This window comes from Polaromonas sp. CT11-55, from assembly GCF_047303325.1.
Taxonomy (GTDB): Bacteria; Pseudomonadota; Gammaproteobacteria; order Burkholderiales; family Burkholderiaceae_C; genus Polaromonas.
Genome location: NZ_JBKBEX010000006.1, coordinates 111,414 through 167,691 on the forward strand (window position 1 = coordinate 111,414; position 56,278 = coordinate 167,691).

Annotated in this window: 49 protein-coding genes and 2 pseudogenes (1 of these 51 running past the window's edge); 33 read left to right on the plus strand and 18 right to left on the minus strand. The window is 66.2% G+C overall.

Annotated elements, in window-relative coordinates; translation table 11 throughout:
• Positions 1-89: 89 nt before the first annotated feature.
• Positions 90-824, minus strand: coding sequence for an IclR family transcriptional regulator (locus tag ACEN8I_RS08495; RefSeq protein WP_413327909.1), 735 nt, complete (start codon positions 822-824; stop codon positions 90-92).
• Positions 825-1,134: 310 nt separating this feature from the next.
• On the opposite strand from ACEN8I_RS08495, the gene ACEN8I_RS08500 reads away from it, so the two are divergent.
• From ACEN8I_RS08500 to ACEN8I_RS08550, 11 genes are all read left to right on the plus strand, one after another.
• Positions 1,135-2,124 (plus strand): Bug family tripartite tricarboxylate transporter substrate binding protein, encoded by a 990-nt coding sequence (locus ACEN8I_RS08500; RefSeq protein WP_413327910.1) that lies wholly within the window; start codon positions 1,135-1,137, stop codon positions 2,122-2,124.
• Positions 2,125-2,136: 12 nt separating this feature from the next.
• Positions 2,137-3,696, plus strand: coding sequence for an acetolactate synthase large subunit (locus ACEN8I_RS08505; protein ID WP_413327912.1), 1,560 nt, complete (start codon positions 2,137-2,139; stop codon positions 3,694-3,696).
• Positions 3,697-3,759: 63 nt separating this feature from the next.
• On the plus strand, positions 3,760-4,554 hold the full coding sequence (locus ACEN8I_RS08510) for an SDR family NAD(P)-dependent oxidoreductase (RefSeq protein WP_413327913.1): 795 nt from the start codon (positions 3,760-3,762) through the stop codon (positions 4,552-4,554).
• Between the two features lie 21 nt (positions 4,555-4,575).
• Positions 4,576-5,631 (plus strand): glycosyl hydrolase, encoded by a 1,056-nt coding sequence (locus ACEN8I_RS08515; RefSeq protein ID WP_413327914.1) that lies wholly within the window; start codon positions 4,576-4,578, stop codon positions 5,629-5,631.
• Positions 5,624-6,106, plus strand: a complete 483-nt coding sequence (locus ACEN8I_RS08520) for a VOC family protein (protein ID WP_413327915.1) — start codon at positions 5,624-5,626, stop codon at positions 6,104-6,106. Before ACEN8I_RS08515 ends, ACEN8I_RS08520 begins: the two co-directional genes overlap by 8 nt.
• Positions 6,107-6,186: 80 nt before the next feature.
• Positions 6,187-6,792 carry an amino acid synthesis family protein gene (locus ACEN8I_RS08525; RefSeq protein ID WP_413327916.1) on the plus strand — a complete coding sequence of 202 codons (606 nt, stop codon included), beginning with the start codon at positions 6,187-6,189 and terminating at the stop codon, positions 6,790-6,792.
• Positions 6,793-6,823: 31 nt separating this feature from the next.
• Positions 6,824-7,684, plus strand: a complete 861-nt coding sequence (locus tag ACEN8I_RS08530; RefSeq protein WP_413327917.1) for an alpha/beta fold hydrolase — start codon at positions 6,824-6,826, stop codon at positions 7,682-7,684.
• Between the two features lie 5 nt (positions 7,685-7,689).
• Positions 7,690-7,986, plus strand: a complete 297-nt coding sequence (locus ACEN8I_RS08535; RefSeq protein ID WP_413327977.1) for an NIPSNAP family protein — start codon at positions 7,690-7,692, stop codon at positions 7,984-7,986.
• A gap of 22 nt (positions 7,987-8,008) precedes the next feature.
• Positions 8,009-9,676: a bifunctional 3-(3-hydroxy-phenyl)propionate/3-hydroxycinnamic acid hydroxylase gene (locus ACEN8I_RS08540; protein WP_413327918.1), complete on the plus strand. Its 1,668-nt coding sequence runs from the start codon at positions 8,009-8,011 to the stop codon at positions 9,674-9,676.
• Between the two features lie 10 nt (positions 9,677-9,686).
• Positions 9,687-11,114 carry an NAD-dependent succinate-semialdehyde dehydrogenase gene (locus ACEN8I_RS08545; protein WP_413327919.1) on the plus strand — a complete coding sequence of 476 codons (1,428 nt, stop codon included), beginning with the start codon at positions 9,687-9,689 and terminating at the stop codon, positions 11,112-11,114.
• A gap of 108 nt (positions 11,115-11,222) precedes the next feature.
• The gene (locus ACEN8I_RS08550; RefSeq protein WP_413327920.1) at positions 11,223-11,819 is read left to right on the plus strand and encodes a nitroreductase family protein; all 597 of its coding nucleotides are present in this window, start codon (positions 11,223-11,225) and stop codon (positions 11,817-11,819) included.
• A 130-nt stretch (positions 11,820-11,949) separates the two neighbouring features.
• Here ACEN8I_RS08550 and ACEN8I_RS08555 read toward each other — a convergent pair.
• The 3 genes and pseudogenes from ACEN8I_RS08555 to ACEN8I_RS08565 all read right to left on the minus strand — a co-directional run.
• A pseudogene (locus tag ACEN8I_RS08555) lies at positions 11,950-12,870 on the minus strand (NADP-dependent oxidoreductase); the annotation flags it as partial.
• 223 nt (positions 12,871-13,093) lie between these two features.
• A pseudogene (locus ACEN8I_RS08560) lies at positions 13,094-13,258 on the minus strand (NADP-dependent oxidoreductase); the annotation flags it as partial.
• Between the two features lie 2 nt (positions 13,259-13,260).
• Positions 13,261-14,502, minus strand: coding sequence for an MFS transporter (locus tag ACEN8I_RS08565; protein ID WP_413327921.1), 1,242 nt, complete (start codon positions 14,500-14,502; stop codon positions 13,261-13,263).
• Positions 14,503-14,580: 78 nt separating this feature from the next.
• Here ACEN8I_RS08565 and ACEN8I_RS08570 point away from each other — a divergent pair, with 78 nt between their 5' ends.
• Positions 14,581-15,582, plus strand: coding sequence for an AraC family transcriptional regulator (locus ACEN8I_RS08570; RefSeq protein ID WP_413327922.1), 1,002 nt, complete (start codon positions 14,581-14,583; stop codon positions 15,580-15,582).
• 88 nt (positions 15,583-15,670) lie between these two features.
• Here the strand turns inward: ACEN8I_RS08570 and ACEN8I_RS08575 are convergent, their stop codons facing one another.
• Together ACEN8I_RS08575 and nirK are read right to left on the minus strand one after the other, a co-directional pair.
• Positions 15,671-17,953 carry a nitric-oxide reductase large subunit gene (locus ACEN8I_RS08575; RefSeq protein ID WP_413327923.1) on the minus strand — a complete coding sequence of 761 codons (2,283 nt, stop codon included), beginning with the start codon at positions 17,951-17,953 and terminating at the stop codon, positions 15,671-15,673.
• 10 nt (positions 17,954-17,963) lie between these two features.
• Positions 17,964-19,436 carry a copper-containing nitrite reductase gene (gene nirK / locus ACEN8I_RS08580; protein ID WP_413327924.1) on the minus strand — a complete coding sequence of 491 codons (1,473 nt, stop codon included), beginning with the start codon at positions 19,434-19,436 and terminating at the stop codon, positions 17,964-17,966.
• A 254-nt stretch (positions 19,437-19,690) separates the two neighbouring features.
• Here nirK and ACEN8I_RS08585 point away from each other — a divergent pair, with 254 nt between their 5' ends.
• Positions 19,691-20,350: an alpha/beta fold hydrolase gene (locus ACEN8I_RS08585; protein WP_413327925.1), complete on the plus strand. Its 660-nt coding sequence runs from the start codon at positions 19,691-19,693 to the stop codon at positions 20,348-20,350.
• A 45-nt stretch (positions 20,351-20,395) separates the two neighbouring features.
• Here ACEN8I_RS08585 and ACEN8I_RS08590 read toward each other — a convergent pair whose 3' ends face one another.
• Positions 20,396-21,091: a FadR/GntR family transcriptional regulator gene (locus ACEN8I_RS08590; protein WP_413327926.1), complete on the minus strand. Its 696-nt coding sequence runs from the start codon at positions 21,089-21,091 to the stop codon at positions 20,396-20,398.
• A 179-nt stretch (positions 21,092-21,270) separates the two neighbouring features.
• Here ACEN8I_RS08590 and ACEN8I_RS08595 point away from each other — a divergent pair, with 179 nt between their 5' ends.
• Both ACEN8I_RS08595 and ACEN8I_RS08600 read left to right on the plus strand, forming a co-directional pair.
• Positions 21,271-22,152, plus strand: coding sequence for a fumarylacetoacetate hydrolase family protein (locus tag ACEN8I_RS08595; protein ID WP_413327927.1), 882 nt, complete (start codon positions 21,271-21,273; stop codon positions 22,150-22,152).
• A 95-nt stretch (positions 22,153-22,247) separates the two neighbouring features.
• Positions 22,248-23,258, plus strand: coding sequence for a tripartite tricarboxylate transporter substrate binding protein (locus tag ACEN8I_RS08600; RefSeq protein ID WP_413327928.1), 1,011 nt, complete (start codon positions 22,248-22,250; stop codon positions 23,256-23,258).
• A 28-nt stretch (positions 23,259-23,286) separates the two neighbouring features.
• Here ACEN8I_RS08600 and ACEN8I_RS08605 read toward each other — a convergent pair whose 3' ends face one another.
• Complete coding sequence (locus ACEN8I_RS08605; protein WP_413327929.1) at positions 23,287-24,213, minus strand: LysR family transcriptional regulator; 927 nt, start codon at positions 24,211-24,213, stop codon at positions 23,287-23,289.
• A 98-nt stretch (positions 24,214-24,311) separates the two neighbouring features.
• Here ACEN8I_RS08605 and mdlC point away from each other — a divergent pair, with 98 nt between their 5' ends.
• From mdlC to ACEN8I_RS08645, 8 genes are all read left to right on the plus strand, one after another.
• Positions 24,312-25,940 carry a benzoylformate decarboxylase gene (gene mdlC / locus ACEN8I_RS08610; RefSeq protein ID WP_413327930.1) on the plus strand — a complete coding sequence of 543 codons (1,629 nt, stop codon included), beginning with the start codon at positions 24,312-24,314 and terminating at the stop codon, positions 25,938-25,940.
• Between the two features lie 64 nt (positions 25,941-26,004).
• Positions 26,005-27,456, plus strand: a complete 1,452-nt coding sequence (locus ACEN8I_RS08615; RefSeq protein WP_413327931.1) for an aldehyde dehydrogenase — start codon at positions 26,005-26,007, stop codon at positions 27,454-27,456.
• 16 nt (positions 27,457-27,472) lie between these two features.
• The gene (locus ACEN8I_RS08620; RefSeq protein WP_413327932.1) at positions 27,473-28,438 is read left to right on the plus strand and encodes a Bug family tripartite tricarboxylate transporter substrate binding protein; all 966 of its coding nucleotides are present in this window, start codon (positions 27,473-27,475) and stop codon (positions 28,436-28,438) included.
• Between the two features lie 130 nt (positions 28,439-28,568).
• Positions 28,569-30,239: an FAD-dependent oxidoreductase gene (locus ACEN8I_RS08625; RefSeq protein WP_413327933.1), complete on the plus strand. Its 1,671-nt coding sequence runs from the start codon at positions 28,569-28,571 to the stop codon at positions 30,237-30,239.
• A 33-nt stretch (positions 30,240-30,272) separates the two neighbouring features.
• Complete coding sequence (locus tag ACEN8I_RS08630; RefSeq protein WP_413327934.1) at positions 30,273-31,238, plus strand: Bug family tripartite tricarboxylate transporter substrate binding protein; 966 nt, start codon at positions 30,273-30,275, stop codon at positions 31,236-31,238.
• A 164-nt stretch (positions 31,239-31,402) separates the two neighbouring features.
• Complete coding sequence (locus ACEN8I_RS08635) at positions 31,403-32,236, plus strand: intradiol ring-cleavage dioxygenase (protein WP_413327935.1); 834 nt, start codon at positions 31,403-31,405, stop codon at positions 32,234-32,236.
• Positions 32,233-33,309, plus strand: a complete 1,077-nt coding sequence (locus ACEN8I_RS08640) for a maleylacetate reductase (protein ID WP_413327936.1) — start codon at positions 32,233-32,235, stop codon at positions 33,307-33,309. The genes ACEN8I_RS08635 and ACEN8I_RS08640 overlap by 4 nt, the downstream gene beginning before the upstream one ends.
• Before the next feature lie 69 nt (positions 33,310-33,378).
• Positions 33,379-34,086, plus strand: a complete 708-nt coding sequence (locus tag ACEN8I_RS08645; RefSeq protein ID WP_413327937.1) for an enoyl-CoA hydratase/isomerase family protein — start codon at positions 33,379-33,381, stop codon at positions 34,084-34,086.
• Between the two features lie 30 nt (positions 34,087-34,116).
• Here the strand turns inward: ACEN8I_RS08645 and ACEN8I_RS08650 are convergent, their stop codons facing one another.
• The 10 genes from ACEN8I_RS08650 to fdxA all read right to left on the minus strand — a co-directional run bounded on the left by ACEN8I_RS08650 (position 34,117) and on the right by fdxA (position 43,412).
• Positions 34,117-35,055, minus strand: coding sequence for a Bug family tripartite tricarboxylate transporter substrate binding protein (locus ACEN8I_RS08650; RefSeq protein ID WP_413327938.1), 939 nt, complete (start codon positions 35,053-35,055; stop codon positions 34,117-34,119).
• A 52-nt stretch (positions 35,056-35,107) separates the two neighbouring features.
• Complete coding sequence (locus tag ACEN8I_RS08655; protein ID WP_413327939.1) at positions 35,108-36,544, minus strand: sensor histidine kinase N-terminal domain-containing protein; 1,437 nt, start codon at positions 36,542-36,544, stop codon at positions 35,108-35,110.
• A complete protein-coding gene (locus tag ACEN8I_RS08660) occupies positions 36,525-37,190 on the minus strand; it encodes a response regulator (RefSeq protein WP_413327940.1) in 666 nt (221 codons plus the stop codon). The genes ACEN8I_RS08655 and ACEN8I_RS08660 overlap by 20 nt, the downstream gene beginning before the upstream one ends.
• A 39-nt stretch (positions 37,191-37,229) precedes the next feature.
• Positions 37,230-38,225 (minus strand): Bug family tripartite tricarboxylate transporter substrate binding protein, encoded by a 996-nt coding sequence (locus ACEN8I_RS08665; protein ID WP_413327941.1) that lies wholly within the window; start codon positions 38,223-38,225, stop codon positions 37,230-37,232.
• A gap of 222 nt (positions 38,226-38,447) precedes the next feature.
• Complete coding sequence (locus tag ACEN8I_RS08670; RefSeq protein ID WP_413327942.1) at positions 38,448-39,380, minus strand: electron transfer flavoprotein subunit alpha/FixB family protein; 933 nt, start codon at positions 39,378-39,380, stop codon at positions 38,448-38,450.
• A gap of 11 nt (positions 39,381-39,391) precedes the next feature.
• Positions 39,392-40,141: an electron transfer flavoprotein subunit beta/FixA family protein gene (locus tag ACEN8I_RS08675; RefSeq protein ID WP_413327943.1), complete on the minus strand. Its 750-nt coding sequence runs from the start codon at positions 40,139-40,141 to the stop codon at positions 39,392-39,394.
• A 74-nt stretch (positions 40,142-40,215) separates the two neighbouring features.
• Positions 40,216-41,409: an amidohydrolase family protein gene (locus ACEN8I_RS08680; protein WP_413327944.1), complete on the minus strand. Its 1,194-nt coding sequence runs from the start codon at positions 41,407-41,409 to the stop codon at positions 40,216-40,218.
• 37 nt (positions 41,410-41,446) lie between these two features.
• Positions 41,447-42,145, minus strand: a complete 699-nt coding sequence (locus ACEN8I_RS08685; RefSeq protein WP_413327945.1) for a TetR family transcriptional regulator — start codon at positions 42,143-42,145, stop codon at positions 41,447-41,449.
• Positions 42,146-42,251: 106 nt separating this feature from the next.
• Positions 42,252-43,025 carry a ferredoxin--NADP reductase gene (locus tag ACEN8I_RS08690; protein ID WP_413327946.1) on the minus strand — a complete coding sequence of 258 codons (774 nt, stop codon included), beginning with the start codon at positions 43,023-43,025 and terminating at the stop codon, positions 42,252-42,254.
• Between the two features lie 60 nt (positions 43,026-43,085).
• Positions 43,086-43,412 carry a ferredoxin FdxA gene (fdxA, locus tag ACEN8I_RS08695; RefSeq protein WP_413327947.1) on the minus strand — a complete coding sequence of 109 codons (327 nt, stop codon included), beginning with the start codon at positions 43,410-43,412 and terminating at the stop codon, positions 43,086-43,088.
• A 276-nt stretch (positions 43,413-43,688) separates the two neighbouring features.
• Between fdxA and ACEN8I_RS08700 the strand changes: the two genes are divergently transcribed.
• From ACEN8I_RS08700 to ACEN8I_RS08745, 10 genes are all read left to right on the plus strand, one after another.
• Entirely contained in the window at positions 43,689-45,332 is a 1,644-nt protein-coding gene (locus ACEN8I_RS08700; protein ID WP_413327948.1) for a 6-hydroxynicotinate reductase, read from the plus strand.
• 12 nt (positions 45,333-45,344) lie between these two features.
• Complete coding sequence (locus ACEN8I_RS08705) at positions 45,345-46,259, plus strand: UPF0280 family protein (RefSeq protein ID WP_413327949.1); 915 nt, start codon at positions 45,345-45,347, stop codon at positions 46,257-46,259.
• A gap of 22 nt (positions 46,260-46,281) precedes the next feature.
• Entirely contained in the window at positions 46,282-46,923 is a 642-nt protein-coding gene (locus ACEN8I_RS08710) for an amino acid synthesis family protein (protein WP_413327950.1), read from the plus strand.
• Positions 46,924-46,977: 54 nt separating this feature from the next.
• Positions 46,978-47,562 (plus strand): amino acid synthesis family protein, encoded by a 585-nt coding sequence (locus ACEN8I_RS08715; RefSeq protein ID WP_413327951.1) that lies wholly within the window; start codon positions 46,978-46,980, stop codon positions 47,560-47,562.
• 66 nt (positions 47,563-47,628) lie between these two features.
• The gene (locus ACEN8I_RS08720) at positions 47,629-48,819 is read left to right on the plus strand and encodes an ABC transporter substrate-binding protein (RefSeq protein ID WP_413327978.1); all 1,191 of its coding nucleotides are present in this window, start codon (positions 47,629-47,631) and stop codon (positions 48,817-48,819) included.
• A 102-nt stretch (positions 48,820-48,921) separates the two neighbouring features.
• Positions 48,922-50,820, plus strand: a complete 1,899-nt coding sequence (locus ACEN8I_RS08725; RefSeq protein ID WP_413327952.1) for an ABC transporter permease — start codon at positions 48,922-48,924, stop codon at positions 50,818-50,820.
• Entirely contained in the window at positions 50,817-51,596 is a 780-nt protein-coding gene (locus tag ACEN8I_RS08730; protein WP_413327953.1) for an ABC transporter ATP-binding protein, read from the plus strand. Before ACEN8I_RS08725 ends, ACEN8I_RS08730 begins: the two co-directional genes overlap by 4 nt.
• On the plus strand, positions 51,596-52,333 hold the full coding sequence (locus tag ACEN8I_RS08735) for an ABC transporter ATP-binding protein (RefSeq protein WP_413327954.1): 738 nt from the start codon (positions 51,596-51,598) through the stop codon (positions 52,331-52,333). The genes ACEN8I_RS08730 and ACEN8I_RS08735 overlap by 1 nt, the downstream gene beginning before the upstream one ends.
• Positions 52,334-52,574: 241 nt before the next feature.
• Positions 52,575-53,072, plus strand: coding sequence for a (2Fe-2S)-binding protein (locus tag ACEN8I_RS08740; RefSeq protein ID WP_413327955.1), 498 nt, complete (start codon positions 52,575-52,577; stop codon positions 53,070-53,072).
• A protein-coding gene (locus tag ACEN8I_RS08745; RefSeq protein ID WP_413327956.1) for a molybdopterin cofactor-binding domain-containing protein crosses the window boundary here: on the plus strand, positions 53,069-56,278 show its 5' portion. It continues 438 nt past the right edge of the window; only the first 3,210 of its 3,648 coding nucleotides appear in the window; the start codon lies at positions 53,069-53,071; its stop codon lies beyond the right edge, outside the window. The genes ACEN8I_RS08740 and ACEN8I_RS08745 overlap by 4 nt, the downstream gene beginning before the upstream one ends.

The following is a 56,278-nucleotide window of genomic DNA, read 5'->3' on the forward strand; positions in this document are numbered from 1 at the left end:
AGGGTATTACTTCTTCTCGCCCATCAAGGGCATTGGGAAGCAAGCCCGGCTCCGGTTTAACCTGCATGGTTTTCCGGAGCCGGTGTCAGCTATCCCGCGATTCTGCTGGTGATCTTCCGGGCGGCGTCCGTCACGAGCCCTGAGAGGAAGTCCCGGTTGAAGGCGTTGAAGCGTTCAGAGTTGCCGACGAGGGTGATGCTGCCGAGAATCCGCTGCTTCTCGTCGAAGATGGGGGCGGCGATACCGCTCTTGTTCGGGTCTAGTTCTCCCTCGCTGATGCAATAGCCGTCTTTGCGGATGCGCAGCATGGCCTTGGAGAAATCTTTCCAGGTCGAACCCAGTCGCTCAAGGTCTCCCGGGGCTGCGCTGTCGAAAAGGCGCCGTAGCTGGCGCGGCAGCAGGTAGGCCAGGATGACCCTGGAGGTGGCGCTGTGGAACAGGTCCATGGGCCTGCCGCGTCCGTAGTTCAAGGGCTGCTCTTCCGAGCCGGATCTTTGCAGGATATTGATCACGGTCGACCCATAGAGCTCGCTGATCAGCAGTTCCAGGCTTGTCTGCGCGATGAGATCACCCACGATGTCATGGCTGGCGGCCAGCAAGGGGTCGAACTGGGTCATATGCCGATCCAGCTCAATGATGCGCGGCCCCAGGGCGTAGCCGCGCGGCAATCGCACCAGCAATCCCGCATTGGATAACTCGCGTACGTAGCGATACGCACTGGGTGAGGTGTACCCCAGTTGCGAGCAAATGATTTCGATGTCGATCACGGGCTGGTCTGCGCTGAACAGTTTCAGCACCTCCAGCATGCGGCTCAGGCTATTCATGGATTGGAACTCTGGTAACGCCGGGGCGAAGGGAATACGCCTTGGCAAGCCTCAAGGTTAAACGGAGCGGCGCACCGGTCGGTTTGGAAGCCTTTGGCAGTCTACCTGTCGATATTTGCTTAAATGGCTAATAAATCAAAAACAGGCGATTTTTATAAAAAATTTCCAATTTATATTTGCTTTATTTGATCTAATCGATAAACTAGCAAAAAATAAGAGAGCGAATCAGGAGGAATTTCACCCATCGGCCCCGCGAGTGCTCCCCCGCTCGAGGCCGAAATATCGTCAACTGGGGTTCTAGGAGTCAGCGATGAAAAGGAATTTCTTTCGGCAGTCCTGTGCCGCCGCGGTGGTGTTGCTCGCCGCGTGCGTGGTGCCGGTGCAGGCCTGGGCCCAGGCCAGCTGGCCTTCGCGGCCGATCCGCATCGTGGTTCCTTACCCGCCGGGCACGGGTCCGGATGTGATGGCCCGCCTGGTCGGGGAGGGTTTGGCGAAGGAACTCAAGGCCACTCTTGTCGTGGAAAACAAGGCGGGCGCCAACGCCGTCATTGGCACCAGCGAGGTGGTCAAGTCCCCCGCCGATGGCTATACCTTCCTGCTGGTGGATCGGCTCACGCTGACGGTCAACCCTTTGCTGTACCAGCCTCTGCCCTTCAACCCCAAGAAAGACCTGGTTTCCGTCAGCAACATCGCTGATGTGAATCTCTATCTGGTGGTGAGCTCCCAGCTGCCGGTGTCAGACTTCAAATCTTTCGTGGCTTATTCAAAGTCGCACCCCGGCCAGGTGACTTTTGGCACCGGCGGCGTGGGCAGCGTGATGCACCTGAACATGGAGCTGCTGCAGGCGGGCACGGGCGTGGAATTTCTCCACGTTCCCTACAAGGCGCTGGCCGAAGTCATCCCCGCCATGCTGGGAGGCCAGGTGGTGGCGACTTCGGGCGGGGTGGAGGCCATCCTGCCGCATGTGCAGAAGGGGACCATGAAGCTGCTGGCAGTCGGGGCCGCGTCGCGCGCGCCCGTCGCGCCCACCGTTCCCACCATCACCGAGGCCAGCGGCTCCGACTTGCTGCTTTCCACGTCCTACTCGCTTCATGCCAAGGCCGGCACGCCGCCGGAGGTCCTCGCGCGTATGAATGCGGCGCTGGCCAAGGTTCTGGCGGCCCCCGAACTGCAGGCATTTGCGACGGCGCGCGGCCTGCGCGCCGGAGCATCCCAGCCCGCGGAGCTCGATGCACAGATTGCGGTGGATGGCGAGCGTATCGGCAAGCTCGTTCGCGAACGCAATATCAAAGTGCAGTGAGGGGTTGGTGCGATGACAAGCAGGACTGGCGCCCAGGCGCTTTGGGCAGCGCTCGCCGGCGAAGGGGTGGATACCTGCTTTGCCAATCCGGGCACGACGGAACTCGATCTGGTGCGTGCGCTGGAAACCCACGACGAAATCCGCTGTGTGGTCGGGCTCCAGGAGAACGTGTGCACCGGCGGGGCTGATGGTTACGGCCGCATGCTGGGCCGACCGGCAGCCACGCTGCTGCACCTGGGCCCGGGCTTTGCCAACGGCATCGCCAACCTGCACAACGCCCGGCGCGCCCACACACCCATCGTCAACATCATTGGCGACCACACCAGCTGGCATCTGCCCTACGATGCGCCGTTGACCTCGGACATCGAATCCCTGGCAGGGGCCGTCTCCGGCTGGGTGCGCCGCATCGAAAGCACGGAGGACAGCGCGGTCGCCGGCGCCGAGGCCGTGCGCCAGAGCTTCGCCAATGGCGGGCAGGGAAGCTCGCTGATCTTCCCTGCCGATTTCCAGTACGGCGAGCTTCCCGCGGCGGCCCAACAGGTGGCATCCGGCGGCACGCGCGCGATGGCGGCTGACGACTACGACCAGGCGCAGGCCGTCGCGCGGTTGCGCGCGGGCCGCCGGGTGGTGTTTCTTCTGGGCGGCGGCGGTGAGCGCAGCGGGCTGGGGGAGCGTGCCCAGCGCGCGACGGCCCGGCTGTGCGCCCTGCTGGGCGCAACGGCGTATGCCGAAACATTTCCATCGCGCGCCGAACGCGGCCAGGGTCTGCCGGCGTTCGACCGCTTGCCTTACTTTCCGGAACCCGCACGGGCGGTGCTGGATCCGGCCGACCTCGTGGTGCTCGCGGGTGCGCTGCCGCCCATCACTTACTTTGGCTATCTGGGCCATCCGAGCGCGCTGGTGAAGTCCGAGCAACTGCTGATGATCGGCCAGCCCGGCCAAGCCGTGGCCGAGCGGCTCGAGCAGCTCGCCGACGCGCTGGGCGCGCCGGCCTATGAGGCATCGCCGCTGGCGCTGCCTGAGCAGCCCGAAGGTGAACTCACGCCGGCCAGGATCGCCGCCGTGCTGGCGCGCGAGCTGCCGGACCGCGCCATCGTGTCGGTCGAGGGCGGAACCTGCGGCTACCCGTTTTACGCCGCATCGGCGGCGGCGCGTTCGCACACCACCTTGACCAACACCGGCGGCGCCATCGGCCAGGGGCTGCCCGTGGCCCTGGGCGCGGCCATCGCCTGCCCGGACCGGCAGGTGGTGGGCCTGCTGTCGGACGGCAGCACGCAATACACGATCCAGACCCTGTGGTCGCTGGCGCACGAGAACCTCAACGTTGTGGTGCTGATCGCCGCCAACCACCAGTACGCCATCCTGCGCAATGAACTGCGCCGCGACGGCGGCAAGCTGGGTGCGCGGGCCGAGGCGCTGACCTCGCTGGACCGTCCGCGCATCGACTGGGTAGGCCTGGCGCAGTCATATGGCGTGCCTGCCAAGCGCGCGACGACCGCCCAGGTATTGGCTGAACAACTGCGCGAGGCTTTCGGGCGCAAAGGGCCCGCACTCATAGAAATGGCCCTTTGAAGGGCTTCGCAACCGGGGCGGCGCGCAGGTGCGCAGCGGCCTGACATCAATCAAGGAGCAGGTATGGATTTGAAACTCAAGGGCAAGGTCGCCGTGGTGACCGGCGGCAGCCTGGGCATAGGCCGGGCGGTCACGGAAGCGCTGGCCGCCGAAGGCGTGCGCGTGGCGATCGTGGCGCGCAGCAAGGGGCCGCTGGAGCAGGCCGCACGCGAGATCACTGAAAAGACGGGCGTCGAGATCCTGGCCGCACCGGCCGACGTCAGCAGCACCGAGCAGGTAGAAGCCATGATTGCAAAGGTTGCGGCGCATTTCGGGCGCATCGACATCCTGGTCAACGGTGCGGCGCACCCGGGCGGCCTGGTGCGCAGCGAAATCGAGAACGCCAGTCCTGAAGGGTTGCTCGAAGACATCAACATCAAGGTGGTGGGCTACATGCGCTGCGCCAAGGCGGCGGCGGCTCACATGAAGAAGGGCGGGTTCGGCCGCATCATCAACATCGGCGGCCTCACGGGGCGCGGCAGCAAGCAGCTTTCGGGCATGCGCAACGTGGCCATCTGCCACCTCACCAAGACGCTCTCCGACCAGCTCGGCCCCTCGGGCATCACCGTCAATGTGATCCACCCCGGCGTGGTCGAGACGCCGCACATCCACGAGCTCTACGCCAAGGAGGCCAAGCTGCAAGGCCTGACGTCGGACCAGGTCGAAGCGAACTACGCCAAAGCCACACCGATCCGCCGCGTGCTGCAGCCCGGCGAGATCGCCGACGTCGTTCTTTTCCTCGCCTCCGAACGCGCCGGCGCGATCACGGGTGAATCCATCGCCGTGGACGGCGGCATCACCCGCGGCATCTTCATCTGAACGCATTCAAAGAGGACGATCATGCAGGGAACAATTCTCGTGGGAACCGCCGGGCAAGGCATTTTGCGCAGCGCGGATGACGGCGCCACATGGCACCGCCTGGGGCTGAGGGAGGCCATCGAGTTCGATGGCGTGGTGCGCAGCCTGCTGGTGGACCCGCGCGATCCGAACCGGATTTTTGCGGGCGCGGATGCAGGCATCTGCCTGAGCGAAGACGCAGGCGTGCATTTCAAGCGGCTCGAATCGCCTGCGAACGGCATGCATGTCTGGGCCTTGGCCATTGATCCGCGCAACGCCGATGTGATCTACGCCGGCACCGGTGCACCGTCACGGGCGGCGATGTTCCGCTCACTTGACGGCGGCAGGAATTGGACGCGGCTTCCCGTCGAGCTGCCCGAGTTCTGCGCCGGCGTGAACCGTCCCCGCATCCTCAGCATCACGGTGGACCCGGAAGACTGCGCTGTCTGGTTCGGCGTGGAGGAGGGCGGTGCCTGGCACAGCCAGGACAAAGGCGACACCTGGCGCCGTATTGACGACGCGCAAAGCGGCATCGTCAACAGCGATATCCACGCCATTTGCATCCTGCCGGCGCGCGGCATGCAGCCCAGGACGCACCTGATCGCCACGGTCAATTCGGTCTATACCAACACGAACGGTGGTCACGGCCCCTGGTCCGCTGAGAGCTCCGCCGACCGGTTCGATGGGATGTATTACACGCGCACCCTGCTGCCCCTCGAAGGCGACCAGGACGTGCTCCTGGTGGCCATCGGTGACGGCACGCCGGGCACGCGCAGCCAGATTTACCGTTCGCTTGATCGCGGCGCTACCTGGTCCACCAGCCTGCTGCACGCGGCCCCGAACTCCACGTTCTGGGCGCTAGGCACGCATGCCGCGGACCCGGATCTGGTGTTTGCCGGCACCAAGTACGGTCACCTCTTTCGTTCGGCGGACGGCGGCAAGAGCTGGTTCAAGGACTGGCGCGATTTCAGCGAGATCACGGCCGTGGCCTGGACCCCGGTGGTGGCCGCCGTCAAGCCGCATCCCAAGTCCACGCTGGGAGCCAAACCCCATGACTGAACAACAGGCCACCGGAGTCCTGCGGCCCAGAATCCGCCGCACGCATCTCTCGCTCTTCGTGACGGATCCGTTCGCCTCGGCCGCCTGGTACGAACGCATCCTGGGCATGCAGGAGACCGCGCGCAGTGAGCGCTGGGTGTTCATGAGCTTCGGCCAGAAACACCATGACATCGCCCTGATTCGCCCGGAGCCGGGCGAGACCGTGGGCGGCTGTGCGCTGCAGCACTACGGCCTGGAGATCGAGGGCGATCTCACCGAGCTGCGCAGGCTCTATGGGCAACTTCTCCGTGCCGGTGTCGAGGTGGTCAAGACCACCGACCACAAAGTGGGTTATGGCCTGTACTTCAACGACCCGGATGGCCATCGCTTCGAGTTCTTCCTCGAAACCGTCCATGACGATGAAGAAGGCAAGCGCGTGCTGCACACCCACAACGCACCCAGTGATCACTTCGAGCTGGAGCCGCTGTACGACTGAGTACGCCGGCCCTGTTTCCTTCCCTGTCTCTTTTTTCTTTCTTCCTTTTTTCATTTTTTTCTTATTCACGGTACACACCCATGACCAAGTCCGCCAACTTCAGTGTTTTCCATATTCGCAAGTGGTATCTGCAGATCGAGGACACCCTCGCCGGCGAAACCGGTGCACCGGCCGATGGTGAGTCCCTGCGCAAGATCGTCATCGCCGCCTGCATCCACAATCCCTTTGCCGGAAAGTTCGTTGAGGACCTGTCGCCCTGGATCGATCCTTCGCCCGAGCTGGGCCGTGAGTTCGGCCGCCGCATCCAGGAAGCCGCCCAGGGCCGGGCCATTGAGAGCTACGGCAAGGCCGTCGTGGTCGGCATTGATGGCGAGTACGAACACGGCAACGCATTGCTCACCAACCCGGCCGCCAACCCGGTCCGCGACGCCATCGGCGGCGGCAAGTCCTGGGTGCCCTCCAGCGGCAAGCGCGGCGGCCCCGGGACCGTGATCGACATCCCCCTGGCGCACAAGGACGCGCTGTACGTGCGCTCGCATTACGACACCATCACCGCCCAGTTCGCAGACGGACCCAACCGCGACGAAGTCATTGTGATCTGGGCCTTCGCGACCCGCGGCCGCCTCAATGCCAGGCTCGGCGGCCTGAAGGCTTCCGATGTCAAGGGCCAGGACGGCCTGGTTTAAGAGACAAACAAGAGAAGAACAAGAGAAAAGCATGGAGAGGCGCGACTGCACGCTGGTCCTGTCGGGGCTGAACCTCCACGTCACCGAGTGGGGGAATGCGCAGGCACGGCCTGTGGTGATGCTCCATGGCATACGCGGCTATGCCGAGACCTTCGCCGGTGTGGCGGCCGCGCTGCAGCCGGATTTTCGTGTCGTCGCCTTTGACCAGCGCGGTCGTGGCGAGTCGGACTGGGATCCCGCGCACAACTACTACACCGATGCCTATGTCGCTGATCTTGAGGCACTGGCCCAGGCCCTGGGCCTTGCGCATTTCGACCTGCTAGGCCATTCAATGGGCGGTATCAATGCCATCGTGTATGCGGCGCGGTATCCGCAGAAGGTGCGGCGCCTGGTCATCGAGGATGCCGGCCCCGGGGCTTTTGAGGCAAGTGACGGTGCTACGCGCATCCGCAAGGAGCTCGCCACCACGCCCGACCGCTTCGCCTCCTGGGAGGCCGCCACCGGGTTCATGCGCGCGCTACGGCCCACGGTGACCGAAGAAGCCCGCCAGCAGCGCCTGCAAAACATGCTGAAGCCCTTGCCCCAGGGCGGCTTTACCTGGCGCTATGACCACGCCGGCATCGTCGCAACGCGGCTGAACCCGGATCCGACCCGCGTGGTCGACCTGGAACCCAGTATCCGCGCCATCGCCTGCGAGACGCTGGTGCTGCGCGGCGGCCGCTCCGACTACCTGCAGCCGGCCATGGTGGCGCGCATGCGTGAATTGAATCCGCGCATCACGGATATCACCATCCCCGACGCCGGCCATTACGTGCACGACGACCAGCCCGCGCTGTTTGAGCGGGCGGTGGCCGACTTCCTCCAACGAGGCGACACTTCCGCCCCTGATTGAACGCCATGCTCCACGAACTTCGAACCTACACACTGACGCCCGGCGGTACGCGAGAGTACCTGCGCATTTACAACGAGATGGGGCGCGAGGTGCAGACGCGCCTTTTGGGAAACCTGGTCGTGCTGCTCACGCCCGAAAGCGACGATCTCAACCAACTCGTCTTTCTCTGGGCTTTTGAGAGCTTCGAGGATCGCGCCAGGCGCCGGGCGCAACTGATGGGCGACCCCGTTTTCACAGAATTCCGCAAGGCTGTTCGCCAACTGCTGGTGCGGCAGGAAAGCCGTCTGTTCAATCCCGCCTGACGAACGCAACGGAACAGTCACGATGACAACCCTCCCGGAAACGGATGTACTGATTGCGGGCGCGGGGCCGGTTGGCACCACGATCGCCAATCTTCTGGGCAGCTACGGCATCTCCACGCTGATCGTCGACCGCAGCCCCCATGTGCTGGACTATCCGCGCGCCGTCGGCCTGGACGATGAAGCCCTGCGCACCTTCCAGGCGGCCGGGCTGGCCGAGGGCATGCTGCGCGACATGATCCAGAACGTGCCCCTGCGCATGTACACCGCCCGGAAACAATGTTTCGCCGAAATTCTGCCCAGCACCCGCGAGTTCGGTTGGTTCCGCCGTAACCTGTTTTCCCAGCCCCTGGGCGAAGCGGTGCTGCGCCGCGGCCTGGCGCGCTTCCCGTGCGTGCAGTTGCACCTGGGTGTCGAGCTGATCGATCTCACGCAGGACGCGACAGGCGTGAGCGCCACCCTGCGTGATGCGCAAGGCGTTGAGAGCGGGGTGCGCGCACGTTATCTGGTGGGGTGCGACGGCGGGCGCAGCTTCGTGCGCGAAGGCATTCTCAAGCTCCCTTTCAATGGCCGCACACACGCGGCCAAGTGGGTGGTCATCGAATGCGACCAGGACCCGCTCGATGCCCCCTACACTGCGCTGCATTGCGAGCCGGCCCGGCCCTATGTGTGCCTGCGCCTGCCCTACGGCCTGCGCCGCTGGGAGTTCATGCTGTTCCCCGGCGAGGACGGCGAGCAGATGCTGGCGCCCGAGAAGGTGCGGGAACTGCTCGGCCGCCATGTGGCGAACCCGGACAAGCTCAACGTGATCCGGGCCCGCGTCTATACGCACAACTCCCGGGTGGCCGGCTCGTTCGTTTCCGGTCGGGTGTGCCTGGCAGGCGACGCCGCGCACATCACGCCGCCGTGGATAGGCCAGGGCCTGAACGCGGGCCTGCGCGATGCGTTCAACCTGTCCTGGAAACTTGCCTGGATACTGCAGGGCCGGCTCAAGCCCGAGCTGCTGTCGAGCTACCACGACGAGCGCCATGCCCATGCCAAAGCCATGATCGACCTGGCCGACCTTTTCGGCGCGGTGCTGTCGCAGCGCAACCGCTTCGTGGCCTGGCTGCGCGACGGCTTCTTCCTGTCCATCAAGAACATTCCTCGCGTGCGAGATTACGTGCTGCAGATGAAGTTCAAGCCGATGCCGCGCTTCGTCAAGGGCATCGTCCAGGACAGCGGCGATGCGCGGCGCGACGAGCTGGTGGGGCGGATGTTTATCCAGCCCAACGTCGAACGGGAAGCCGGCCGCACGCAGCGCTTTGATGACGTGGTCGGGCCGCGCTTCGCGCTGCTGAGCTGGCGCATCGACGCGCTGGCAGGCGCATCCACCGGGCTGCGTGCGCAGCTTGAACGCCTGGGCTGCGACCACTACCTGGCGGAACGCTCGCGCAGCACTCTGATTGAAACGCCCTCGGGACATCGCATCGAAGACGTCGACAACACGCTGAATTTCTGGTTTCAGGACAAGAAGGTCGATTGGGTGCTGATCCGCCCGGACCGCTTTATCGCCGCCGCGGGCAAGGCGGATGACGCCGTGCGGCAGCTCACGGCCTTCTGCGACGCCGTCTTGCCGCATGCGGATGCGGTCCCGGCGGAGAAGGCAAGCACAACAACCGATATCGAGTCGCGCCAGCTGGTGCATGCCTGAGGAGCCTGTGATGTATCCGGAACTTTCTTTCTACATCGACGGCCATTTCCCGGGGGATGATGGCCGCCCGGGGCAAGCCGTGCACAACCCTGCGACCTTTGAGGTCCTGGGCCATCTGCCCTGGGCCACGCCGGCCGACATTGACGCGGCGCTCGGTGCCGCGCATCGGGCCTTCCAGGCCTGGCGGACCCGTTCGCCGATGGAGCGCTCCGAAGTGCTGCGCCGCGCCGCGACACTGGCGCGTGAGCGCGCCGATGTGATTGGGCATGGCATCACGCTGGACAACGGCAAGCCCTTGCCTGAAGCCGTGGCCGAAGTGCTCAACGCCGCCGAACACATGGAGTGGCACGCGGAAGAGTGCCGGCGCATCTATGGCCGGGTGGTGCCTTCACGCAACCCCGCGGTGCGACAACTGGTGGTGCGTGAGCCCGCCGGCGTCGTGGCGGCCTTTAGTCCGTGGAACTTTCCCTTCGGCCAGGCCGCAAAAAAAGTCGCGGCCGCCATCGGCGCGGGTTGCACGGTGGTGCTCAAGGGCCCGGAAGAGTCACCGAGCGCCATCGTTGCCATGGCGCAGCTGTTCCATGACGCGGGGCTGCCTGCGGGAGTGTTCAACATCGTCTGGGGCGTGCCCAGCGAGATTTCGCGCCAGTTGATCGAGTCGCCCCTGGTGCGTGTGGTCTCCTTCACCGGCTCGGTGCCGGTGGGGCGGCAGCTCGCGGCCCTGGCGGGAACCCATATGAAGCGCACCACCATGGAGCTCGGCGGCCATGCCCCGGTGCTCGTGTTCAACGATGCCGATGTGGACCAGGCCGCCAGCCTGCTGGCGCGCATGAAAACCCGCAACGCCGGGCAGGTGTGCGTATCGCCCTCGCGCTTTTTTGTGCAGTCCGGCGTCTATGACCGCTTTGCCGTCCGCTTTGCCGAAGCGCTGGGCGAGGTGAAAGTAGGTTCGGGCCTGGAGCCCGGTGTCCAGATGGGGCCGCTGATCCATGGGCGCCGCCTGCAAGCCGTGCGCGATCTTGTGAGTGATGCCGAAAACGCGGGTGCCAGGGTGCTGACGGGCGGCCAACGCCTGGGTGAGCGCGGCCACTTCCTGGCGCCTACCTTGCTGGCGGACGTACCCGACAGCGCCCGTGTGATGCGTGAAGAACCCTTCGGGCCGATCGCCGCACTGGCGCGTTTTGAGACGGTGGAAGACGCGCTGCGCCTGGGCAATGCACTGCCCTTCGGCCTGGCCGCCTACATCTTCACGCAATCAATCCAGATATCGACGCGTGTGGCCAACGGCCTGGAGGCCGGCATGGTCAACATCAACCACTCCGGCATGGCACACCCCGAACTGCCTTTTGGCGGCGTGAAGGACAGCGGCTTCGGCAGCGAAGGCGGCACCGAGTCCTTCGACAGCTTCCTGGTGACCAAGATGATCACCCAGATTTGAACCCCCCAATTTTAAGTTCCCCCTCATGCCGAACCTGCAAGACCCTTCAGGGCCGGTACTCACATTCACTCAACTGCAACAACTGCAACAACTGGAAAAAAGGAAACCATGACACAAGCACGCACACCCGATCATCCGATCAATCCCCTTTTCACCGATCGCTGGTCGCCGCGCGCGTTCACGGGCGAGGCCATCCCCGAGGCCGCTTTGCTGAGCACGCTCGAGGCTGCTCGATGGGCACCCTCGGCTTACAACTTGCAGCCTTGGCGCTTCATCTACGCGCGGCGCGATACCGCGAGCTGGCTGCCGATTTTTGACACGCTGGTGGAATTCAACCAGGGCTGGGCGAAGCGCGCCGCCGCTCTGGTGGTCATCGTTTCAGCAAAGCAGGCTGTGTTCCCAGGTGCGGCTGACGCCGCGCCTAACGCATGGCATTCGTTTGACTGCGGCGCGGCCTGGGCAAGCCTTGCATTCCAGGCCACACTCTCGGGCTGGTCGGCGCACGGCATGGCTGGCTTCGATGCCGACCGTTTGAGACAAGCCGTGGCTGTTCCTGACGCCTATGCGATAGAGGCGGTGGTGGCCATCGGCAAGCGGGGGGATAAGGGCGTTCTTCCCGAGGGGCTGCAGGCGCGCGAGACACCCAATGGGCGTTTGCCGCTGGTACAGCTGGCTGCAGAGGGACGGTTCAGCTTCAGCGCCTGACTTCCTGGGCGAGCCGCGCAGTCCTGTCTGCTGCATGAAATTGCCATTGCAGCTGTGCGGCGCTTTCCCGGTTCCTTTCTTCCTCGCACCGGCGAGGGGGCGCTATTACCGGGTGATCTTGCCTTCGGCGCTACGCCTCCAGGCGCACCACCATCTTGCCGGCGTGCCGGCCCTGCAGCAGGTCTGACAGGGCGGCGGGCGCGTGCTCAAGGCCGTCCACAATACTCTCTCGTGCCTGGATTTTCTCGCTATTGACCCATTGCTCCATCTCACGGCGGAACACATCAAAGCGGGGGCCGTAGTGGTCCAGAATGATGAAGCCCTGCACGTGCATACGTTTCTGCAAAATCGCAGCCAGGAACTGCGGCATGTGATTGGGGCCGGATGAGCCGGCCGCGTCGTTGTAGTGCGCGACAAAGCCGCACACCGGCATGCGGGCGTCGATATTGAGCAACGGAAGCACCGCCAGCAGCACCTCGCCGCCGACGTTCTCAAAATACACGTCTATGCCCGCCGGGCATGCGGCGGCAAGCTGCGCCGCAAACAAGGGGTCGTGCCTGTCAATGCAGGCATCAAAGCCCAGCTCGTTGACGGCCTGCCGGCACTTGTCAGCACCGCCGGCAATGCCCACGACGCGCGCGCCCTTGAGTTTCGCGATCTGGCCGACCATGGCGCCCACCGCGCCGGTCGCGGCGGCGACCACCACGGTTTCACCAGCCTTGGGCCGGCCTATGTCCAGCAGGCCGACATGCGCTGTGAAGCCCGGCATTCCGAGCGCGCCCAGCGCCAGCGAGGGCCTGGCCATGTCGCCCAGGGCCTGCAGATCGTTGCCGTCGCTCACGGCATAGTCCTGCCAGCCGCTGTTGGCGAGCACCAGGTCGCCGGCGCGATAGGCGGGATGCCTGGATTCGATGACGCGGCTGACGGTGCCGCCCGGCATGGTGCCGCCCAGCGGAACGGGTGGCGCGTAGCCGGGCCCGGTTTTGTCCATCAGGTTGCGCATAAGAGCCTGTTCAATGTCTAAACGGGGCCGCGCAAGCACCTTCCCGGGATGGGATGCAAGGCGCGGTGCGACGCCCATAGTTCATCTATGGGCTAGCGCCGCAACGCCGCAGACCGCCCGAGAAGGCGCTTGCCCTCCGGGTTGGGGTGAAATCGGGCGATTGAGCCACCCAGGCCCTTGCATGGGCATTAGCCCATGCGGCGTGCCCGGTCGGCCCACTCATCCCGATTGCACCCCAACGCGGCCCCGTTTAGACATTGAACAGGCTCTAAGGGTCCAGCGAAAGGAACTGCGTTCGCAGGAGCACCTGGCCTTGGACCGGCTGAGGCACGGGCCCGGTCATGAGATGGAAGTCGGACGCGACGGGCAGGCCGCGCGGGTGCGCCGCCAGAGTGATGCGCCGGTTGATGGGGGCGTGTGCTTGCGGGCTTGTCATGATCAGCTTCGCACCCCGGCCATGGCGGGAACAGGGCCGCGACGCCAGGCCAGCAGCCCGCCCAGGGCCACGGCCACCATGGCAAATGCGGGGGCGCCGAGCGCGCCGGTCCGGTCGACGATGAGGCCACCCGCGATGGCGCCCGTGGCAATCGCGATCTGGAAGGCGGCCACCAGCAAGCCGCCCGCGGCCTCCGCCTGGTCGGGCGCGGCGCGCACGATCCAGGTCTGAAAGCCGACCGGAAATGCGCCGAACGCAAAACCCCACAAGCTCACCGCCACGGCGGTGACCACGGTGGAGCTGCCGCCCACCAGCAGTGCGGCCGCCAGCACGGCGATCATCGCGCTGCCGGCGACGATGGCGTAGCGCTCACCGTGCCCCGCCAGCCAGCCGCCCGCGAAGTTGCCGAAGAAGCCGCCTATGCCATAGCCCAGCAGCACGGCGGAAATCGCCGCCACGGGCAGTTTGGTCACGTCTTCCAGCACGGGCCGGATATAGGTGAAGCCCGCGAAGTGGCCGGATATGACCAGCAGCACCGCCAGCAGCGCAATGCGCACCGGCCCGCGCGTGAGCAGGTCCCGCAGGCCCTTCAGGCTGGCCTGGTCGCGCGGCGGCAGGGCCGGCAAGGCCGCCAACTGCACGACAAAAGCCAGCAAGCCGACAACACCTGCCGCGACAAAAGCGCTGCGCCATCCCCAGAGACTGCCCATCCAGGCGCCCACGGGCGCCGCGCAGACGGTGGCAATGGAGACGCCGGTCAGCACCAGCGACATCGCGCGCGGGAAGAGCCGCTCAGGCACCAGGCGCATGGCCAGCGCCGCCGCCATGGACCAGAAGCCACCGAGCGCGACGCCCAGCACCACGCGCGCGAACAGCAGCACCGAAAGCGAGCCGGCCGTCGCGGCCAGCAGGTTGGACACCAGCAGCAGCGCGGTGAGTGTCAGCAGCACCCGCTTGCGATCAAAGCGCGCCGTCAGCAAGGGAATGGTGGGCGCGGCCACCGCGCCGACCAGCGCCGTGGCCGTGACGGCCTGGCCCGCGGCGCCCGCCGTGACGTGCAGGTCGGCCGCCATGGCGGTCAGCAGGCTGGCCGGCAGGAATTCCGCCGTGACCAGGCCGAACACGCCCAGGGAGAGGGATGCGACCGCCGGCCAGAGCGCGGCGGCCTCGGCGGGTGGATTTTTTGCGGGGAGTGCGCCGGCGTCCAGCGGATCCAGGCAGGCAGAACAGGAATTGGATGACATGGGATGTGAAGCCTTGTTGGAGACAGGGTTGCCAGCTTAGGCCTAGCATCGACAGCTTTCCATGGCGAAAGAGCCGAAATGCTTGACGATTCCTCCAGAACTTTCACGCCCGTTGTTCAGCCTCCCCAGGAAGATGGGGGCTTGCCCGCCGCCGGGCCCGATCCCCTCACCCAGGTCCTGCTGGGCCTGCGCCTGGAAGGCGTCGAATACGGCCGCTGCCTGGTGCATGCGCCCTGGGCGATTTCCTTTGCTGCGCAGGCCGCCGCGCGCTTTCACTTCGTCGTCAGCGGAGACTGCTGGATGCACACGCCGCAATCCGGCTGGATGGCATTGAAGGCCGGTGACGCGGTGCTGCTGCCGCGCGGCACGGCCCATACCCTGGCCAGTTCACCCGAGGTGCCGCCGCTGGACCTCGCGAGCTTTGATCGCCAGCGGCTGGCGGACGACATCTACCTGCTGCGCGATGCAACGCCCGCGGCGCAAGCGCCGTCCCACACCATGTTCTGCGGCAGCATGACCTTCAACCTCGACCCTCTGCACCCCTTGCTGGCCATGATGCCCGAGGTGATACGCGCCAGCGAGCTGGCCCAGCGCGACCCGGGCGTGCCCATGCTGCTGGAGGCGATGGAGCGCGAAGCCTCGCTCAACCGCATAGGCGCCTGCGGCATTCTGGCCCGCATGGCCGACGTGCTGGCCGCGAGCATCATCCGCGCCTGGGTGGAATGCGCCTGCAGCAACTCGACGGGCTGGATCGCGGCACTGCGCTCGCCCGGCGTGGGCAAGGTGCTGGCCGCCATTCACGCCTCGCCCGAGCAGGACTGGAGCGTGCCGGAACTGGCAAACATCATGGGCGCCTCGCGCTCTCGGTTTGCCCAGGCCTTCAAGGAATCGGTGGGCGAGAGCCCGGCCCGCTACGTGGCCCGCATCCGCATGTTCCAGGCCCGCAACTGGATCGCGCAGGACGGCATGCGTGTCACCACGGCCGCCGACCGGCTGGGTTTCGATTCGGAGGCCTCCTTCAGCCGGGCATTCAAGCGTGTCATAGGCCACCCGCCCAGCAAGGCGCGCGCTGCCGCGTGAGCGAGGCACTGCCCCGCTGTTTCATGCGAGAGGCGTGATGATCGACCGGGTGCTGGCGTCGATCAAGGTACCCTGATCGGCGCCATGCTCAGCTGCGTGCCTCACTCAGGCGCGGCTCGGGCTGCGGCAGTTTTGGTGCCTTGTTCATCAAGCCCAGCACCACCTGCAGCGCCATCGAAATCGCTCCGACTATGAACACGACGTCGCCGAAGGTGCGCACCCAGCGCAGGTTCTGCAGCAAGGGCTGTTGCATGAATTCCTCGCTGCGCGCATACCACAGGCCTTCGCTGACGCTGGCGTGGAACTGGATGATTCCGATGGGCAGCAGGCTGGTGAAGATCATCAGCACCAGGCCGGCGTTGAGGCCCCAGAACGCGGTCTTCATCAAGGGCGCGCTGAAGCGATAGTCCGGGCGCAGGTAACGCAGCACCAGCAGCGTGAAGCCCAGCGCCAGGAATCCGTAAACCCCGAACAGCGCGGCATGTGCGTGCACCGGCGTGGTGTTCAGCCCCTGGATGTAATACAGCGACATCGGCGGGTTGATCATGAAGCCGAAAACACCGGCGCCCAGCATGTTCCAGAAGGCGACGGCGACGAAGAACATCAGCGGCCACCTGAGGTTTTCCATCCAGGCGGCGCGCGCCTTGAGCCGCCAGTTCTCCCAGGCTTCGTGGCCCAGCACGATCAGCGGCACCACCTCGAGGGCGCTGAAGCTCGCGCCGACCGCCATCACCGGCGTGGTGGTGCCGGCAAAGTACATGTGGTGAAAGGTTCCGGGAATGCCGCCCAGCATGAACAGGGACGCCGATGCCAGGCTCGCGGCCGTGGCCATGCGCAGCGAGACCAGGCCGAGCGTGGAGAAGATGAAGGCCAGCGCTGTGGTGGCGAAAACTTCGAAGAAGCCTTCCACCCAGAGATGGACCACCCACCAGCGCCAGTATTCCATGACCGACAGGTGGGTGCGCTCGCCGTAGAAAAGGCCGGCGCCGTAAAACAGGCCGATGGCGCCCACCGAGGCGGTGAGCAGCGCGAGCAGGTTCTTGTCGCCGCCCTTCTTCAGCAGCGCCGGGACGACGCCGCGCAGCATCAGCACCAGCCACAGCAGGATGCCGGTGAACTTGCCGATCTGCCACAGGCGCCCCAGGTCCACGTACTCGTAGCCCTGGTGTCCGAGCCAGAAATTCCATTCGGGCGGCATCAGCTGCGCGATAGCGAGGTAGTTGCCGGTGAAGGAACCGACAACCACGACCACCAGCGCCCAGAACAGCACATCCACACCGGCCTTCTGGAACTTCGGGTCCTTGCCGCCGTTGATCAGCGGCGCGAGGAACAGGCCCGCGGCGAGGAAGCCGGTGGCGATCCAGAACAGGGCGGCCTGGATGTGCCAGGTGCGGGTCAGCGAATACGGGAACCAGCGCGAGACATCGAGGCCGTAGAACTGTTGCCCTTCGACGGTGTAGTGCGCGGTGAATCCGCCTATGAAGACCTGGAAGATGAACAGGGCCACGACCAGGAACAGGTACTTGCCCAGGCCTCGCTGCGAGGGCGTGAGCGCAAAGGTGGTCAAGGGGTCGCGCGCGGCGGGCTCCGGCAGCGGCTCGTCATGCTTGCGCAGGAAGGCCCAGGCCCAGACCAGGAACCCCACGCCGGCCAGCAGCACCACGATGCTGGCGATGGACCAGACAATGTTCTCGCTGCTGGGCCGATTGCCGATCAGCGGTTCATGCGGCCAGTTGTTGGTGTAAGTGACTTTCTGGCCGGGGCGCTCGGTGGCGGCGGCCCAGGCGGTCCAGAAGAAAAACTGCGTCATCTGCCGGCGCCGCTCGGCGCTCGGCAGCGTGTTCTCCTTCATCGCAAAGTGCTCGCGGCTTTTCTGGAGCGAGGGCGCGTCGGAGAACAGCTTGTCGTAGTACCCGGCCGTCTGGGCGATGGCCTGGACGCGGCGTTCCGACAGTTTCAGCACATCCGCCTGGTCGACACGGTTGCCGCGGTACTCGGTCTTGAGCTGCTCGCGCAGCGCGGCTTGCGCCGGCCCGTCGAGCGCGGCGTAGGCCTTGCCGTGCAGCTGCTGCGCGGCCAGCTCCAGCCAGGCTGTCAGTTCGCGGTGCAGCCAGTCGGCGGTCCAGTCCGGTGCCTGGTAGGCCCCGTGGCCCCAGATGGAGCCCAGCTGCATGCCGCCCACCGACTGCCAGGCCGTCTGGCCGTCGAGGATGCCCTCGCGGTCGAACAGGACCTTGCCGTCCGGGGCGGTCACCTGCGCGGGAATCGGCGGCGCCTGGCGGTAGACCTCGGTGCCGTAGTAGCCCAGCAGCGAGAAGGTGACGATCAGCACGCCGATCAGCGTGAACCAGAGTTTTTTGTAGGGGCCCATGAAGATTCTCCTACAGCACGCCGGCCTTGTAGACGCCGGGCACCGCTTCGCCGGTGACTTCTAGCACGCCAACCGCGCCCTTGCCGGCGCGCGACAAGGCGTGGTCCACCAGCAGGTAGCTTCCGGGTTGCTGGACCTTGATCTCGACGATGGTTGCGCCGCCGGGCGCCACCAGCGTGGTCTGCACGTCGTGCTTGAGGCCGGTGAAGGAGCCTTCGCTGTACACGTTGTCGAAGATCTCGCCGATGACGTGGAAAGACGAGATCTTGTTGGGGCCGCCGACGCCGAAGTAGATGCGCACGGTTTCACCCACCTTGGCCTGCAGCTTGTGGGTCTTGTTCAGCGCGCCGACTTCGCCGTTGAAGACGTAGTAGTCAGGCAGTTCGTTGGCCATCTTCTCGAGGTCGGCCTCCTGGTGGCCCTTGGCGCCGTGCGGACGGCCCGTGTACATTTCGCCCTGCATCACGTAGTACTCGCGGTCCACCTTGGGCAGGCCGCCCTCGGGCTCGACCAGGATCATTCCGTACATGCCGGCGGCGATGTGCTGCGGCACCAAAGGCGTGGCGCAGTGGTACACGTACAGGCCCGGGTTGAGCGCCTTGAAGGTGATGGCTTTTTCCTGGCCCGGAGCGACCTGTGTGTGTTCGCCGCCGCCGTGGCCGCCCGTCACCGCGTGCAAGTCGATCGAATGGATCATCTTGCTGTCGCGGGCGTTGGCCAGCGTCAGTTCTATGGTGTCGCCCACTCGAGCGCGCAGCATGGGGCCGGGCACCTGGCGGTTGAACGTCCAGTAGGTAAAGCTTGTGCCGTCATCGAGCTTGCCGGGCAACTCGACCGTTTCCATGCGGTACTTCAGGGTCGTGGGCGCCCGGGTCCCCACCGCGGCCGGCACCGCAGCCGGGTTGGCGGCCACGCTGACCGCGTTCGGGTCGGCTGCGCGCTGCGGCACGGGGGCCGGGGTGTAGAGCGCAAGCGCGGCCTGGCTGGAGTCGCTGCCGGCCGGCGCGGCGGCTTTGGCGCTGGCGGGGCCGCTGACCTGCAGCCGGCCTTCCATGCCGATCTGCCGGTGGCCGGGGATGGAGCAGTAGTAGGTGAAGGTGCCGGAGCGCGGGACCTTGAAGCGCACTGTGGTCTTGCCGGTACCGGGGCTGAATTTGGACGATGCGACATTCAGCTCGGGGATCACCAGGTCGTGCTCCGCGCCTTCCCCGCTTTCCAGCACGATCTCTACCGTGTCGTCCGCATTGGCGGTGAGGGTCGGGTTCACCTGTCCCTTGCCGTCGATGAACACCATTTTTCCGTCGACGATGTTGGTGTGCAGTTCGTAGCGCCTGGTCCCGGCGGGTATGGCTGCGCTGGAAGTGCTGGTGGGAGCGGCAGCGGCATGCGCCGGATGCGCGGCGGGTTGCGCCTGCACGGACAAGGCCGCACTGAGAATGCAGATGGCGGCGGCGATGGCGTTGGGGGAGAGGGTCCGTTTCATGTGGCTTTTCCTTGGTCTTTTATGCCGATTCGGCAGTTCCGACTGTGCGGGCCGCGAGCCACGGGAGCTTGTCCTAGATCAACACCTCGCCAAATAGGCGGTATCGCGGGTCGGACAGGCCACTCTCGCCGGTGGCTCGTTGCACCGATTCATCCGGTTGATAATTGAATTCCCGACGTTCTAGAAACAGGGGTACACACTGCGGCCCATGGCTCAACACCTGCCCGGCTGCTTCAAGCGAGAGGAACCACAGGATGGCAAGATTTGTGTTGGTGCCGGGCGGCTGGCACGGGGGCTGGGCCTTTGAAGCGGTCAGCAAGGCGCTATCCCATGAAGGCCACGAAGTCCAGGCGCTCACGCTATCCGGACTGGGTGACGAGCCCTCGCATGGCGCCAATCTCGACATCCACATCAGCGAGGTGATTCAGGCGCTTGGTGCGCACGATACGCCTGCCGTGCTTGTCGGCCATTCGTATGGCGGCATGGTCATCACCGGCGCGGCGGACCAGCACCCCTCGGGCGTCAAGGCCCTTGTGTATGTCGATGCCTATGTGCCGGACAACGGTGCCTCGCTCTGGTCGCTCACCACCCCGAACTACAGGGAGCGCTTCATCGCCGGCGCGGCCGCGGATGGCTTGTGCTGCGCACCGGCCGCCCATCTCGACAAGCGATGCCGCCCCCATCCCATGGCCACCTTTCTGCAGGCCATCAAATTGACCGGCGATTGGCGCCAGGTCCCCGGCAAGGCCTTTGTCGCGGCCTTCGGCTGGGAGGGCAGCCCCTTCGTCGAGTTGTACGAGCGCTTGCGGCTGGACCCTGGATGGGCCACACATCGGCTTGAGTGCGCGCACGATGTTCCGCGGCTAGCGCCTGAAGCGCTCACGAAGATTCTCTTGAACTACGTGCAGGCCTGAACGAGCCCTTGACAGGGCGTGCGCATATGCCGGCGGAGTGATCCCTCAGGAGCCCAGCAGGTTTCGCCGCACATGCAGCAAGTGCTCCCTGGTGCAACTGATGGCGCGCTCCAGGTCGCGGTCCGCCAGTGCATTGACCAGCTGGCGGTGTTCCGCCTGGTAGGACAGGCGCCTGTCCGACGTCAGGCTGCGGCGTTTGAGCGCGCCCCAGTCATCCTGGTCGCGCGCCCGGTTGATCAACTGGAAAACATGGGTGACCAGGGAGTTGTGGGCCGCCAGCGCGATGGTTTCGTGCAGCCTTCCGTCCCAGACTTCGAACTCTTCCATGCTTTGGGCCGCCTCCGCCTTGTCGCAGCAGTGCAGCATCTTCGCGAAGTCGCTTTGGGAGGCGTTGCGAATCACCATCTCGACAATGCTGGGCTCGATCGCAAACCTGAATTCCATCAATTCGGCGGGACTGATATTGCTGGAAATGCCCGCCAGCGCCTCGGTGATGCCAGCCGCGGCAACCGGCGCCATGGCTTGCGGCTGGAAGTCCTTGCTGACATAGGTTCCGCTTCCCACGGTCTGGGTGATGAGCCCGGCCGTTTTCAGCTGTGCCAAAACCCGCCGTACCGTGGACCTGCCGATGTTGAAAGACTCGCTGAGATGCCGCTCCGTATCAATCCGGTGCCCGGGCGCCCATTCGCCTGAATTGAGCTTACCCAGGATTGCGTCCTTCAGTACCGCCGCGTTGTCCATTGCTTGTTCCCTTGAATGCCAAATCATAGCAAGATGGTTGGCGTGACCCGCCTTGAATCAACCCAATTTAAACCAATTAGATAATTTAAGCTGAAATTGGACTGCAATATTCCTAATATTGGTTCTAAAATAAACCAAGACGAGCAAATTGGGTTGATCGTCGAACCAATTGGAGTGTTATGAAAATCGGACGCGTTTCTTACCAGGGCCGGGTGCGCATGGTGCTGGTCGATGAGGCCAGCAGCAAAGTCTCTTTTGTCGGCGGAAGTTTTGCCCAGCACCTGAACCCGGTGCAGGCTGTGATCGAGCGCCGCATGACCGCTGCGGAACTGAAGCCACTCATCGAAGGTGAAGCCGGTTTTGCGGACGTCAGCTTCCTGGCCCCGGTTTCGGTGCCCGTGCGCAATATCTTCGCCGTCGGCAAAAACTACACCGAGCATGCCTCGGAGTTCGACAAGAGCGGCTTCAACGCGACCAGCGGCGCGGCGGCCATTCCCGCCTTTCCGCAAATCTTCACCAAGGCGACGACCTCGCTGGCCGGCCCGCGGGACGACATCCGCTTTGACCCGGCGCACACCAGCTCCGTCGACTATGAAGGCGAAATCGGCGTGGTGATAGGCGCGGAATGCCGCAATGTTTCCAAGGCCGATGCGCTCGGCAAGGTGTTTGGTTTTGTCGCGCTCAATGACGTGACGGCGCGGGACCTGCAGAAGAACCATGCGCAGTGGTTCCTCGGCAAGTCATTGGATACCTTCTGCCCGCTCGGCCCCTGGATATCCACCGCTGACGAGTCGCCCATCGCATCGCTCAAGGTCCAGACCTGGGTCAACGGCGAGTTGCGCCAGACCGGCGTGCTGGCCGATCTGATCTTTGACGTGCCGACCCTGATCGCGACACTGTCCAAGGCGATGACCCTGCTGCCCGGCGACATCATCGCGACCGGCACGCCCGTGGGCGTCGGCATCGGCTTTACGCCGCCCAAATTTCTGCACGACGGCGACCTGGTTCGCGTGGCGGTGACCGGCCTGGGCGAGCTGAACAACCGCGTTCGCACACTGTGACGGCGGGGCACTCCGCGAGGAGTGCCTGCGCGGTGTTCACGCTGCGCGCATCAGGCAAGCAAAGACAAATCAATTCAATGGATGGAGACAAGAAGATGAAGGACTCAAGCAGGAACCGGGCGCCCGTCGCATCGGCGGCAGTGGCGATGGTGGCGGTAGTGGCTGCGATGGCGCTCTTCAGCGCCTTGCCGCTGATGGCGCAGGAGGCCTACCCGGGCAAGCCCATCACCATGGTCGTGCCCTTCCCGCCGGGCGGCGCGGCCGACATTGTGGCGCGGCCTGTCGCGGAGGCCATGGGGCGCTACCTCAAGCAGCCCGTCGTGATCGAAAACAAGGCCGGCGCGGGCGGCGGCATCGGCATGGCGCAGGTCGCCAAGGCCAGGCCCGACGGCTACAGCGTGCTGCTGGCGCTGTCGTCCATCGTCGTGCTGCCTGAAGCCGATGCGGTGCTCAAGCGCGCGCCCATGTTCACGCTGTCGCAGCTCAAGCCCATCGCGCGCTTCACCGCCGACCCGGTTGTGCTGGTGGTGAATGCCAACAGCCCGTGGAAAGACTTCAAGCAGTTCAGCGCGGCCGCCAAAGCCAAACCCGGCGGCTACTCCTTCGGCTCCTCGGGCAACTACGGCACCATGCACGTACCGATGGAGCAGCTGAAGGCCGCCACCAACACCTCCGTGCTGCACATCCCCTACACCGGTGCGGGGCCGGCGGTGGTGGCGCTGCTGGGCGGCCAGGTCGATCTTCTCGCTACCGGACCTTCCACGGTTACCAGCCACATCCAGGCGGGAAAGCTGAGGGCGCTGGCCCAATGGGGCAATGGACGCATCCCCACGCTTGCGGACGTTCCCAGCCTGAAGGAGCTCGGCATTCCCGTGACCTACTCGCAGTGGACGGGGCTGTTTGTGCCGGCTTCAACGCCCGATGCCGTGGTGGCCCGGCTGCGGGAGGCCGCGAAGTTCGCGGCGACCGACGCACGCGTCGTGCAGTCCCTGCAAACCGCCGGCACTTATATGCAGTACCAGGACACGCCTGAGTTCACCAGCTTTGTGGCCCAGGAAGCAGGTGTCATGGCCAAGGTCGTGCAGCGGATCGGCAAGCTGGAGTAAGGGTTTAAGCAGGCCTGAATGGAGGCCTTTATGGGCGGAGCCCGCCCGCGGGTTTCGCCTCGTTCTTGAACAGCTCCACAAAAAGCCGCCGCATCCATTGGTGGGCCGGGTCGAGGTTGAAGCGGTGGCTCCAGTGCAGCGACACGGTGAAAGTGCTGCGCGGCAGGGTGTTGGACAGCAGGGCGTAGCGCTCGGTGTTGGTAAAGCGCATCGCGATGGCGCGCGGCATCACCACCGCCAGGTCGGTGCGCTCGATGATGGCGGGCAGGGCCAGAAAATGTTCCGACGTCAGCACCAGCCGGCTGTCCAGCCCGAGTTCCTGCAGGATGCGGAAGGTCTCGGAGTGCGAGCGCACGGCGACGAACTCCAGCCGCCGCAGGTCCTGCACCTTGCCTGCTTTGTGTTTCGCCGCGAGCAGCGGGTGCCCGGCGCGCACCAGCACGGCATAACGGTCGCTCAGCAACTCCATGCGCTCCGTGCCGCTGACGGAGGGCAAAAAACCCAGGGCAAAGTGGATGGCACCGGTCTCCAGCGCATCGGCGATCTGGGCGTGCGGCAGCGGTGCGGTCTGCACGCGTATGCCCGGCGCTTCGCGGTGCAGCGCGGCCACCAGCTCGGGCAGCAGCCGGGCTTCGCCGATGTCGCTCATGTGCAGCCGCAGCGTCATGGTCGAGCGTGAGGGGTTGAAGGCGTCGTCTTCCCGAAGGACGTCCTGGATGGACGCAATCGCCGGCTGGATCACGCTGGCCAGGCGTTCGGCGCGCAGTGTGGGACGCATGCTGCCGCCGGTGCGCACGAACAGGGCGTCGCCGAGCGCGAGCCGCAGCCGCGTCAGGCCCTGGCTGGCCGCGGGCTGCGAAAGGCCCATGGCGTCCGCCGCGCGGCTGACGCTGCCCAGCCGGTAGACCGCCTCGAAGAGCCGAAGCAGGTTCATGTCCAGCTGGTCAATATTCATACGGTGAATTTTACGGTATACGTTTCATTGCATTGACGCATGTTGCCGCCCTTGCGAGACTTGCCTTCATTCAAGTGCCATTCAAGTTGGAGACATTCATGGATCAAGTTGTTGTGCCGGCCGCGACCCGCCAGGGCGAAGCGGTGGAGTTGGTAACGGTCAGGGAGGCGGTGTTCAGGCTGCTGCGCTCCTTCGGCATGACCTCCGTCTTCGGCAACCCGGGCTCGACCGAGCTTCCCATGTTCATGAACTTCCCGGAAGACTTCCACTACGTCCTGGCCTTGCAGGAATGTGTGGTGCTGGGCATGGCCGACGGCTACGCGCAGGCCACGCGCAACGCGGCCTTTGTGAACCTGCACTCGGCCGCGGGCGTGGGCCATGCGATGGGCAACATCTTTACCGCCTTTCGCAACCGCACGCCGCTGGTGATCACGGCCGGCCAGCAGGCGCGCTCCATCCTGCCCTTTGATCCCTTTCTCGGCTCCACGCAGGCCCCCGAGCTGCCCAAGCCCTACGTGAAGTGGAGCGTGGAGCCCGCGCGCGCCGAGGATGTGCCCCTGGCGATCGCGCGCGCTTATTACATCGCCATGACGCCGCCTTGCGGGCCGGTGCTGGTGTCCGTCCCCTCGGACGACTGGGCGGTGAAAACGCTGCCGGTCGACGCGCGCGAGGTCAGCCGCTACCTGCGTCCCGAGCCCGGCCTGCTCGCCAAAATCGGCGATGCGTTGGACACGGCCCGCGCGCCGGCCATCGTGGTCGGCGCCTCGGTCGACCGCGACGGCGCGTGGAGCGAGGCCATCAAGCTGGCCGAGCGCCACAACGCGCGTGTCTATGTCGCGCCCATGTCGGGGCGCTGCAGTTTCCCGGAAGACCATCCGCTGTGGGCCGGCTTTCTGCCGGCCATGCGCGACCGCATCGTTGAACGCCTGGCCGGCCACGACCTGGTGTTCGCCCTTGGGGCGCCGGCCTTCACCTACCACGTCGAAAGCAAGGGCGCACACTTGCCGGAAGGGGCCCGGCTGGTACAACTGACCGAAGACCCCCAGGTCGCCGCCTGGGCGCCGACGGGGACCTCGGTGGTCGGCAGCATACGGCTGGGCTTGCTGGACTTGCTGGCCCGCCCCGCGCCCGCGCCCAGGGCGGCACCTGCGCTGCATGTGCGGCCCGCGCGCGTGCCCGAGCCTTTGCCGGGCGAGCGCCTGCCGGTGGCCTGGGTGCTGCAGACGCTGACCGATGTCCGTCCGCGCGACAGCATCATCGTCGAAGAGGCGCCCAGTGCGCGGCCCACCATGCACGGCCACCTGCCGATTTTCGAGTCGGAAACTTTTTACACCATGTGCAGCGGCGGCCTGGGCTGGGGCTTGCCCGCGTCGGTCGGCGTGGCCATGGGCAAGCCGGGCGCGCGCGTCATCGCGCTGGTGGGGGACGGCTCCGCGATGTACGCGATCCAGGCGCTGTGGAGCGCCGCGCAGCTCGGCCTGGCCATGACCATCGTGATCCTGAACAACCGCCGTTATGCGGCGCTGCACGACTTCGCGCGCATCTTCGGCTACCAGCCAGATGAACCCGTGCCGGGCACCGAGCTGCCCGACCTTGACTTCGTCGGCCTGGCCGCGGCCCAGGGCGTTCGCGGGCTGCGTGTGGCGCGCGCCGACCAGCTGCGCCCCGCGCTCGAACAGGCTTTGCGGTCCACCGAGCCCATGCTGGTCGAAGTCGAGATTGCCTGAAGGAGACAGCAAGGCAAAAACCAAAAACAACAAACACGGTTCAAAACACAAGGAGACAAAAGACATGAGCAAGATATCGATGTTGATCAATGGCGAGTCGCGGCAGGCCGCCAACGGCGCCACTTTCGAGCGCCGCAACCCGCTCGACGGCACGGTGGCCACCACCGCCCCCGCGGCGACGGTGGCCGACGCAGTAACGGCGGTCGATGCGGCCGCCGCCGCGTTTGAGACCTGGTCGCGCACCGGCCCGGGCGAGCGCCGCGCGCTGCTGCTCAAGGCGGCGCATGCGCTTGAAGCCAAGGCGGAGCAGCTGACGGCGGCCATGGCCGCGGAAACCGGCGCGGCCGCACCCTGGGCCGGCTTTAACGTGCACCTGGCCGCCGGCATGCTGCAGGAAGCGGCCGGCCTCACCACACAGATCAGCGGCGAGGTCATCCCCTCCGACGTTCCCGGTAGCCTGGCGCTGGCGGTGCGCCGGCCGGCCGGCGTGGTGCTGGGCATCGCGCCCTGGAATGCGCCGGTGATCCTGGGCGTGCGCGCCATCGCCACGCCGCTGGCCTGCGGCAACACGGTGGTGTTCAAGGGCTCCGAACTGAGCCCCGCCACGCACGGCCTGATCGTGGAGGCCTTCAAGGACGCGGGCTTTCCGCCCGGCGTCGTCAACTTCATCACCAACGCACCGGCCGATGCGGCGGCCGTGGTGGAGGCCATCGTGGCCCACCCGGCCTTGCGCCGCGTGAACTTCACGGGATCGACCCGTGTCGGCAAACTGCTGGCCGCGACCTGCGCCAAATACCTCAAGCAAGCGGTCCTCGAGCTTGGGGGCAAGGCGCCCATGGTGGTGCTCGACGACGCCGACCTCGACGCCGCAGTCAACGGCGCGGCCTTCGGCGCCTTTGCCAACAGCGGCCAGATCTGCATGAGCACCGAACGCATCGTGGTCGACAACAAGATCGCCGATGCCTTTGTCCAGCGGCTCGCCGCCAAGGCGGTGAAGCTGCCGCTGGGCGACCCGCGCAAGGGGCCGGTGGTGCTGGGTTCGGTGGTGGATGCCAGCACGGTGCAGCGCTGCAACGCCCTGATCGACGACGCGCTCGCCAAAGGCGCCAAGCTGGTGTGCGGCGGCAAGGCGGAGAACACCCTGATGCCCGCGACCCTGCTGGACCATGTGACATCCGCCATGCGCATCTACCACGACGAGAGCTTTGGGCCGGTCAAGCCCATCGTGCGCGTCGACGGTGTGGAGGAGGCCGTTCGGGTCGCCAACGACAACCCCTACGGCCTGTCGGCCGCGGTGTTCGGGCGCGACGTCGCGCGCGCCTGGGAGGTGGCCAACCGCATCGACTCGGGCATCTGCCACGTCAACGGGCCCACGGTGCACGATGAGGCGCAAATGCCCTTCGGCGGCGTCAAGGACTCGGGCTACGGCCGCTTTGGCGGCCGCGCCGGCATCGATGCCTTCACCGAGCTGCGCTGGATCACGGTGCAGACCACGCCCCGCCACTACCCGTTCTGACAGCAGGAGACCCACCATGAAATCATTGCTCGCATCCCTCCTGCTCGCGGCCGGCCTGTGCGCGGGCCTGCCCGTACACGCCCAAAACTGGCCGAACAAACCGATCAGGATCATCGTCAACTTCGCGCCCGGCGGGGCGGCCGACCAGCTGGCCAGGCTGATCGCCCCGCCGCTGCACGAGGCGCTGGGCCAGCCCGTGCTGATCGAGAACAAAGGCGGCGCGGGCGGCAACCTGGGCGCCGAGTCCGTCGCCAAGTCGCCGGCCGACGGCTACACCCTGCTCATGGCGTCGGGTGGCACGGTGTCCATCAACCCGCACCTGTACACCAAGATGAGCTTCGACCCGGCGAAAGACCTGGTACCGGTGGCTTCGGTCGCCCGCGTCCCTTTCTACCTGGTGGTGCGCGCCGACAGCCCGGTCAAGGACTTCAAGGGCCTGATCGCCGACCTCAAAGCCCATCCCGGCCAGCGCGCCTTCGGCTCGCCCGGCAGCGGCAGCTCGCCGCACCTGGCCACGGAAATGATGAAGAGCGAGACCGGGACCTTCGCGGTGCACGTTCCCTACCGCGGCGCGGCACCGGCCCTGACCGACCTGCTGGGCGGGCAGATCGACTTCCTGTTTGATCCCGGCATCGCGCTCCAGCATGTGAAGACCGGCAAGCTGCGCATGCTGGCGGTCGGCAGTCCGCAGCGTGCCCCGCAGGTGCCCGAGGTGCCCACGCTCGATGAACTGGGGCTCAAGGGTTTTGATGCCGATGCGGTGTTCGGCCTTTACGCACCCGCGGGCACGCCGCAGGCCGTGATCGACCGTGTCAATACCGAAGTCAATCGTGTGCTGAACCAGGCGGCGACCAAGGAGCGCATTCTTGCGATCGGCAACGTGGCGCTGCCGCTCAAACCCGCGGAGTTCGGCCGCAAGGGCGCGGAAGACTCCAAGCGCTTCGGCAAGCTGATCCGCGACCGCAAGATACAGGGCGACTGAGCGCGACGGCCCTTGCCGCCTGCCTGTCGGGCTTTGCCTGTCGCATGGGCCGGCCACCCGGGTCATTGCGGCGGCGCCATGGCTGAGGGCAAGTTCTTCAGCAAACACCACCACAAAGGAATAAAACGCCATGCCTCCCCCAACCGAGCCGCAGCTGCTCGAGACCGATGTCCTGGTTGCTGGCGGCGGCCCCTGCGGCCTGATGCTCGCGAACGAACTGGGCCGACGCGGCGTGTCTTGCCTGGTGGTCGATGCCAAGCCCGGCACCGCCTTCAATCCGCAGGCCAACGCCACCCAGGCCCGCACCATGGAGCACTTCCGGCGCCTGGGTTTTGCCCACGAGATACGCGCGCTCGGCTTGCCCGCCGACCACCCGACCGACATCGCCTACTTCACACGCTACGCGCGCCATGAGCTGTCGCGCATCAGCCTGCCCACCGCGGCCGAGGCGCAGGTCAGGATCAAGTCCATGACCGGCTCGTGGAGCGCGGCCGAACTGCCGCACCGCGTGTCGCAGAAATTCGTCGAGCAGGCCCTGCGCCGCCATGCCGAAGCCTGGCCCTCGGCCGAGCTCCGTTATGGCTGGTCGCTGGAGCGTTTCGCTGAAGAAGAAAGCGGCGTGAGCGCGAGCGTGCGCCCCACCGCCGGCGGCCCGGCGCAGGAAGTGAAAGCCAAATACCTGGTCGGCGCCGACGGCGCGCGCAGCCTGGTGCGCCGCCAGCTGGGCATCGAATGGGGCGGCGTCACCGGCATACAGCGCGAGTTCATGGGCGGAAAGATGTTTGCCGTCTACCTGCGCGCGCCGGGTTTTCTGTCGGTGCTGCGGCATCCCAAGGCCTGGATGTATGTCGCGGTCAACCACCAGCGGCGCGCCTTCATGGCCTCGGTCGACGGTGTTTCGGAGTACGCCTTCCATGCCGCGCTGCGGCCCGGGGAAGACGCCGACAACTGGACCGAGGACGACGCCCGCCGCGTCTTCGCCGAAGCCGTGGGCGTGGAGCTGCCCATCGAGATACTGTCGATGGGCACCTGGCTGGCCGGCCATGCGCTGGTTGCCCAGCGTTTCCAGCAGGGCCGGGTGTTTATCGCCGGCGATGCGGCCCACCTGTTCACGCCGACCGGCGGCCTGGGCTATAACACCGCAATTGAGGACGCGGTCAACCTGGGCTGGAAACTCGCCAGCGTTGTGCGCGGCCAGGCGCCCGCGGCGCTGCTGGACAGCTATGCGGCCGAGCGCAAGCCGCTGGCCGAACGCAACACCGGCTACGCGCGGCGCTTTGCCGATTCAGTAGGGCTGTTCGCCGCCAAGGCCGAGCTCGACGAGGCTTCGGAGCAGGGCGAGGCCGAGCGCGAGCGCGCGGCCCTTTACTTCGGCGAGCACGCCAAGCTGGAGTTCAACATTCCCGGCGTCACCTTTGGTGGCCGCTACGACGGCTCGCCCGTCATTGCCGGCGACGGCGCGGCGCTGCCGCCCGATGAGCCCAACCGCTACATCGCCACCGCGAGCCCGGGAGGGCGGCCGCCGCATGCCTGGCTGGACGACGGCCGCTCGCTGTTTGATTGTTTCCACAGTGAATGGACGCTGCTCGCGCTGGGCCCGGATGCGCCTTCCACGGCCGCTTTCGAAACGGCCGCGCGGGCGCTTTGCGTCGACCTGCGCGTGGTGCGGCTGCCGCAGGCCTCGCTGCGCGAGCTGTATGAAGCGCCGCTGGCGCTGATACGCCCCGACCAGATTGTTGCCTGGCGCGGTGCGGCGGCGAGCGACGCAGCGGCCGTGCTGATGCGCGTCACGGGCCGATGACAACGCCATAACAACACAAATAAGGAGACTTGAATGAAAAACGCAATCCGCCAAATCCTCCAACTGCCGGCCGTTGCAACGGCCTTGGCGCTGCTCGCACCGGCGCAGGCCCAGACCTGGCCCAGCAAGCCCGTGCGCATGGTGGCCTCCTTTCCGCCCGGCACGCCGGGCGACTTGATTGCCAGGCTGATCCAGCCCGCCCTGCAGGCAGCTTGGAAACAGCCCGTCATCGTCGAGAACAAGCCGGGGGCGGGCGGCAATATCGCGGCCGGGGAAGTGGCCCAGGCCAGGGATGAGCACACCCTGCTGGTCGGCCCCGACACCGTGCTCACGATCAACCCGCATCTCTACAAAAAGCTGGGCTTCGATCTGCGGCAGTCGCTCAAGCCGGTGACCTACTTCGCGAGCTTTAACCAGATGCTGGTTTGCAACCCGGCCTCCGGCGTCAACACACTCGCCAGGTTCACCCAGCTTCCCGCCGGCAACACCTACGCCTCCGGCGGGCCGGGCACGCCCAGCCACATGGCCATGGAAATGCTGCTGGCGGCCACCGGCACCCGGCAGACCCATGTGCCCTACAAAGGGCCGGGGCCGGCCGCGCAGGACGTGCTCGCGGGCCATGTGGGCTGCGGTTTTATCGTCTCTTCCGTGGTGCTGCCGCATGTGCAGAGCAGCCGGCTCCTGGCGGTCGCCGTCTCCAGCAAGGAGCGCTCGGTGCTCCTGCCCGCAGTGCCCACGGTGGCCGAGAGCGGCCACGCCGGTTTCGACGCGACCTTCTTCGAAACCCTGATGGCGCCCGCAAGCCTGCCCGCCGCCGTCACGGAAAAAATCCAGCGCGACGTGCGCGCCGCACTGATGGCGCCGGCCATCAAGGCAAGGCTGGCGGAAATGGACCTGCGCGTGGAGGCCGGAACGCCCCAGGAATCCGAAAAACGCAGCCGCGAAGACTTCGCCAAGTGGGGGATGATTGCACGGCAGACACAACTCCAGCTGGACTGAGATGAAACACCCCCTGAGTCGCTTCGCGCCTTCGCTCTCAAGGGGGACGACGCGTGTGGCCGGGCCAAGCCCGTTCCACGGCGTCCGCTGGCCTTGCGCGTGCCAGTTTCATGCGATGTGGATGGCGCGCAGCGCAACAGATTACCGAAAAAAGGAGAGCTGCCATGCGCAACCTTGACCGCAACACCATCACCGAAGCCGTGCTCGCGCGCCATGCCGCGGCGGCGGACCCGCGCTTCAAACACATCATGACCAGCCTGGTCAATCACCTGCACGCCTTCGCGCGCGAGGTCGAGCTCACCGAAGAGGAATGGTTCAAGGGCATTGAGTTCCTCACCCGCTGCGGCCACATCACCGACGACAGGCGCCAGGAGTTCATCCTGCTGTCCGACGTGCTGGGCCTGTCGATGCTGACGGTGGCGATGAACAACGACAAGCCGGCAGGCTGCACCGAGGCCACGGTATTCGGCCCCTTCCATGTGGAGGGCGCGCCGCACTACGAACTCGGCGCGGACATCGCCAACGGTGCGCGCGGCATCCCTTGCCTGGTTCGCGGCACGGTGCGCGGCGCGGCGGGGGAGGCGGTGCCGGGCGCCCACATCGATGTCTGGCAGTCCGACGAAGAAGGCCTGTATGACGTGCAGCATGCGGAGATCGACCATGCGCAGGCGCGCGGAACCTTCAATGCCGATGCCAAAGGGGGCTACCACTTCCGCTCCATCCTGGCCGTGCCCTATGCCATACCGCATGACGGCCCGGTCGGCGACCTGCTCAAGGCGGCGGGCCGCCACCCGTGGCGGCCCGCCCACCTGCATTTCATGATCAAGGCCGAAGGCTATGAAACCCTGATCACCCATGTGTTCCGCAGCGACGATGCCTACCTCGACTCGGATGCCGTGTTCGGCGTGCGCCAGTCCCTGGTCGCCGACTGGAAGCCCCAGCCCGACGGCAGCTACCTTGTCGAATACGACTTCGTGCTCAATCCGTCCCGGCCATGAAGGAGTTCATCTACAACGGCCAACCCTCGCGCGTGGTGTTTGGTGCCGGCGCGCTCCAACACCTGGAGCGGGAAATCGAATTGCTCGGAGCGCGCAAGGCGCTGGTGCTGTCCACGCCTGAGCAGCGGGACCAGGCGCAAAGGGTGGCCGACCGCCTTGGGAGCCGCGCCGCCGGCATTTTCGCCAGGGCCGTCATGCATGTGCCGATAGAGACGGCACGCGAGGCGCGCGAAGAGGCGCGCCGGCTGGGTGCCGATTGCGCGATTGCCATCGGCGGCGGCTCCACCACCGGCCTGGGCAAGGCCATCGCGCTGGACTCGGGCCTGCCCATCCTGGCCATCCCCACCACCTACGCCGGCAGCGAAATGACGCCCATCTACGGCATCACCGAGGCCGGCTTGAAAAAGACCGGAAGGGATGCGCGCGTGCTGCCGCGCACGGTCATTTACGACCCGGCGCTGACACTGACTTTACCCGTGGCGCTCAGTGTGACCAGCGGCATGAATGCGATTGCGCACGCCGCCGAGGGCCTGTATGCCCAGGACAGCAACCCGGTGATGGACCTGATGGCCGAAGAGGGCATACGCGCGATCGCGCAGGCCTTGCCCGGAATTTGCCGGCGTGCCGATGACATGGGCGCGCGCGGCGAAGCGCTGTACGGCGCCTGGCTTTGCGGCAGCGTGCTGGGCAACGTGGGCATGGCCTTGCACCACAAGCTGTGCCACACCCTGGGCGGCAGCTTCAACCTGCCGCACGCCGAAGTGCACACCGTCGTACTGCCCCAGGCCATGGCCTTTAATGCTGAGGCCGCGCCCAGGGCCATGGCCCGTATCGCACGCGCTCTTGGGGCCACGGGCCGCGGCAGTGCCGCTGCGGGGCTGTTTGACCTGGCCCGCGACAACGGTGCGCCGGTGGCGCTCAAGGACATAGGCATGCAGGCCTCGGACCTGGACCGCGCGGCCGACCTCGCCGTGCAAAACCCCTACTGGAACCCGCGCCCCATTGGGCAGGCGCAGCGCGGCGAGATCCGGCAATTGCTGCAGCGCGCTTATGAAGGCGTCCGGCCGGATTGAGTGGCTGTCTTTGCGGCGATAGAGTCGCCGAGCAGCACGCGGGTGGTTTCCTGGTTCAGAATCACCCCCATGACAAGCCCCAAACTAACCATCGAGTTCGCGGACGGCATCATGGCCCTGTCCTTGAACCGCCCCGACAAACTCAATGCCATCGACAACGAACTGGCGCGTGCGCTGCTCGCCGCGATTGGGCAGGCCGCACGCGACGACAAAGTCAGGGTGCTGCTGCTGCGCGGCAATGGCCGGGCGTTTTGTGCGGGAAGGGACGTCGGCGCGCCACCTACGGAAGACGACCTGGTGCTGGTGCAGGCCGTAGCCCAGGCGCTGGTGTCCTTGCCCAAGCCGGTGGTGGCTGCCGTCCATGGCTGGACCGTGGGCGCCGGCTTTGAGTGGATGCTCAATGCGGACATCGTGCTCGCGGCGGAAAGCGCGCGCTTCAAGCTGCCCGAGGCATCGTTGGGGGTTTTTGTGACCGGTGGATTGACGGCAACGCTGCCCGCCTACGCGGGTCTTGCGCGCGCCAAGGCGCTGATGCTGCTGGGCGAGGAGTTCTCGCCCGCCCAGGCGCAGGCCTGGGGGCTGGTCTGGAAAGTGGTTCCCGATACCGAACTTGAATCCGCTTCGCGGCAGACAGGTGCCAGGCTGGCGGCGCTTTTGCCGGAAGTCGCCGCCAGCTTTAAGCGGGTGCTCAATGAAATCGGGCTTCGCCGCTTTGAGGAGGCCATTGCGCTGGAGAATGAGGCCCAGCGGGCGCTGGGAGGCCGTACGCAGGTTTAGCCCCAACGCCAAGAATCGGCCTGGCAGGATTCAGCCGCGCACCCTCAAGCCGAGCTCGCGCGCCATCACGCCGTAAGCGCGAATCTGCTCCTGCACAAAATCTTCGAGAGGCTTTCCCGTGAGGGCGAAAGGATAAAGGCCGTAACGCTGGCGCAGCACGTCGATGTCCGGGTTTGCAAGGGCGTCCGAAAACAGGGTGACCCATCGCCGGTAGGCCGCTTCGCTGGTGTTGCGGCCCACATACAGGCCGCGTACGGTGGGCCAGGATAGGTTGATGCCCTGCTCGCGTGCCGTGGGCAGGCCGGCATGCTGGCCACTGAGCCGCTTGGGCGACAGCACCGCGAGGATGCGCACTGGCGCCCCGGTGGCCATGGCCTGCGCAACCTCGGCCATATCGCCGCAGAAAACGGAGACATGGCCTCCGGCCAGCGCCGTGAGCGCTTCGCCACCGCCTTCGAAGGACACGAAGCGCATGGACTTGTGATCGCGGCCCGCGGCTTTCACGAGCAGCGCTGCCTTGATCCAGTCCTGGCTGCCGACGGTGCCGCCCGCGCCAAAGATCACGCTCGCCAGGTCCTTCTTCAGGGCCGCGGCTAGCACCGTGAGCGAGCGCACCGGTGAGTCCTTGTGCACGGCAATGACACCGTAGTCGGTTGCAATCGCCGCGACCCAGCGCACGTCGGCCGCGGTATGGGGGCCGAACTTGCCTTGCGCGAGGTTGAGCAGCGAGCCGCTCGAAAACGCCACCAGCGTATCGGGATTGGCCAGCTTGCCCGAAGCGATGCGGTCGAAGGCCACCGCACCGATGCCGCCGGGCATGTAGGAGATTTCCAGGGAGCGTTTGCCGGCGCGGCCGTGCTCCAGCATGGCACCGGCCAATCTGCAGGTCAGATCGAACCCGCCACCCGCCTTGGCAGGCACCAGGCAGGCGATGGCTTCGGGCGATGAAGCCGCGCGCGCGGACAACACCGCAGCGAGGGGGAAAGCGAGAGGAAAAGAGAGCAGATGTCGGCGTTGCATTTCAGGCCCCCGCAGTCATGGGTCCGTCCCGGCCGGACCTGGGCCACCACAGGCTGGCGTGCAGGCCGGTTCCGCTTTCGGGAATGTCCAGCCGCAAGGCGCCGCCATGGCGTTCCGCCACGGCGCGTGCGATGGCCAGGCCCAGGCCGGAGCCCGAAGCCCGCGCCGCCTGGTCGCGCTGGCGCGAAAAGCGCTGGCCAAGCGTGTTGCGCAGCGCCTCACTGAGTCCGGCGCCGTTGTCGGTCACACCCAGGCTCCATCCCAGCATGTCGGAGGAGAACGTCACGGTGACCACGCCTCCCGCGGGCACATGGGCCACCGCGTTGGCGGCCAGGTTGAGCAGGGCTTCCTTCAAAAACTCCGCATCACCCTCTGCCATATCGTCGGTCTCGCGCCCGCTGACGCCGAGGTCTATGCCCTTGGCCCTGGCCGCCGGCATGCAGCGCAGGGCAACATCGCGCGCGATGGCGGCCAGGTGTATGGGCTGGGCGTTGAGCACGGCCGAGTCGCTGCGGGCCAGCGTGAGCAACTGGTTGGTGGTGTGTGTGGAGCGGCCGATCTCATCGCGCAGGGCGGCTATGGCTTCGGCTTTGCGTGCCGCATCGGCCTCGCCGATAACGTAATCGACCTGCATCTGCAGGATGGTCAGATGGGTGCGCAACTGGTGTGAGGCGTCGTCGATGAATGCGCGTTGCTGCGTCGCGAGCTGCTGCGTGCGCGCCATCTGCTGGTTGACGGCGGCGACCAGCGGTCGCACCTCGGCCGGCAGGTCGGTGCCGCGCACCGGCGCCAAATCGTCCGGGCGCCGTGCGCCGACTTCGGCCGCCAGGCGGGCCAGCGGACGCAGTGCCAGGCTGACGCCGAGTGCCACGCACAGGAGTGTGAGCAAGAACACCACACCGTCCCGCCATATCGCCAGCGCCATGAACCGCCAGGTGAATTCCTGGCGCGACTGCACATTCTCGGCCACCTGAATCAGCACGGTCGCATGATCGTCATTGCCGGCCATGCCCGGCTTGCCCGTGGGCATGCGGTATGCCGCCACGCGTACCGCTTCACCGAAGTAGTGCGCGTCATAGAACACCGGGGTTTCCAGGCCCAGCGTGCCCGGCGCGGGCGGCAGATCGGCGCTGCCCAGCTCGACAAGGCCGTCCGAACTGGCGATCCGGAAATACACCTGCCCGTTGGCCGTGAGCTCGAAAAATTCGAACATGCGATAAGGCAGTTCGACCGACAGCCCGCCCGACTCTGTCGAGACATTGGCTGCAATCGATTTGACGGCACCCAGCAGTGAGCGGTCGTAGGCCGAGTTGGCCGCATCGGTCGCGTCGCGATCCGTCATCCAGAGCTCGAGCGCGGTGATGGCGCCCAGCATCGGCAGCAGCAACAGCAGCAGCGCCGCGCGAAGGCTTCGCCCTTCACGCCGCTTCCAGCGCATAACCCAGCCCTCGCATGGTCACGATGCGAACGCCCGACGATTCGAAGCGCTTTCGCAATCGGTGCACCATCACTTCGACAACCTCGGGATGCACGTCTTCATCGTCGGAAAACACGCGACTCAGGATCTGCTGCTTGGACATGGGCTCGCCGCTGTGCTGGATCAGGACGCGCAGCACCGCGCCCTCGCGCGGCGTCAGCGCAAGCGGCTCGCCGCCCAGCAGGAACTGTTTTCTGGCGGTGTCCAGAACCAGCGGGCCGCAAGACAATCGAGGATGCTCGACACCGCGAGCGCGCCGGACTAGCGCGTGCAGCCGCGCCTCCAGTTCGGCCAGGGCAAAGGGTTTGGAAAGGAAGTCGTCGGCGCCCAGGTTAAGCATCTCGACGCGATCGGTGAGCGCGCCGCGCGCCGTCAGCACGATCGCCGGCAGCCGCTGGTCACGGCTGCGAAGCCGGCGCAGGACCTCTTGCCCGTCCAGGCCGGGCAGGCCCAGGTCCAGGATCAGCACGTCATGGTCATTGGCCTGCAGTGCCTTGTCGGCCAGGCGCCCGTCATTGACCCATTCGACCTGGATGCCAACGGCCTCCAGGGCCTTGGAAAGCCAGGTCCCCAGGTTGAAATCGTCTTCGGCGAGGAGCGCGCGCATAGCGGTGATCTTAGCGGCTGTTCCTTGTAGCCGGAACCGTCAATCGGGTTTGATCTTCGCGCGCTCGACCACGACTTTCCAGCGCTTTTGCTCGACCGCGATGAACTGCGCATACTGCTGCGGCGTGTTGCCGATGGCCTCGGCCGCATCGGCGCCCAGGCGCTCCATGGACGATGGCGATTTCACAGCCTTCATGGTCGCGGCCGACAGTTTTTCGAGGTTGGCCGGGCTCAGGTTGGCCGGTGCCTGCAGGCCGTACCATTGCGTCATCTCGAAGCCCGGGAAGCCCTGTTCGGCCACGGTCGGTACGTCCGGCAGTTGCGCCAGCCGCCTGGATGAACCCGTTGCTATGCAACGCAACTTTCCGGCCTTGATGTGTTGCAGGATGGCCGAGGCACCCACAGCCGCGGCGTCGAGCCGGCCGGACAGCAGATCGGTCAGCTGCGGGCCCGTGCCGCGGTAAGGCACGTGCAACATGAATATCCCGGCGGTCATCTTCAGGTATTCAAATGCCAGGTGTCCGGCGCTGCCGTTGCCGGCCGAGCCGTAGCTGAGCTTGCCCGGCTTGCTTTTGGCATAGGCAATGAATTCGGTCAGGTTCTTCGCCGGCACATCCGGGTGCACCACGTACAGGCTGGGCACCTTGGCGAGCAGGCTGACGGCCTGGAAGTCCTTGACCGGGTCATAAGGCAGCTTGGGAAAGATGTAGGGGTTTACCGCCAGCGTACCGATGTGGCCGAGGATCAGGGTGTGCTGGTCGTCCGCGTGAGCCACGTCGGCCATGGCTATGTTGCCGGCCGCGCCCGGTTTGTTGTCAACGAAGACGCTTTGCCCCAGGAACTTCGTGAGCTCGGCCGCGGTGGACCGCGCGACCACGTCCGAGCTGCCGCCGGGCGCGAAAGGTACGACGAAGCGTATGGCCTTGGACGGCCAGGCCGGTTGCGCTCCGGCGGTGTTGAGAATGCCCGCGCTGCCCAAGCCCAGGGCGGCGCTCGCGCCCAGCAGGCGGCGGCGGGAAATGTTGGTGGGGTGCATGTTTTGTCTCCTTCGAATTGAAGAGACGATGGTGCCTGCGCGGGGCTTTCAAAACCCTTTCAGACGGCTTTGCCAGTGACCAGGCATCCATCTGTGTGGATCGCGTCCAATGCGCGCCGCGCCCGGGGTACAGGCCGACGCGGCCTGACAGCGAGCAGCGTCGCAAGTGGCCTGCAAATTTTTCACTCCTTCCCCCAGCGGGGGAGGGAGTTAACTAACAAGTTACAGCGCCGCAACCAGCTCAGGCACGGCCGTGAACAGGTCCGCTTCCAGGCCGTAGTCGGCCACGCTGAAGATCGGCGCTTCGGGGTCCTTGTTGATCGCCACAATGACCTTGCTGTCCTTCATGCCGGCCAGGTGCTGGATCGCGCCGCTGATGCCGGCCGCGATGTACATCTGGGGCGCCACGATCTTGCCGGTCTGGCCCACCTGCCAGTCGTTAGGGGCGTAGCCCGCATCGACAGCGGCACGGCTCGCACCGAGTGCGGCGCCCAGCTTGTCGGCCAGCGGCGTGAGCACTTCGCTGAACTTCTCGCTGGAGCCCAGCGCGCGCCCGCCCGAGACAATGATCTTGGCGGCCGTCAGCTCGGGACGGTCGCTCTTGGCGATCTCGGAGCCCAGGAAAGACGACTTGCCGCTGTCGGCCACGCCGGCCGGCGTTTCAATCGCGGCCGAGCCACCGGTGGCGGCTGCCGCGTCAAAGCCCGTGGTGCGCACGGTGATGACTTTGGTCGCGTCCAGGCTTTGCACGATGGCGATCGCGTTGCCGGCGTAAATCGGGCGCTCAAAGGTGTCTGCGGCGTCAACCTTGGTGATGTCGGAGATCTGGCCGACATCCAGCGTCGCGGCCACGCGCGGGGCGATGTTCTTGCCCGAGGCGGTGGCGGGAAACAGGATGTGCGAATAAGCGGAGGCAATGGCCACCACCTGGGCGGCCATGTTCTCGGCCAGGCCGTGGGCGAAGTGTTCGCCTTCGACGTGGATGACCTTGGCGACGCCGGCAATCGCGGCGGCGGCCTTGGCGGCGGCTTCGGCGCCAAGGCCGGCCACCAGCACGTGGACTTCACCACCACACTGGGCGGCGGCCGTCACGGTATTGAGGGTGGCGGGCTTGATGCTGGCGTTGTCGTGTTCAGCAATAACGAGTGCGGTCATGTCATCGGTCCTTAAATTACTTTGGCTTCGTTCTTGAGCTTGTCCACCAGGGCGGCCACGTCGGCCACCTTGACGCCGGCGCTGCGCTTGGGCGGCTCGCTGACCTTCAGGGTCTTGATGCGCGGCTTGACGTCGACACCCAGGTCTTCGGGCTTGAGGCTGTCGAGCTGCTTTTTCTTGGCCTTCATGATGTTGGGCAGCGTGACGTAGCGCGGCTCGTTGAGGCGCAGGTCGGTGGTGATGATGGCGGGCAGCGTGAGCGAGAGGGTTTCCAGGCCGCCGTCGACTTCGCGCGTGACCTTGGCGGTGCCGCCTTCGACCTCGACCTTGGAGGCAAAAGTGGCCTGGGGCCAGCCCAGCAGCGCGGCCAGCATCTGGCCGGTCTGGTTGCAGTCGTCGTCGATGGCCTGCTTGCCCAGGATGACGAGCTGGGGTTGTTCTTTCTCGACCAGGGCCTTGAGCAGCTTGGCCACGGCCAGGGGTTGCAGTTCTTCGGCGGTTTCGACCAGGATGGCGCGGTCTGCGCCTATGGCCATGGCGGTGCGCAGGGTTTCCTGGCATTGGGCGACGCCGCAGCTGACGGCGATGACTTCGGTGACCATGCCTTTTTCTTTCAGGCGCGTGGCTTCTTCGACGGCGATCTCGTCAAACGGGTTCATGCTCATCTTGACGTTGGCGATGTCGACACCGCTGCCATCGGATTTGACGCGGACTTTCACGTTGTAGTCGACTACACGTTTGACGGGGACCAAGACCTTCATTGACCAATTCCTTGATGCTTGATGAATAAATGGCGCGCAGGGCTAGCCCCGCGCGGAAAAAAATAGAGGCAGCCTCAGGCCGCGACGATCTGGGGGATCTGCGTGGCCGGTGGCGTATTGCGGCTGCGGCCGCAGCGCACCAGGCCGTCAATCATCACCATGCCGACGCCGGGGATGTCGCCGCGCTGGATGCTGTCGAGGATGTCGCGCCCGGCGGAGTGCTGGGCTTTGTCCATGAAGACAAAGTCGGCATCACGGCCGGCTTCTATCAGGCCGCAGTTGAGTTTGCGGATGCGTGCCGTGTTACCGGTGGCAAAACAGAAGGCCAGCTCCGGGGGAATGTTGCCCAGGCTGCAGAGCAGGGAGATCAGGCGCAGCATGCCCAGCGGCTGGACGCCCGAGCCGGCGGGGCCGTCGGTGCCCAGGATGACGCGGTGCGGGCACTTGAGCTGCAGCGCCGCCTGGGCGGCGGCGATCGCGACCTTCTCGTTGCCGTTGTGGACGATCTCGATCGCACGCGAGGACTTCTCGCAGAGTTCGCAGACATGCGCCTCCGACAACGCCGTGTGCCCGCCGTTGATGTGGCCTATCACGTCCGCATCGGCCTCCAGCACCACGTCCTTGTCGATCAGGCCGGAGCCCGGAATCGACGGGCCGCCGGTGTGTATGGTGCTCTGGATGCCGTATTTGCGCGCCCAGCCGACCATCTCCTTGGCCTCGTAGCCCGCCTTGACGGAGCCCAGGCCCACTTCGCCGAGCAGCGTGACGCCGGCCTCGGCCAGGTCCTTGAAGTCCTGCTCGGTCATGCCTTTTTCGATGATGGGCGCGCCGGCCAGCACCTTGACGCCGCCCGGGCGGAAGTTGTCGAAGGCGCGCTGTGCGGTGATGGCCAGCGCTTTCAGGCCCACGATGTCCTTGGGCCGCCCCGGCAGGTGGACCTCGCCGGCCGAGATCATGGTGGTGACGCCGCCGTGCATGGTCGAGTCTATCCAGCCGATCTGGTTCTGGCGCGGCGTCCAGTCGCCGAAGACCGGGTGCACGTGGCTGTCGATCAAGCCGGGCGCTACGCAGGTCTGCTGCGCGTCGATCACAGTCTGCGCGTGCGCGATGTCGCAGTCCTTGGCCTTGCCGACGGCAACGATCAGGCCGTCGTTCACGACGATGGTGTCGGCGTCCAGGATGGGGCGGTCTATGTCGCCGGACAGCAGCAAGCCGATGTTTTTGATGACGACTTTTCCAGACTTGCCGGTCGATGCTGCTTCTGCCATGGATGGCCTCTTTTCAGTGGTGTGTGGAAGGTGGAAATCAGGGGTTCAGCATGACGGTGCGCAGCACGGTGCTGATGATGAAGGCCTGCCACTGGGCCAGCGCTTCGGGCGACTGCAGGTCTTCGCCCAGGAAGGCCGACAGCGTGTGGCGGTTCGAGATGTAAAAGTAGCCCGTCGCTGCGATGAGCAGGTAGACGTTGCGGGCGGAGATGTCCGAGCGGAAGATCTTCTTGCGCACGCCGCTTTCCAGCAGCTGCCGGATGATGGCGATGGCGGGCGACGAATAATCTCGCGCGCGCTGCGACTTGGCGATGTGCTTGCCGCGGTGCAGGTTCTCGGTGTTGAGCAGGGTGATGAACTCCGGGTTCTTGCTGTAGTAGGAGACCACGAAGCAGATCACGTCCGTCAGGGACTCGACGGGATGCTCGATGTCCAGCGACAGCTCGAGCTCCGCGTCGTTCATGCGGCGGTACATGTCTTCGAGAACTTCGATGAACAAGCCTTCCTTGCTGCCGAAGTAGTAATAAATCATGCGGTCGAAGGACTTGGCCGACTTGGAGATTTTCTCCACGCTGCCGCCGTCGTAGCCGTAACGCGCGAAGACTTTGGTCGCCGCGCGCAGTATGTTGTCGCGCGTGGTTTGCGCGGCCTGCTCCCGCACGCCCGGCCGTTTGGCTGCCGCGCGTTTGGGTGTCGCGGCGCGTGGCGTGGTGGTTCTGGCGGTCTTCACTGTCATGGATGGGTGTCCGGTCGCGGTTGGCAAAGGAGCGGGCCTGAGGCCGCCGGGGGAGAAATTTCCCGGGTAGTGTAGGGCGGAAGCAAGCGCCGGGCCATCTTCTTCCTCATTGCTCGGCGAAGGCGCGTTCAATGACAAAGTCGCCCGGCCTGGAGGTGTTGCCCTCCGTGAAGCCTTTGCCCTCGAGCATGTGTTTGAGGTCCTTGAGCATGCCGGGGCTGCCGCAGATCATGACCCGGTCGTGCGCCGCGTCCAGCGGCGGCAGGCCCAGGTCCGCCTGCATCTTTCCGGTTTCGATCAGGTCGGTGACGCGCCCCATGTTGCGGTAGGCCTCCCGCGTGACGGTGGGGTAGTACAGCAACTGTTTGGAGATCAGCTCGCCGAGGAATTCGTGCTGGGGCAGGTGCTCGACGACCAGGTCGTGGTAGGCCAGTTCGTCGGCCTGGCGCACGCCGTGGACCAGCACGACCTGCTCGAACTGCTCGTAGGTCGCGGGGTCGCGGATGATGCTCATGAAGGGCGCCAGGCCGGTGCCGGTCGAGAGCAGGTAGAGCCGCTTGCCCGGCAGCAGGTAGTCGATGACCAGCGTGCCGGTGGGCTTGCGCCCGACGATGATCTTGTCGCCGACCTGGATGTGCTGCAGGCGCGAGGTCAGCGGGCCGTCTTCCACCTTGATGCTGAGGAACTCCAGGTGCTCTTCATGGTTGGGGCTCACGATGCTGTAGGCGCGCAGCAGGGGCTTGTCGTTGACCCTCAGGCCGATCATGGTGAAGTGCCCGTTGCTGAAACGCAGCGAGGTATCGCGGGTGGTGGTGAAGGTGAACAGGCGGTTGGTCCAGTGGTGGACGGACAGGACGGTTTCTTCGTTGAAGGCGCTCATGGTGGTGTGGATGTGGAGAGTCGGTAGGGATATAAAAGGGGCGCGCTGGCCGGCGTGCTTTCAGCCGAGATCCAGGCCCGCCAGCTTGTTGGTCTTGTCCTTCCACAGCTCGGCGTCCGGCAGGGGCGCGATGCGTTTGGAGATGGTGGGCCACAGCTTGGACAGCCTTGCGTTGATTTCCAGGAAGGGCTCGAACTGCTCGGGCGTGTCCGTGTCCGCGTAAATGGCGTTGACCGGGCATTCCGGAATGCAGACGGCACAGTCTATGCATTCGTCCGGATCGATGACCAGGAAGTCCGGGCCCTGCTTGAAGCAATCCACCGGGCACACGTCAACACAGTCGGTGTATTTGCATTTGATGCAGGCATCGGTCACTACGTGCGTCACAAGAACTCCTTTGCGCGGCGGTTCGGGCCGGCTATCGTCGATGCAGGCAATGTGCCACATTAATGTAGTGAACGCAACATTTAAGTTAAGTGTCCACAACATTTTTGAAAATAAATTGGAGGCCGCGGTGCAAATCCTATTGCGCGGCAATTCCGTATCCGCTACATTGAATTTAAATGTAGCAAATGCAACATGTAAATTAAGTGCGCACTACATTGGGGATTGTGCCCCGGAATGGCGCCCCGGGATGGGGCCGATGCGAACAAGGCGAACACGATGACCGAACACACAAAAACGGACGGCCTGCCGGGCATGGACGGTCTTCCCCAGGTGCTGGAAAAGGCCAGGCCGCGCAATGAGCGCATGAACAGCGAGAAGATCGAGTGCAACGCCTGCCCGGTGCTGTGCCAGATTTCCGACGGCCGCAGCGGCGCCTGCGACCGCTATGCCAACCACGGCGGCACGCTGGTGCGTGTGGATCCCGTGCTGCTGCTGCGCCGCACCCTGTCGGGTTCGGAGCCGCAGCTGGTCTCCTTTGCGGGGCGTGAAGCCGCGGCGCAACCCGCGCCGCAGGGCGGCGTTGCGGGCGGCCTGCCAGCGGCGGCACCGTCACCGGCACCGGCCTGGAGCGGCGACCTGTTGCTGGCCGACGAGGTGTTTGTCACCGGCGTCGGTTCGTCAACGACCTACCCGGACTACAAGCCCGCGCCCTTTATCGTGTCGTCGAAGGCGGCCGGCGTCGACATGGTCACGGTGGTCACCGAAGGGATCTTCAGCTACTGCAGCCTCAAGGTGAAGATAGACACCGACCGCTTCCTGGGCGCGGAGCAGGCCAATGTGCGCTGCAAGGGTGAAGTGGTCGGCCATGTGACGACGGCCGAATACGGATCCCAGATGCTGTCGCTGGGCGGCGTGCACCACCTGACCGGCGGCAGCAAGAAGGAGGGCCGCGTGACCGTCGAGATGATGCAGGCGCTGGGCAACAAGCAGGCCGTGGAGTTCACCATCGACGGCGGCTCGCAAATCCTGATCCAGGCGGGCCGCGCGCCCATCGTGAACGGCGTGGAAGAAAAACGCATGCGCGTGGGCTGCGGTTCGGCCACGGTCGGCATCTTTGCCAAGCAGCTGTTCGGCAAGCTCGACGAGGTCGTGGTCGTCGACGACCACATCACCGGCGTGCTGACCGAGCACCAGGCCGGCCGCTGCCTGGACATGCCGCCCTCCGGCATCAAGATGCGCGGGCGCAAGTCCACACCGGGGCGCTATTTCCAGGTCGCCAATCCCGGTGTGGGCTGGGGCGGCACCGACATCGCCGACCCGCTGTCCATCATCGAAACCTGGGATGCCTCCGTGGCCTGGCCGGGCCTGCGCCTGCTGATGACTTCCACCACCGGGGAGCACGCGAGCTGGTATGTGCTCGACGAAGCGCTCAACCCGGTCGAGCAGGAGATGCCGCCCGAAGTGCGCCGCATCGTGGAGCGCATCGGCGAGAACTGCGAACCGTCCCTCTCCACCGTGCTTTTCCTCGGCGGGGCCGGCGGCAGCCTGCGCGCCGGCGTCACCGAAAACCCGGTCTTGCTGACGCGCGCCATCAAGGACGCGCTGGTGAACGTCACCTGCGGCGGCGCGCCGGCCTATATCTGGCCGGGCGGCGGGATCACGGTGATGGCCGACGTCATGCGCATGCCGGACAACAGCTTCGGGACCGTGCCCACGCCGGCCATCGTCGCGCCGATTGAATTCAGCATGAAGCTGGACGACTACCGCGCGCTGGGCGGCCACATGGACCATGTGCGCACGCTGGAGCAGGCGCTGCACCGCGGCGCCTGGCACAACGAAGGCGCTCCCACGGCCCTGGCCTGGACCGCGCTGCCGGCCGCCAATCCCTGGCCGCTGGCGCGTCCTCCGCTGCTGGGCTGAGGCCTGCTTGCCATGAACGCCCAACGCACGCAACTGCCCGACGGCCGCTGGCATTTCCAGCATGGGCCCATGGACATCGTCATAGGCGCCAATGGCAGCCAGCCGGCGGTGGAGGCGGCGCATGAGCAGGCCTGGCAGCGCTTCGGCGGCATTCTCGGCGAGCTGGTGCGCGAGCTGCCTGTGCTGCGGCTGCCTGTGCAAGGGCCGTGTCCGCTGAGCGGCCCGGTCGCGCGGCGCATGTGGCATGCCTGCCGGCCCTACCGGAGCGGCTTTATCACCCCCATGGCTGCGGTGGCCGGCGCGGTGGCGCAGGAACTGGTCGCCTGCTACACGGCAAGCGGCATCACGCGGGCCTGGATCAACAACGGCGGCGACATCGCGCTTCACCTTGCGCCTTCGCAGTCGGTGCGCATAGGCCTGTATGCGGATATCGACCGCCTGGGCGTCGATGAAATCCTGGACGGCGTGCAGACCGACGGGCAGTTCGAGGTCGACAGCGCCCTGCCTGTGCGCGGCGTGGCCACCAGCGGATGGCGCGGCCGCAGCTTTTCACTGGGCATCGCCGACAGCGTGACCGTGCTGGCGCGCACCGCCGCCGAAGCCGACGCGGCCGCGACCGTGATCGCCAACGCGGTGGATGTCGCCGATGCGCGCATCCTGCGCAGGCCGGCTTGCGAATTGAAAGACGACAGCGACCTCGGCGCCATTCCCGTCACGGTGGAGGTGCCGCCGCTGGAGCCCGAGCTGGTAAGCCGCGCGCTGCACGCGGGCCTCAGGCGCGCCCAGACCTTGCACGCGGCGGGCCTGATCTGGTCGGCGGTGCTGGTGTGCCAGGGGCAGTTCATGAGCACCGCCATCGGCGGTGGCTCGGTGCAAAGGCTGGACAAGCCTCGCGGCGAACGGCAAGCTGGTTCGGTATTTGCTTAATGAAATGAATGGACCTTCAACCATGATCGAAATCAGGCGCATCTTTACGCACGTGGAGCAGATACGGCACGAGTTCGGCCCGCCGCCGGCCACGCCGCTGCTGCGCGGCGCGATTGCCGCGGTGCTGGCCAATCCCTTCGCCGGGCGTTACGAGCCCGACATCCTGCCGATGATGGATGCGCTGCAGCCCGTCGGCATTGACATGGCCCAGCGCCTGCGCGCCGCGATGGATGTCCCGGCGGACCGCATCGAGGGTTATGGCAAGGGCGCCATCGTCGGCGCGGCCGGGGAACTTGAGCACGGTGCGCTCTGGCATGTGCCGGGCGGCTACGCCATGCGGGAGCTGCTGGGCTGGAAGGGCGACCGCAATGCCTATGCCAAGGGCAAGGCCGAGGAAAAAACCGGCCAGCCCGGCAACGCGCTGTCCATCGTGCCCTCCACCAAAAAAGTGGGCGGGCCGGGCACCGCGCTCGACGTGCCGATGACGCATGTCAATGCCAGCTATGTGCGCAGCCACTTCGACGCCATCGAGGTGCGCGTGCCGGGCGCGCCCCTGCCTGACGAAATCGTCTTCATCCTCGCGATGAGCACGGGCCCGCGCATCCACGCGCGTGTCGGCGGCCTGGCCGCCGGCGCGATCGCCAAATGGGACGGCCTGCGCTGAGGCGGGCATGAGCCCTACCCACGCATACCCCACACATTGAGACAAGGAAACACCATGAGCGCGAAGATCCGAAAAATCATTGTCCAGGTCGATGAGACGCTGATCGAAATGGGAAAACCCGTCACGCCGCCCACACGCCGGGCGCTGGCCATGGCCGTGATTGAAAACCCCTTTGCCGGGACTTACGTGGAAAAGCTCGACGAGTTGATCGCCATCGGCGAAGAGCTCGGCGGCCTGCTCGGCCAGAAATGCGTGCAGGCCCTGGGCATCGCGCCGGGCCAGGCGCAAAGCTACGGCAAGGCCGCGATTGTGGGCGAGGCCGGCGAGCTCGAGCATGCCGCGGCCATACTGCATCCCAAGCTCGGAGCGCCCCTGCGGCTGGCGGTGGAAAAAGGCGCGGCCCTGGTGCCGTCCAGCAAAAAGCGCGGCGGCCTGGGCACGGCCATCGACGTGCCGCTGGGGCACAAGGATGCGGCCTTTGTGCGCAGCCACTTCGACGCCATGGAAGCGCGCGTGGCCGATGCGCCGCGCGCCAATGAAATTGTGGTTGCTGTCGTCGTCACGGACAGTGGCCGGCCACTACCGCGCGTGGGCGGATTGCAGGTCCACGAAATCAAGGGCGAGGACGGGCTGCGCTGACGCGGAGCCTGCCAGCCATCAATTCGATCCACGACAACAGGAGTATTTATGAAGATGCACCCCAAGATGCTGAGCGCCGTGACCCTGCTGGGTCTGATGGCTTCGATGATGATGACGGCGCATGCGCAGGACGTCATCAAGATCGGCGAGGTCAACAGCTACAAGGCCCAGCCCGCTTTCCTGGAGCCCTACAAAAAGGGCATGGAGCTGGCCGTCGAAGAACTCAATGCCGCGGGCGGCATCAACGGCAAGAAGGTGCAGCTGTTCATCCGCGACGACAACGCCAATCCCGGTGACGCGGTGCGCGCCGCCGAGGAGCTGGTCTCGCGCGAGAAGGTCGACGTGCTGACAGGCTCCTTCCTCTCCAACATCGGCCTGGCGCTGACCGACTTCGCCAAGCAGAAAAAATTCTTCTTCCTGGCGGCCGAGCCGCTGACGGACAAGATCGTCTGGCAAAACGGCAACCGCTACACCTTCCGCCTGCGCACCTCGACCTATATGCAGGTCGCCATGCTGGTGCCCGAAGCCGTCGCGATGAAGAAAAAACGCTGGGCGGTGGTCTATCCCAACTATGAATACGGCCAGTCCGCCGCGGCCACCTTCAAGACCCTGCTCAAAGCCGCCCAGCCCGATGTGGAGTTCGTGGCCGAGCAGGCCCCGCCCCTGGGCAAGGTCGACTCCGGCAGCGTGGTGCAGGCCATGGCCGACGCCAAGCCGGACGCCATCTTCAACGTGCTGTTCGGCGCCGACCTCTCCAAGTTCGTGCGCGAGGGCAACACCCGCGGCCTGTTCCAGGGCCGTGAAGTCGTGAGCCTGCTGACCGGCGAGCCCGAGTACCTGGACCCCCTCAAGGAAGAAACGCCCAACGGCTGGGTGGTGACCGGTTATCCCTGGTACGGCATCCAGACGCCCGAGCACAAGGCCTTCTTCCTGGCCTACCACGGCAAATACAAGGACTATCCGCGCCTGGGTTCGGTCGTCGGCTACAGCGCCATCAAGTCCCTGGCTGAAGGCATGAAAAAAGCCAAGTCCACCGACACCGAGAAGCTGATCACGGCCTTCCGCGGCCTGCATGTGACGACGCCCTTCGGCCCCGTGGTGTTCCGCCCTGAAGACCACCAGTCCACCATGGGCGCTTATGTGGGCCGCACCAAGAATGAAGGCGGCAAGGGCGTGATGGTCGACTACCGCTACATCGACGGCGCCAAGGTCCAGCCCGGCGCCGCCGAAGTCAAGAAGATGCGCGCCGCCGACTAAAGGCACGGGCGCACCGGCCTGCCCGGTGCGCAGGGGCCCCGGGCGCGGCGCATAAGCTGCCGCGCCCGCGGGCTGCCGGTTACCCGCAAAAAAGGTTTATTCATGAGCTTTTCAGGCTTTATCGTGCAGCTGCTCAACGGCCTGGCCGGTGCATCCTCGCTGTTCCTGGTGGCGGCGGGGCTGTCGCTGATCTTCGGCGTCACGCGCATCGTCAACTTCGCGCACGGCTCTTTTTTCATGGTCGGCATTTATGTCGCCTATTCCCTGGTGGCCGCGCTGGGCAGCACCCTGGGTTTCTGGCCGGCCCTGCTGCTCGCGGCGCTGGCCGTCGGGGTGCTGGGCGCCCTGGTGGAAATCCTGTTGCTGCGCCGCATCTACCGCGCGCCTGAGCTGTTCCAGCTGCTGGCCACCTTTGCGCTGGGCCTGGTGATCAAGGACGGCGTGCTCTGGTTCTGGGGCGCTGAAGAGCTGCTGGGCCCGCGCGCGCCCGGCCTGACGGGTTCGGTCTCCATCCTCGGGCGGCAGTTTCCTTCCTACGACATTTTCCTGATCGTGGCCGGCCCCGTCGTGCTGGGCCTGCTCTGGCTGCTGCTCACCCGCACGCGCTGGGGCACGCTGGTGAGGGCCGCCACCCAGGACCGCGAGATGGTGAGCGCGCTCGGCGTCAACCAGGCCTGGCTGTTCACGGCCGTGTTCGCATTGGGCGCCTTGCTGGCCGGCCTGGGCGGCGCGCTGCAGTTGCCGCGCGAACCCGCCAACCTCGAGATGGACCTCAACATCATTGGCGCCGCCTTTGTGGTGGTTGTGGTGGGCGGCATGGGCTCGATTCCCGGCGCCTATGTGGCGGCGCTGCTGATCGCGGAGCTCAAGGCCATCTGCATCTGGCTGGGCCTGGTCGAGATCGCCGGCATCAGCATTTCCTTTTCCAAGCTGACCCTGGTGGTGGAGTTCCTGGTGATGGCCGTGGTGCTGGTGGCCAGGCCCTGGGGTTTGTTCGGCAGGCCCCAGGCGCCCAGCCGCCATGCGGGCGCGGCGGAGCAGCCCCTGCGCCGGCCGCAGCGCCTCTACAAGGTCGGCGGCGCGGCCTTGCTGCTGTTGCTGGCCCTGGTGCCCGCGCTCGCGGCGCAATCGCCTTACGTCACCGTGCTGCTGATCGACCTGCTGGTGGCGGTGCTGTTCGCGGCCAGCCTGCACTTCATCATGGGCCCGGCCGGCATGCATTCCTTCGGCCACGCCGCTTATTTCGGCCTGGGCGCCTATGGCGCCGCCTTGCTGGTGCGCAGCCTGAACATGCCCATGGAGCTGGCGCTGGTCGTGGCGCCCCTGGTGGCGGCGCTGGGGGCTTTTGTCTACGGCTGGTTCTGCGTGCGCCTGTCCGGGGTCTACCTCGCGATGCTGACGCTGGCCTTCGCGCAAATCACCTGGGCCATCTGCTACCAGTGGGACGCCTTCACCGGCGGCAGCAACGGGCTGACCGGCGTCTGGCCGGCCGCGTGGCTGGCCGACAAGCGCGTCTATTACTACCTGACCCTGGTCCTGGTGGTGGGTGCGGTGCTGTTCATGCACCGCATGCTGTATTCGCCCTTCGGCTACGGCATGCGCGCGGCGCGCGATTCGGTGCTGCGCTCGGATGCCATCGGCATGAACGTCAAGCGCATGCAGTGGGCGGCCTTTGTGATCGCGGGCGCGTTCGCGGGCCTGGCCGGCGCGCTCTACGCCTTTTCCAAGGGCAGCATTTCGCCGGAGAGCCTGCATGTGGGCAAATCCATCGACGGGCTGGTGATGGTGCTGCTGGGCGGCATCCAGACCCTGGTCGGGCCGGTGGTGGGCGCGGTCACCTTCACCTGGCTGCACGACACCGTGGCGCGCAACACCGACTACTGGCGCGCCATGCTGGGCGCCATCATCCTGATCCTGGTTCTGCTGTTTCCGCAGGGGATCGCGGGCTTTGCCAAACAGCTGCTGGCCAACCGGCGCGGCGCGGCGGGAGAAAAATCATGAGCTTGCTCAAGGTCACGGGCCTGGGGAAATCCTTCGGCGGCGTGCGCGCGGTGGATGGCATCAATTTCGAACTCGCCGCCGGCGAACTGCTGGCCTTGATAGGCCCCAACGGCGCCGGCAAGTCGACCACCTTCAACATGGTCAACGGCCAGCTGCGCGCGGACAGCGGCTCCATCCAGCTCGACTCCCAGGAGCTTGTCGGCCTGGCGCCGCGCGAGATCTGGCGGCGCGGTGTCAGCCGGACCTTCCAGATCGCCGAGACCTTTTCCTCGCTCACGGTGGTGGAGAACGTACAGATGACGCTGCTGTCGGCGGACCACAAGATGTTCTCCATGTGGCGCCGCGCGGCGGACCACAAGCGCGACGAGGCGCTGGCCCTGCTCGAGCAGGTCAACATGAAAGCCCAGGCGGACCGCCCCTGCAGCGTGCTGGCCTATGGCGACGTCAAGCGTGTGGAGCTGGCCATGGCCATGGCCAACAACCCCAAGCTGCTGCTCATGGACGAGCCCACCGCGGGCATGGCGCCGCGCGAGCGCAACGAGCTGATGGCCCTGACCAAGCAGCTGGTGCTGGACCGCGGCATGGCGGTGCTGTTCACCGAGCACAGCATGGACGTGGTCTTCGCCTATGCCGACCGCATGATCGTGCTGGCGCGCGGCCGGCTGATCGCCGAAGGCAAGCCGCTGGAGATCCGCGACCATCCCAAGGTCCAGGAAGTCTATTTCGGCAGCGGCAAGACCTTCGAGAAAAAATCCCTGGTAAAGGAAGCAGCCTGATGAGCAGCGCGAAGGAAATCCTGTTGCAGGCCACCGGCCTGTCGGCCTGGTATGGCGCGGCCCAGATATTGTTCGACGTCGGCCTCAATGTGCGGCGCGGCGAGGTCGTGGCCCTGATGGGGCGCAACGGCGCCGGGAAATCGACCACGCTCAAGACCCTGATCGGCATGCTCGACAAGCGGCGCGGCAGCGTGTCCTTCCTGGGCAAGGACATCTCAAAAAGCGAGCCGCACCATGCGGCCCGCATGGGCCTGGGTTTTGTGCCGGAAGACAGGCGCATCTTCACCGACCTGACGGTGACGGAAAACCTCGAGGTCGGGCGCCAGCCCGCGCGGCGCTGGCCCGATGGCAGCGAAGCGCCGCTGTGGACGCCGCAGCGGCTCTTCACCCTGTTTCCCAACCTCGGTGAAATGCCGGGCCGCGCCGGCGGCCGCATGAGCGGCGGCGAGCAGCAGATGCTCACCGTGGCGCGCACCCTCATGGGCAACCCCTACCTGGTGCTGCTCGACGAACCCTCCGAGGGTGTTGCCCCCGTCATCGTCGAGCAGATGGCCCACATGATTCTGGAGCTCAAGGCCCAGGGGGTCAGCATTCTTTTGTCGGAACAGAACATGCACTTTGCCGAGCTGGTGTCCGACCGCGCCTATGTGCTGGAAAAAGGGCAGATCCGTTATGAAGGCTCCATGGCCGACCTGGCGGCCAACGACGAAGTGCGCCGCGCCTACCTGAGTGTCTAGCCTCGTTCCACGACCGGGAATCTTATGAAACTGATCCTGAATGCACGCCGCCTGGCCCCGGCCCTGCCGGCCCTGACACTGGCCGCCGCGGGATTCGCCCGCGCGAGAACTTCATCGCGGCCCTGGAAGGCGTGGGCACGCTCGATGTGGGCGACTTCCGCGTGGAATACGGCCCCGGCAACCACAACGGCTCCAGCTTTGTGGAGCTTGAGATGTACACCGCGGCGGGCAGCCTGATCCGATGACATTGAATGCCGTCACACTGTCCGTCAACCGGGTGGCGCACACGCTGCCGCTGCCGGCCGGCACCTGCCTGCTGACGGTGCTGCGCAACGACCTGGAACTGAACAGCCCCAAATACGGCTGCGGCCTGGGGGAGTGCGGCGCCTGCACCGTGCTGGTGGACGGTGTTGCCGCGCGTGCCTGCGTGATCCCGGTGGGCGGCGTGGCCGGCCGCGAGATCACCACGCTGGAAGGCCTGGGCACGCCTGAGGCGCTGCACCCGGTCCAGCAGGCTTTCATCGAGGCGCAGGCCGCCCAATGCGGCTACTGCCTGAACGGCATGATCATGATGACGGTGGCGCTGCTCGCGCGCAACCCCTCGCCCAGCGAGGAGGAGATACGCCGCGAGCTGTCGGGCAACCTCTGCCGCTGCGGCACCCACCTGGAGATCATGCAGGCCGTGCTGCGCGCGGCCGAACTGACGCGGCAGAACATGGCCCAGGGGAAGGCGGCATGACGCGCCGCGCCGACACGCCGCGCACGCGCGCGGATTTCCACGCGGCCGCCGGCGTGCTGCTGGTGGGCCGCGAGCCGCCCCCGCCGCCGCCGCCTGCCAAGGGCCAGCCGGCGCTGGTCAGCGGCAACCCGCAGGAAGGCCTTGAAATCCTGGTCGCCGTCTGGGACGACGGCAGCGTGACGGCGCTCAACGGCCATGTGGACCTGGGCACCGGCATACGCACGGCGCTGGCCCAGATCGTGGCCGAAGAGCTGGACGTCGCGCTGGAGCAGGTCAACATGGTGCTGGGCGACACCACACGTGCGCCCAACCAGGGCGCGACCATCGCCAGCGCCTCCATCCAGGTACACGCCATTCCCTTGCGCACTGCCGCGGCCCAGGCGCGGGCCTGGCTGCTGGCGCGCGCCGCCGCCGTGCTGCAGGTGGATGCCTCGCTGCTGTCGGTGCGGGACGGGCGGGTGTCCGTCATCGGGCAGGAAAACCGCGCTGTGGACTACGGCGCTCTGGTGGCCCAGCAGCACACACAGCTTCTGCTCGCGCCTGACACGCCCGTCAAGGCGGCGGCCGACTACCGCGTCGTGGGCACCAGCACGCCGCGCGTCGACATCCCGGCCAAAGCCACCGGCGCGCTGACCTTTGTGCACGACATGCGCGTGCCCGGCATGCTGCACGGCCGCGTGGTGCGCCCGCCCTATGCCGGGGCCGACCACGGCGACTTCATCGGCAACACGCTGGAGTCGGTCGATGAGTCATCGATCGCGCACATCCCGGGCATACGCGCCGTGGTGGTGATACGCGATTTTGTCGGCGTGGTGGCCGAGCGCGAAGAGCAGGCCGAGCAGGCGCTGCGCGAGCTGCGCGTCCAGTGGAAATCCTGGCCCGGGCTGCCCAGGCTGGACGACCTCGAGCAGGCGATACGCAACAACCCGTCCACGAAGCGCAAGCTTGTCGACGAGGGCGACGTCGATGCCGCCATGGCGGGCGCGGCGCAGGCGCTGGCGCGCAACTATGTCTGGCCCTACCAGATGCACGGCTCCATAGGCCCTTCGTGCGCGGTGGCCGACTGGCGGGCGGAGCGCCTGACGGTCTGGGCCGGTACCCAGAACCCCCATGTGCTGCGCGCCGACCTCTCGCGCCTGACCGGCCTGGCCGATGTCGACATCGACGTGATCCGCATGGAGGCCGCCGGCTGCTACGGCCGCAACTGCGCCGATGACGTGGCGGCGGATGCGGCCCTGCTGTCGCGCGCCGTCGGCAGCCCGGTGCGCGTGCAGCTGACCCGCGAGCAGGAACACGCCTGGGAGCCCAAGGGCGCCGCGCAGCTCATGCAGGTCAACGGCGGGCTCAACGAAGACGGCTCGGTCGCCGCCTATGACTTCCAGACCTCCTACCCGTCCAACGGCGCGCCCACGCTGGCGCTGCTGCTGACGCGCACCGTGGAGCCGGTCGCGCAGGCCTTCGAGATGGGCGACCGCACCGCGCGCCCGCCCTACGACTACGGCAACCTGCGCGTGGCCGTCAACGACATGCCGCCCATGCTGCGCGCCTCCTGGCTGCGCGGGGTGTCGGCGCTGCCCAATTCCTTCGCGCACGAATCCTATATCGACGAACTCGCCACCGCCGCCGGCGTGGACCCGGTCGAGTTTCGCCTGCGCTACCTCAAGGAGCCGCGTGCCGCCGAGCTGGTGCGCGCCACGGCCGAGCGCGCCGGCTGGGTGGCGCACACAGGGCCGCAGCAAGGGCAGGCCGGCGAGGCGACAGACATCCTGCACGGGCAGGGCTTCGCTTATGCCCGCTATGTGCACAGCAAGTGGCCGGGCTTTGGCGCCGCCTGGGCCGCCTGGGTGGCCGATGTCGAGGTCAACCGCAAGACCGGCGAGGTGCATGTCAGGCGCGTGGTCGTCGGGCATGACGCCGGAACGCTGATCAACCCGGCCGGCGTGCAGCACCAGATCCACGGCAATGTGGTGCAGGCAACCAGCCGCGCCCTGACCGAGCAGGTCACGGTGGAGCCGCAAAAAAACACCGTTGTCGGCCTCGAGTGGGGCAGCTACCCCATCCTGAATTTCCGCGACGTGCCGGTGATCGAAGTGGTTACCATGGCGCGCCCCGGCGAGCCGCCGCTGGGCGCGGGCGAGTCTTCGTCGGTGCCGGGCACGGCGGCCATCGCCAATGCGATTTTTGATGCCACCGGTGTGCGCTTTCGCCAGCCGCCGTTCACGCCCGAGGTGGTGCGCGCCGCGCTCAACCCCGAGCCCGAAAGCCCACCGCCCGCCTTGTCCATGCCCAAGCGCCGGGCCGCGCGCATGCCAGAGGGTGCCACATGGCCTAAAGGATTGAGTGCATGGTCGCGCGCCGGCGCCTTGCTGGCGGGCGTGGTTGGCGTTGCATGGGCCTTGCTGGGCGGTCGGTCGGCGATCGCTCCGATGATGCCGGCGGCGCAGTCCGGCGCCTCCATCTACACCGCCGCGACGCTGGAGCGCGGCCGCCAGCTGGCGGCCGCCGGCGATTGCGTGGTCTGCCACACCGCGCCGGGCGGCATTCCCAATGCCGGCGGCCGGGCCATGGACACGCCCTTCGGCAAGATCATTACGACCAACCTCACGCCCGACGTCGAAACAGGCATAGGCAGTTGGTCCTTCAGCGCCTTCCAGCGCGCGATGCGCGAAGGCATTTCGCGCGACGGCCGTTACCTGTACCCGGCCTTTCCCTATAGCGCCTTCGCCAAGACCAGTGATGAAGACCTGACCGCGCTGTATGCCTACCTGATGGCGCAGCCTGCCGTGCGCTCCGCCACGCCCGCGACACGGCTGGACTTTCCTTTCAGCGTGCGCCCCCTGATGGCCGGCTGGAACGCGATGTTCCATGATCCCTCGCCTTACAGCGCCGACCCGCAGCGCAGCGCCGAATGGAACCGCGGCGCCTACCTTGTCAACGGCCTGGGGCATTGCGGCGCCTGCCATACGCCGCGCAACGCCCTGGGCGCCGAGCGCGGCGGCCAGGCTTTCCTGGGCGGCGCCATGGTCGACGGCTGGGAGGCGCCCGCGCTCACGGCGCTGTCGCGCGCGCCCGTGCCCTGGACGTCCTCAGAGCTCTACGCCTACCTGCGCCAGGGGTATGCACCGCAGCACGGCATTGCCGCCGGCCCCATGGCGCCCGTGGTGAAGGAACTGTCCGCGCTGCCCGATGAAGACATTCGCGCCATG

Bases quoted from the DNA above. Each gene is read 5' to 3' on its own strand.
- ACEN8I_RS08710 (WP_413327950.1), top strand. From the start codon at position 46,282: ATGATCGAAATCAGGCGCATCTTTACGCACGTGGAGCAGATACGGCAC.
- ACEN8I_RS08530 (WP_413327917.1), top strand. From the start codon at position 6,824: ATGGAGAGGCGCGACTGCACGCTGGTCCTGTCGGGGCTGAACCTCCAC.
- ACEN8I_RS08720 (WP_413327978.1), top strand. From the start codon at position 47,629: ATGCTGAGCGCCGTGACCCTGCTGGGTCTGATGGCTTCGATGATGATG.
- ACEN8I_RS08590 (WP_413327926.1), bottom strand. From the start codon at position 21,091: ATGGACAACGCGGCGGTACTGAAGGACGCAATCCTGGGTAAGCTCAAT.
- ACEN8I_RS08730 (WP_413327953.1), top strand. From the start codon at position 50,817: ATGAGCTTGCTCAAGGTCACGGGCCTGGGGAAATCCTTCGGCGGCGTG.
- ACEN8I_RS08715 (WP_413327951.1), top strand. From the start codon at position 46,978: ATGAGCGCGAAGATCCGAAAAATCATTGTCCAGGTCGATGAGACGCTG.
- ACEN8I_RS08495 (WP_413327909.1), bottom strand. From the start codon at position 824: ATGAATAGCCTGAGCCGCATGCTGGAGGTGCTGAAACTGTTCAGCGCA.
- ACEN8I_RS08700 (WP_413327948.1), top strand. From the start codon at position 43,689: ATGACCGAACACACAAAAACGGACGGCCTGCCGGGCATGGACGGTCTT.
- ACEN8I_RS08575 (WP_413327923.1), bottom strand. From the start codon at position 17,953: ATGGGCCCCTACAAAAAACTCTGGTTCACGCTGATCGGCGTGCTGATC.
- ACEN8I_RS08570 (WP_413327922.1), top strand. From the start codon at position 14,581: ATGCTTGACGATTCCTCCAGAACTTTCACGCCCGTTGTTCAGCCTCCC.
- ACEN8I_RS08540 (WP_413327918.1), top strand. From the start codon at position 8,009: ATGACAACCCTCCCGGAAACGGATGTACTGATTGCGGGCGCGGGGCCG.
- ACEN8I_RS08655 (WP_413327939.1), bottom strand. From the start codon at position 36,544: ATGCGCTGGAAGCGGCGTGAAGGGCGAAGCCTTCGCGCGGCGCTGCTG.
- ACEN8I_RS08645 (WP_413327937.1), top strand. From the start codon at position 33,379: ATGACAAGCCCCAAACTAACCATCGAGTTCGCGGACGGCATCATGGCC.
- ACEN8I_RS08660 (WP_413327940.1), bottom strand. From the start codon at position 37,190: ATGCGCGCGCTCCTCGCCGAAGACGATTTCAACCTGGGGACCTGGCTT.
- ACEN8I_RS08630 (WP_413327934.1), top strand. From the start codon at position 30,273: ATGAAAAACGCAATCCGCCAAATCCTCCAACTGCCGGCCGTTGCAACG.
- ACEN8I_RS08675 (WP_413327943.1), bottom strand. From the start codon at position 40,141: ATGAAGGTCTTGGTCCCCGTCAAACGTGTAGTCGACTACAACGTGAAA.
- ACEN8I_RS08545 (WP_413327919.1), top strand. From the start codon at position 9,687: ATGTATCCGGAACTTTCTTTCTACATCGACGGCCATTTCCCGGGGGAT.
- nirK (WP_413327924.1), bottom strand. From the start codon at position 19,436: ATGAAACGGACCCTCTCCCCCAACGCCATCGCCGCCGCCATCTGCATT.
- ACEN8I_RS08585 (WP_413327925.1), top strand. From the start codon at position 19,691: ATGGCAAGATTTGTGTTGGTGCCGGGCGGCTGGCACGGGGGCTGGGCC.
- ACEN8I_RS08635 (WP_413327935.1), top strand. From the start codon at position 31,403: ATGCGCAACCTTGACCGCAACACCATCACCGAAGCCGTGCTCGCGCGC.
- ACEN8I_RS08600 (WP_413327928.1), top strand. From the start codon at position 22,248: ATGAAGGACTCAAGCAGGAACCGGGCGCCCGTCGCATCGGCGGCAGTG.
- ACEN8I_RS08620 (WP_413327932.1), top strand. From the start codon at position 27,473: ATGAAATCATTGCTCGCATCCCTCCTGCTCGCGGCCGGCCTGTGCGCG.
- ACEN8I_RS08505 (WP_413327912.1), top strand. From the start codon at position 2,137: ATGACAAGCAGGACTGGCGCCCAGGCGCTTTGGGCAGCGCTCGCCGGC.
- ACEN8I_RS08740 (WP_413327955.1), top strand. From the start codon at position 52,575: ATGACATTGAATGCCGTCACACTGTCCGTCAACCGGGTGGCGCACACG.
- ACEN8I_RS08565 (WP_413327921.1), bottom strand. From the start codon at position 14,502: ATGTCATCCAATTCCTGTTCTGCCTGCCTGGATCCGCTGGACGCCGGC.
- ACEN8I_RS08595 (WP_413327927.1), top strand. From the start codon at position 21,271: ATGAAAATCGGACGCGTTTCTTACCAGGGCCGGGTGCGCATGGTGCTG.
- ACEN8I_RS08725 (WP_413327952.1), top strand. From the start codon at position 48,922: ATGAGCTTTTCAGGCTTTATCGTGCAGCTGCTCAACGGCCTGGCCGGT.
- ACEN8I_RS08640 (WP_413327936.1), top strand. From the start codon at position 32,233: ATGAAGGAGTTCATCTACAACGGCCAACCCTCGCGCGTGGTGTTTGGT.
- ACEN8I_RS08510 (WP_413327913.1), top strand. From the start codon at position 3,760: ATGGATTTGAAACTCAAGGGCAAGGTCGCCGTGGTGACCGGCGGCAGC.
- ACEN8I_RS08670 (WP_413327942.1), bottom strand. From the start codon at position 39,380: ATGACCGCACTCGTTATTGCTGAACACGACAACGCCAGCATCAAGCCC.
- mdlC (WP_413327930.1), top strand. From the start codon at position 24,312: ATGGATCAAGTTGTTGTGCCGGCCGCGACCCGCCAGGGCGAAGCGGTG.
- ACEN8I_RS08550 (WP_413327920.1), top strand. From the start codon at position 11,223: ATGACACAAGCACGCACACCCGATCATCCGATCAATCCCCTTTTCACC.
- ACEN8I_RS08690 (WP_413327946.1), bottom strand. From the start codon at position 43,025: ATGAGCGCCTTCAACGAAGAAACCGTCCTGTCCGTCCACCACTGGACC.
- ACEN8I_RS08705 (WP_413327949.1), top strand. From the start codon at position 45,345: ATGAACGCCCAACGCACGCAACTGCCCGACGGCCGCTGGCATTTCCAG.
- ACEN8I_RS08605 (WP_413327929.1), bottom strand. From the start codon at position 24,213: ATGAATATTGACCAGCTGGACATGAACCTGCTTCGGCTCTTCGAGGCG.
- ACEN8I_RS08500 (WP_413327910.1), top strand. From the start codon at position 1,135: ATGAAAAGGAATTTCTTTCGGCAGTCCTGTGCCGCCGCGGTGGTGTTG.
- ACEN8I_RS08525 (WP_413327916.1), top strand. From the start codon at position 6,187: ATGACCAAGTCCGCCAACTTCAGTGTTTTCCATATTCGCAAGTGGTAT.
- ACEN8I_RS08665 (WP_413327941.1), bottom strand. From the start codon at position 38,225: ATGCACCCCACCAACATTTCCCGCCGCCGCCTGCTGGGCGCGAGCGCC.
- ACEN8I_RS08535 (WP_413327977.1), top strand. From the start codon at position 7,690: ATGCTCCACGAACTTCGAACCTACACACTGACGCCCGGCGGTACGCGA.
- ACEN8I_RS08680 (WP_413327944.1), bottom strand. From the start codon at position 41,409: ATGGCAGAAGCAGCATCGACCGGCAAGTCTGGAAAAGTCGTCATCAAA.
- ACEN8I_RS08735 (WP_413327954.1), top strand. From the start codon at position 51,596: ATGAGCAGCGCGAAGGAAATCCTGTTGCAGGCCACCGGCCTGTCGGCC.
- ACEN8I_RS08685 (WP_413327945.1), bottom strand. From the start codon at position 42,145: ATGACAGTGAAGACCGCCAGAACCACCACGCCACGCGCCGCGACACCC.
- ACEN8I_RS08520 (WP_413327915.1), top strand. From the start codon at position 5,624: ATGACTGAACAACAGGCCACCGGAGTCCTGCGGCCCAGAATCCGCCGC.
- ACEN8I_RS08515 (WP_413327914.1), top strand. From the start codon at position 4,576: ATGCAGGGAACAATTCTCGTGGGAACCGCCGGGCAAGGCATTTTGCGC.
- ACEN8I_RS08625 (WP_413327933.1), top strand. From the start codon at position 28,569: ATGCCTCCCCCAACCGAGCCGCAGCTGCTCGAGACCGATGTCCTGGTT.
- ACEN8I_RS08615 (WP_413327931.1), top strand. From the start codon at position 26,005: ATGAGCAAGATATCGATGTTGATCAATGGCGAGTCGCGGCAGGCCGCC.